The organism is Halorubrum salinarum (assembly GCF_013267195.1).
Lineage (GTDB): Archaea > Halobacteriota > Halobacteria > Halobacteriales > Haloferacaceae > Halorubrum > Halorubrum salinarum.
The window spans coordinates 2,829,049-2,884,656 of sequence record NZ_CP053941.1 but is presented as its reverse complement, the minus strand read 5'-3'; the positions used below and the strand labels follow the sequence as shown (position 1 = coordinate 2,884,656).

The 55,608-nt window shown below is 71.2% G+C and carries 55 protein-coding genes (2 of these 55 cut by a window edge); 25 read left to right on the top strand and 30 right to left on the bottom strand.

Annotation, left to right across the window (positions count from 1 at the left end; genetic code table 11):
• Both HPS36_RS14675 and HPS36_RS14670 read right to left on the bottom strand, forming a co-directional pair.
• Positions 1-293 carry the beginning of a succinylglutamate desuccinylase/aspartoacylase family protein gene (locus HPS36_RS14675; protein ID WP_173230718.1) on the bottom strand. The gene continues 778 nt to the left of window position 1, outside the view, so the window shows 293 of its 1,071 coding nt (coding positions 1-293); it begins with the start codon at positions 291-293; its stop codon lies off the left edge, out of view.
• A gap of 108 nt (positions 294-401) precedes the next feature.
• Positions 402-917, bottom strand: a complete 516-nt coding sequence (locus HPS36_RS14670; RefSeq protein ID WP_137715732.1) for a CNNM domain-containing protein — start codon at positions 915-917, stop codon at positions 402-404.
• A 540-nt stretch (positions 918-1,457) separates the two neighbouring features.
• On the opposite strand from HPS36_RS14670, the gene HPS36_RS14665 reads away from it, so the two are divergent.
• On the top strand, positions 1,458-1,904 hold the full coding sequence (locus HPS36_RS14665; protein WP_137715733.1) for an SRPBCC family protein: 447 nt from the start codon (positions 1,458-1,460) through the stop codon (positions 1,902-1,904).
• A 21-nt stretch (positions 1,905-1,925) separates the two neighbouring features.
• Here the strand turns inward: HPS36_RS14665 and HPS36_RS14660 are convergent, their stop codons facing one another.
• Positions 1,926-2,408 carry a VOC family protein gene (locus HPS36_RS14660; RefSeq protein ID WP_137715734.1) on the bottom strand — a complete coding sequence of 161 codons (483 nt, stop codon included), beginning with the start codon at positions 2,406-2,408 and terminating at the stop codon, positions 1,926-1,928.
• A 198-nt stretch (positions 2,409-2,606) separates the two neighbouring features.
• Positions 2,607-3,056, bottom strand: coding sequence for a DoxX family protein (locus HPS36_RS14655; protein ID WP_137715735.1), 450 nt, complete (start codon positions 3,054-3,056; stop codon positions 2,607-2,609).
• A gap of 69 nt (positions 3,057-3,125) precedes the next feature.
• Between HPS36_RS14655 and HPS36_RS14650 the strand changes: the two genes are divergently transcribed.
• Positions 3,126-3,542, top strand: a complete 417-nt coding sequence (locus HPS36_RS14650; protein WP_137715736.1) for a winged helix-turn-helix transcriptional regulator — start codon at positions 3,126-3,128, stop codon at positions 3,540-3,542.
• Positions 3,543-3,621: 79 nt separating this feature from the next.
• Entirely contained in the window at positions 3,622-4,107 is a 486-nt protein-coding gene (locus HPS36_RS14645; protein ID WP_173230717.1) for a hypothetical protein, read from the top strand.
• A gap of 10 nt (positions 4,108-4,117) precedes the next feature.
• Here HPS36_RS14645 and HPS36_RS14640 read toward each other — a convergent pair whose 3' ends face one another.
• Positions 4,118-4,396 (bottom strand): acylphosphatase, encoded by a 279-nt coding sequence (locus HPS36_RS14640; RefSeq protein ID WP_121599344.1) that lies wholly within the window; start codon positions 4,394-4,396, stop codon positions 4,118-4,120.
• A 117-nt stretch (positions 4,397-4,513) separates the two neighbouring features.
• Here HPS36_RS14640 and HPS36_RS14635 point away from each other — a divergent pair, with 117 nt between their 5' ends.
• The 5 genes from HPS36_RS14635 (at position 4,514) to HPS36_RS14615 (ending at position 11,495) form a co-directional block, all read left to right on the top strand.
• The gene (locus HPS36_RS14635; RefSeq protein WP_173230716.1) at positions 4,514-6,046 is read left to right on the top strand and encodes a phosphohexomutase domain-containing protein; all 1,533 of its coding nucleotides are present in this window, start codon (positions 4,514-4,516) and stop codon (positions 6,044-6,046) included.
• Between the two features lie 205 nt (positions 6,047-6,251).
• Positions 6,252-7,415, top strand: coding sequence for a BMP family lipoprotein (locus HPS36_RS14630; RefSeq protein ID WP_173230715.1), 1,164 nt, complete (start codon positions 6,252-6,254; stop codon positions 7,413-7,415).
• A 132-nt stretch (positions 7,416-7,547) separates the two neighbouring features.
• Entirely contained in the window at positions 7,548-9,170 is a 1,623-nt protein-coding gene (locus HPS36_RS14625) for an ABC transporter ATP-binding protein (protein WP_137715740.1), read from the top strand.
• Entirely contained in the window at positions 9,167-10,411 is a 1,245-nt protein-coding gene (locus tag HPS36_RS14620) for an ABC transporter permease (RefSeq protein WP_173230714.1), read from the top strand. Before HPS36_RS14625 ends, HPS36_RS14620 begins: the two co-directional genes overlap by 4 nt.
• The gene (locus HPS36_RS14615) at positions 10,404-11,495 is read left to right on the top strand and encodes an ABC transporter permease (protein WP_173230713.1); all 1,092 of its coding nucleotides are present in this window, start codon (positions 10,404-10,406) and stop codon (positions 11,493-11,495) included. The genes HPS36_RS14620 and HPS36_RS14615 overlap by 8 nt, the downstream gene beginning before the upstream one ends.
• 36 nt (positions 11,496-11,531) lie before the next feature.
• On the opposite strand, the gene fer is transcribed toward HPS36_RS14615, so the two are convergent.
• Positions 11,532-12,332 carry a ferredoxin Fer gene (gene fer, locus HPS36_RS17025; protein WP_137715742.1) on the bottom strand — a complete coding sequence of 267 codons (801 nt, stop codon included), beginning with the start codon at positions 12,330-12,332 and terminating at the stop codon, positions 11,532-11,534.
• 157 nt (positions 12,333-12,489) lie between these two features.
• Between fer and HPS36_RS14605 the strand changes: the two genes are divergently transcribed.
• Both HPS36_RS14605 and HPS36_RS14600 read left to right on the top strand, forming a co-directional pair.
• Positions 12,490-13,860 carry a geranylgeranyl reductase family protein gene (locus HPS36_RS14605; protein WP_137715743.1) on the top strand — a complete coding sequence of 457 codons (1,371 nt, stop codon included), beginning with the start codon at positions 12,490-12,492 and terminating at the stop codon, positions 13,858-13,860.
• Between the two features lie 4 nt (positions 13,861-13,864).
• On the top strand, positions 13,865-14,329 hold the full coding sequence (locus HPS36_RS14600) for a Rieske (2Fe-2S) protein (protein WP_173230712.1): 465 nt from the start codon (positions 13,865-13,867) through the stop codon (positions 14,327-14,329).
• A gap of 191 nt (positions 14,330-14,520) precedes the next feature.
• On the opposite strand, the gene HPS36_RS14595 is transcribed toward HPS36_RS14600, so the two are convergent.
• The 4 genes from HPS36_RS14595 to HPS36_RS14580 form a co-directional block, all read right to left on the bottom strand.
• Complete coding sequence (locus tag HPS36_RS14595; RefSeq protein WP_173230711.1) at positions 14,521-15,411, bottom strand: hypothetical protein; 891 nt, start codon at positions 15,409-15,411, stop codon at positions 14,521-14,523.
• A gap of 476 nt (positions 15,412-15,887) precedes the next feature.
• A complete protein-coding gene (locus HPS36_RS14590; RefSeq protein WP_173230710.1) occupies positions 15,888-17,168 on the bottom strand; it encodes an amidohydrolase in 1,281 nt (426 codons plus the stop codon).
• 83 nt (positions 17,169-17,251) lie between these two features.
• Complete coding sequence (locus HPS36_RS14585; protein ID WP_173230709.1) at positions 17,252-17,749, bottom strand: pyridoxamine 5'-phosphate oxidase family protein; 498 nt, start codon at positions 17,747-17,749, stop codon at positions 17,252-17,254.
• 69 nt (positions 17,750-17,818) lie between these two features.
• Positions 17,819-18,994, bottom strand: a complete 1,176-nt coding sequence (locus tag HPS36_RS14580; protein ID WP_137715748.1) for a sensor histidine kinase — start codon at positions 18,992-18,994, stop codon at positions 17,819-17,821.
• Positions 18,995-19,206: 212 nt separating this feature from the next.
• Here HPS36_RS14580 and arcS point away from each other — a divergent pair, with 212 nt between their 5' ends.
• Positions 19,207-21,009 carry an archaeosine synthase subunit alpha gene (gene arcS / locus HPS36_RS14575; protein WP_173230708.1) on the top strand — a complete coding sequence of 601 codons (1,803 nt, stop codon included), beginning with the start codon at positions 19,207-19,209 and terminating at the stop codon, positions 21,007-21,009.
• A 108-nt stretch (positions 21,010-21,117) separates the two neighbouring features.
• Here arcS and HPS36_RS14570 read toward each other — a convergent pair whose 3' ends face one another.
• Positions 21,118-22,728: a SufS family cysteine desulfurase gene (locus tag HPS36_RS14570; RefSeq protein ID WP_173230707.1), complete on the bottom strand. Its 1,611-nt coding sequence runs from the start codon at positions 22,726-22,728 to the stop codon at positions 21,118-21,120.
• Between the two features lie 40 nt (positions 22,729-22,768).
• Here HPS36_RS14570 and HPS36_RS14565 point away from each other — a divergent pair, with 40 nt between their 5' ends.
• The gene (locus HPS36_RS14565; RefSeq protein WP_173230706.1) at positions 22,769-23,410 is read left to right on the top strand and encodes a type 1 glutamine amidotransferase; all 642 of its coding nucleotides are present in this window, start codon (positions 22,769-22,771) and stop codon (positions 23,408-23,410) included.
• Between the two features lie 79 nt (positions 23,411-23,489).
• Here HPS36_RS14565 and HPS36_RS14560 read toward each other — a convergent pair whose 3' ends face one another.
• The 4 genes from HPS36_RS14560 to HPS36_RS14545 all read right to left on the bottom strand — a co-directional run bounded on the left by HPS36_RS14560 (position 23,490) and on the right by HPS36_RS14545 (position 28,425).
• Complete coding sequence (locus HPS36_RS14560; RefSeq protein WP_173230705.1) at positions 23,490-25,025, bottom strand: MATE family efflux transporter; 1,536 nt, start codon at positions 25,023-25,025, stop codon at positions 23,490-23,492.
• Positions 25,026-25,100: 75 nt separating this feature from the next.
• Positions 25,101-25,541 (bottom strand): EamA family transporter, encoded by a 441-nt coding sequence (locus tag HPS36_RS14555; RefSeq protein ID WP_137715753.1) that lies wholly within the window; start codon positions 25,539-25,541, stop codon positions 25,101-25,103.
• 30 nt (positions 25,542-25,571) lie between these two features.
• A complete protein-coding gene (locus tag HPS36_RS14550) occupies positions 25,572-27,362 on the bottom strand; it encodes a histidine kinase N-terminal 7TM domain-containing protein (RefSeq protein ID WP_173230704.1) in 1,791 nt (596 codons plus the stop codon).
• Between the two features lie 97 nt (positions 27,363-27,459).
• Positions 27,460-28,425 (bottom strand): UbiA family prenyltransferase, encoded by a 966-nt coding sequence (locus HPS36_RS14545; RefSeq protein WP_173230703.1) that lies wholly within the window; start codon positions 28,423-28,425, stop codon positions 27,460-27,462.
• A 178-nt stretch (positions 28,426-28,603) separates the two neighbouring features.
• Here HPS36_RS14545 and HPS36_RS14540 point away from each other — a divergent pair, with 178 nt between their 5' ends.
• Positions 28,604-29,371: a VOC family protein gene (locus HPS36_RS14540; RefSeq protein ID WP_173230702.1), complete on the top strand. Its 768-nt coding sequence runs from the start codon at positions 28,604-28,606 to the stop codon at positions 29,369-29,371.
• A 75-nt stretch (positions 29,372-29,446) separates the two neighbouring features.
• Here the strand turns inward: HPS36_RS14540 and HPS36_RS14535 are convergent, their stop codons facing one another.
• The 9 genes from HPS36_RS14535 to HPS36_RS14495 all read right to left on the bottom strand — a co-directional run bounded on the left by HPS36_RS14535 (position 29,447) and on the right by HPS36_RS14495 (position 37,134).
• Entirely contained in the window at positions 29,447-32,158 is a 2,712-nt protein-coding gene (locus HPS36_RS14535; RefSeq protein ID WP_173230701.1) for a hybrid sensor histidine kinase/response regulator, read from the bottom strand.
• 142 nt (positions 32,159-32,300) lie between these two features.
• Positions 32,301-32,744: a Zn-ribbon domain-containing OB-fold protein gene (locus tag HPS36_RS14530; RefSeq protein ID WP_173230700.1), complete on the bottom strand. Its 444-nt coding sequence runs from the start codon at positions 32,742-32,744 to the stop codon at positions 32,301-32,303.
• Positions 32,741-33,907, bottom strand: a complete 1,167-nt coding sequence (locus HPS36_RS14525; protein WP_137715758.1) for a thiolase domain-containing protein — start codon at positions 33,905-33,907, stop codon at positions 32,741-32,743. Before HPS36_RS14525 ends, HPS36_RS14530 begins: the two co-directional genes overlap by 4 nt.
• A 121-nt stretch (positions 33,908-34,028) precedes the next feature.
• On the bottom strand, positions 34,029-34,781 hold the full coding sequence (locus HPS36_RS14520; RefSeq protein ID WP_121562323.1) for a proteasome assembly chaperone family protein: 753 nt from the start codon (positions 34,779-34,781) through the stop codon (positions 34,029-34,031).
• Between the two features lie 93 nt (positions 34,782-34,874).
• Positions 34,875-35,057, bottom strand: a complete 183-nt coding sequence (locus HPS36_RS14515) for an RNA-protein complex protein Nop10 (protein ID WP_173230699.1) — start codon at positions 35,055-35,057, stop codon at positions 34,875-34,877.
• Positions 35,058-35,084: 27 nt separating this feature from the next.
• Positions 35,085-35,885 (bottom strand): translation initiation factor IF-2 subunit alpha, encoded by an 801-nt coding sequence (locus HPS36_RS14510; protein ID WP_173230698.1) that lies wholly within the window; start codon positions 35,883-35,885, stop codon positions 35,085-35,087.
• Positions 35,886-35,903: 18 nt separating this feature from the next.
• Positions 35,904-36,077 carry a 30S ribosomal protein S27e gene (locus tag HPS36_RS14505; protein WP_004595868.1) on the bottom strand — a complete coding sequence of 58 codons (174 nt, stop codon included), beginning with the start codon at positions 36,075-36,077 and terminating at the stop codon, positions 35,904-35,906.
• 2 nt (positions 36,078-36,079) lie between these two features.
• Entirely contained in the window at positions 36,080-36,361 is a 282-nt protein-coding gene (locus tag HPS36_RS14500; protein WP_053771189.1) for a 50S ribosomal protein L44e, read from the bottom strand.
• 95 nt (positions 36,362-36,456) lie between these two features.
• Positions 36,457-37,134 carry a cyclase family protein gene (locus tag HPS36_RS14495; protein WP_173230697.1) on the bottom strand — a complete coding sequence of 226 codons (678 nt, stop codon included), beginning with the start codon at positions 37,132-37,134 and terminating at the stop codon, positions 36,457-36,459.
• Positions 37,135-37,265: 131 nt separating this feature from the next.
• Between HPS36_RS14495 and HPS36_RS14490 the strand changes: the two genes are divergently transcribed.
• Positions 37,266-39,413, top strand: a complete 2,148-nt coding sequence (locus HPS36_RS14490; protein WP_173230696.1) for a S9 family peptidase — start codon at positions 37,266-37,268, stop codon at positions 39,411-39,413.
• A 39-nt stretch (positions 39,414-39,452) separates the two neighbouring features.
• Here HPS36_RS14490 and mce read toward each other — a convergent pair whose 3' ends face one another.
• Entirely contained in the window at positions 39,453-39,839 is a 387-nt protein-coding gene (gene mce, locus HPS36_RS14485) for a methylmalonyl-CoA epimerase (protein WP_053771191.1), read from the bottom strand.
• Positions 39,840-39,996: 157 nt separating this feature from the next.
• Between mce and HPS36_RS14480 the strand changes: the two genes are divergently transcribed.
• Positions 39,997-40,800, top strand: coding sequence for a formate/nitrite transporter family protein (locus HPS36_RS14480; RefSeq protein ID WP_137715764.1), 804 nt, complete (start codon positions 39,997-39,999; stop codon positions 40,798-40,800).
• Between the two features lie 46 nt (positions 40,801-40,846).
• Here the strand turns inward: HPS36_RS14480 and HPS36_RS14475 are convergent, their stop codons facing one another.
• Positions 40,847-42,520 carry an acyl-CoA mutase large subunit family protein gene (locus HPS36_RS14475; protein WP_173230695.1) on the bottom strand — a complete coding sequence of 558 codons (1,674 nt, stop codon included), beginning with the start codon at positions 42,518-42,520 and terminating at the stop codon, positions 40,847-40,849.
• A gap of 119 nt (positions 42,521-42,639) precedes the next feature.
• Here HPS36_RS14475 and HPS36_RS14470 point away from each other — a divergent pair, with 119 nt between their 5' ends.
• Positions 42,640-43,305, top strand: a complete 666-nt coding sequence (locus HPS36_RS14470) for an O-methyltransferase (protein WP_173230694.1) — start codon at positions 42,640-42,642, stop codon at positions 43,303-43,305.
• Between the two features lie 46 nt (positions 43,306-43,351).
• Positions 43,352-45,991: a hybrid sensor histidine kinase/response regulator gene (locus tag HPS36_RS14465; RefSeq protein ID WP_173230693.1), complete on the top strand. Its 2,640-nt coding sequence runs from the start codon at positions 43,352-43,354 to the stop codon at positions 45,989-45,991.
• A gap of 51 nt (positions 45,992-46,042) precedes the next feature.
• Here HPS36_RS14465 and HPS36_RS14460 read toward each other — a convergent pair whose 3' ends face one another.
• Positions 46,043-46,441, bottom strand: coding sequence for an OsmC family protein (locus tag HPS36_RS14460; RefSeq protein WP_137715767.1), 399 nt, complete (start codon positions 46,439-46,441; stop codon positions 46,043-46,045).
• Positions 46,442-46,600: 159 nt separating this feature from the next.
• Positions 46,601-47,323 carry a metal-dependent hydrolase gene (locus HPS36_RS14455; protein WP_121562331.1) on the bottom strand — a complete coding sequence of 241 codons (723 nt, stop codon included), beginning with the start codon at positions 47,321-47,323 and terminating at the stop codon, positions 46,601-46,603.
• Positions 47,324-47,428: 105 nt separating this feature from the next.
• On the opposite strand from HPS36_RS14455, the gene HPS36_RS14450 reads away from it, so the two are divergent.
• From HPS36_RS14450 to HPS36_RS14425, 6 genes are all read left to right on the top strand, one after another.
• The gene (locus HPS36_RS14450) at positions 47,429-48,517 is read left to right on the top strand and encodes a zinc ribbon domain-containing protein (protein ID WP_173230692.1); all 1,089 of its coding nucleotides are present in this window, start codon (positions 47,429-47,431) and stop codon (positions 48,515-48,517) included.
• Positions 48,518-48,597: 80 nt separating this feature from the next.
• Entirely contained in the window at positions 48,598-49,341 is a 744-nt protein-coding gene (locus HPS36_RS14445; RefSeq protein WP_137715770.1) for a fumarylacetoacetate hydrolase family protein, read from the top strand.
• Between the two features lie 248 nt (positions 49,342-49,589).
• On the top strand, positions 49,590-51,071 hold the full coding sequence (locus HPS36_RS14440) for an HflX-like GTP-binding protein (protein WP_173230691.1): 1,482 nt from the start codon (positions 49,590-49,592) through the stop codon (positions 51,069-51,071).
• A 75-nt stretch (positions 51,072-51,146) separates the two neighbouring features.
• Positions 51,147-52,241: a histidinol-phosphate transaminase gene (hisC, locus tag HPS36_RS14435; RefSeq protein WP_173230690.1), complete on the top strand. Its 1,095-nt coding sequence runs from the start codon at positions 51,147-51,149 to the stop codon at positions 52,239-52,241.
• Positions 52,238-52,795 (top strand): adenylate kinase family protein, encoded by a 558-nt coding sequence (locus tag HPS36_RS14430; RefSeq protein ID WP_173230689.1) that lies wholly within the window; start codon positions 52,238-52,240, stop codon positions 52,793-52,795. Before hisC ends, HPS36_RS14430 begins: the two co-directional genes overlap by 4 nt.
• A gap of 26 nt (positions 52,796-52,821) precedes the next feature.
• Positions 52,822-53,424 (top strand): CDP-alcohol phosphatidyltransferase family protein, encoded by a 603-nt coding sequence (locus HPS36_RS14425; RefSeq protein ID WP_173230688.1) that lies wholly within the window; start codon positions 52,822-52,824, stop codon positions 53,422-53,424.
• Positions 53,425-53,443: 19 nt separating this feature from the next.
• On the opposite strand, the gene HPS36_RS14420 is transcribed toward HPS36_RS14425, so the two are convergent.
• Positions 53,444-54,064 (bottom strand): hypothetical protein, encoded by a 621-nt coding sequence (locus HPS36_RS14420; RefSeq protein WP_173230687.1) that lies wholly within the window; start codon positions 54,062-54,064, stop codon positions 53,444-53,446.
• 269 nt (positions 54,065-54,333) lie between these two features.
• Between HPS36_RS14420 and HPS36_RS14415 the strand changes: the two genes are divergently transcribed.
• Positions 54,334-54,570 (top strand): hypothetical protein, encoded by a 237-nt coding sequence (locus tag HPS36_RS14415; RefSeq protein ID WP_053771204.1) that lies wholly within the window; start codon positions 54,334-54,336, stop codon positions 54,568-54,570.
• A gap of 221 nt (positions 54,571-54,791) precedes the next feature.
• The gene (locus HPS36_RS14410; protein WP_173230686.1) at positions 54,792-55,328 is read left to right on the top strand and encodes a GrpB family protein; all 537 of its coding nucleotides are present in this window, start codon (positions 54,792-54,794) and stop codon (positions 55,326-55,328) included.
• Positions 55,329-55,351: 23 nt separating this feature from the next.
• Here HPS36_RS14410 and HPS36_RS14405 read toward each other — a convergent pair whose 3' ends face one another.
• Positions 55,352-55,608 carry the end of an MFS transporter gene (locus HPS36_RS14405; RefSeq protein WP_137715777.1) on the bottom strand. 928 nt of this gene lie beyond the right edge of the window, so the window shows 257 of its 1,185 coding nt (coding positions 929-1,185); the start codon falls outside the window, past its right edge; its stop codon occupies positions 55,352-55,354.

The window sequence follows — 55,608 nt, the reverse complement described above, 5'->3', positions numbered from 1 at the left end:
GGCACGTTACAGACGTGGAGACAGACCAGCGTCCCGTGGACGTCGGCGGGGCCGTACCGGTCGGCGACCTCCTGGACCACCTTCACGCCGTTGAACTCGTCGCCGTGGATCCCGGCGGAAAGGAACAGCGCCGGCCCGCCGGCCTCGCCGTTGACGATCGTCACCGGCATCTCGATCGGGTCGCCGAGGTAAGTCTCGCCGACCTCGTAGCGGACGTGTCGCTTCTCGCCCGGGTCGACGACGGCGTCGTACCGGAACGGCTCCGGCTCCCGTTCCGGCTGCGGATCGGTCATACGTCGCGGTCACGCGAGGGACGGATAACCCCTCGGGTCGCACCGGTCGGGATTCCGGGAGATCCCGGGGACGCCGGGATCGACCGCCGAACGTCGGCCGTCGGCGCGTCAGTCCGTGTACGGCTTCTCGATGTTCGCGTCGCCGCTGATGTACGCGTTCATCCGGCGGGTGATCCCGTCGAACAGCGTGATGAGCGGCGAGAGGACGCGCTCGACGAGCCGGACCGGCGACGCGATGCGCAGCGACCACGACTCCGCGTTGCCGAGCCCGAAGGCCTTCGGGACGATCTCGCCGAAGACGAGGACGAGGAAGCTCGTACACAGCGTCGTCACCACTACCGTCGCCCCCGACGAGAGGTGGCTCGCGACCAGGACGGTCACGATGCTCGAAATGGCGATGTTGACGACGTTGTTCCCGACGAGGAGCGTCACGAGGAGCCGGTGGGGGTCGTCGTGAAGCTCCTTCAGGACGGCCCCTCGCGGGTCGCCCGTGGTCGCCTGCCGGTCGAACCACTCGGTCGGCAGCGAGAAGATGGCGGTCTCGGAACTGGAGAAGAAGGCGCTCAGTCCCAGCAACACGATCACCGCTGCGACACCGATCACGCCGAGTGCGGCTCCGACCATGCCTCGTGTGGAGTCAGCAGGTCAAAGAGGGTGTCGACGGGAGCCGGCCGACGCGACCGGTGCGGCGAACGCGGGGAGGCGACGGTGGCGTCGAATACGGGGTGGCGACAAAGGCGACGAAAACGGGGAAGCGACGGCCGCGTGGCTCTTCGGTCGAGAGCTGATCGACGCCGGTGCGTCCGGCGAGAAACGGCGGTCGGCGTTACTCCTCTTCTTCCTCTTCCTCGACGGGTCCTCGTCCTCGCTCCCAGACGCCGTCGGCGGACGTGTCGTTCGGTGCTGTGTGCGAGACGTCTTTCATGGTGTCGCGATCGCTTGCCATATTGACCTGCGATAGCCCGGAACCCCGTATTAACCCTTCGTGGAAAGAGATAATGAGTCCTGATACCATATTAGGTATTAATATTCGAGCGAGATCGGCGGTCGGATCTCTGGACGTACCTCGGAAAATAGTCGTTTCAACGGCGTAGAAGCGACCGAACGTTTCGATTCTTTCGGGCGGCCGCAGCGATGAGGGGGACGGACCGCGGAGGAATCGACGTGTTCGGAAATCGCGACGCGTCCGGGAACGTTGACCGCGGCGACGGCGGGTCGGTGGTCCGGGAGGGCGCGACGCTCGCGGTCGGTCGCGACGTCGCCGCGCCGCCGGTGGCCACGGCGACGGCGCTCCGCGACACGCGGCGCTGGCCCGAGTGGAGCCCGTCCGTTAGCGGCGTCGAGAGTTCGGACCGGTACGTCGAGACCGGGACGACCGGCCGGGTTCGAGTTGCGGGCGCGTGGGTTCCGTTCAGGGTGTCGTCAGCGACGCGTCTCCGGTGGGACTGGGAGGTCGCCGGGATACCCGCCACGGGCCACCGGGTCGAGCGGTACTCCGGGGACCCGGACCGGTGTCGGGCGGTGATCGAGGTCCCGCTGGTCGCGGCGCCGTACGTGCCCGTCTGCCGGCGCGCGCTTGACCGGTTCGCGGCGTTGGTGGAAGGCGAGTGAGCCGGGCGGCGACCGGGCGTCTCAGTTCTCGTACCCCTTCTCGAACGGGTCGATGACCTCGCTGCCGGGGTCGTCCTCGTCGCGGGTGAAGCCCGGCCCCTGCGTCGCCAGCTCGAAGACGAGCCCGTCGGGGTCGGTGAAGTAGATGCTCTTGAAGTAGGTCCGGTCTTTCACCTCGGAGACCTCGACGCCGTGCGCTTCGAGGTGGTCCTGCCACTCGCGGAGCGCCTCCTCGTCCTCGACCCCGAACGCGAAGTGGTGGCTCGCGCCCGGGCCGGGCGCCCCCTGCGAGTCGGGGTACTCGAAGTAGGTGACGTTGGTCCCCGGCTCCCCCTCGGGCGTCGGCGAGTAGTAGTAGTGCGGCGTCCCGGGGTCGTCGTAGTTCTGGGTCCGCTTCACCGTGTGCCACCCGAGGACGTCCTCGTAGAACGCGGTGGTCTCCTCGATGTCGGTACAGATGTTCGTGACGTGGTGGAGTCCCGTCGTCGGCGGCGCGTCGGTCATGGTCTGTGCGAACAGTTGTCGGGAGCACAGTTAGTCGTACTGGCGACGGCGGCGCCGGCCGGCTCGGCGACTCGACTGGTCGCCGGACGGCGTTTCGAAAAGGTGTTTTCGTCGACCGCGCTGCGCGTGTGCGGTGGTAACATCGTGTGCGCGGTGGTCGCGAGTCGATGCGTCGTCGAAGTCAGGTCCGCCGGCGGCTCAGAACAGGCCGACGCCGACCGCGTACGGCCACGCGGTGCCGCCGACGGCGAGCAGCGCGAGCGCCGCGCCGGCGCCGTAGACGTTCTTCAGGAAGCTCGTCATCTCGTTCTGCTTCTCCTCGGGGTCGTCCATCGACCAGAAGTCGTGCATCGTCACGGCGGAGACGAGGAGGAAGAAGGCGAGCGCGCCGGCCGCGACGACCGGGAACGCGCCGGCGACCACGGCCACGCCGCCGAGCACGAGGACGGCGCCGGAGGCGATGACGGAGAACTTCGGCGCCGGGAGGCCCTTGAACTCGGCGTAGCCGGCCATCGTTTCGAGGTCCATGAAGTGGTTGAGTCCCATGAATGCGAGCGTCGCGCCGAACAGGATCCGGCCGAGCAGGAAGAGTTCGCCCGAGAACGGGGCGTCGAACTGAAGCGGTGTCGTCGCGAATTCAGCTAACATCGTGTAACCTGCTATACGGACGTAACCTATTTATCGCTTCCCGGACAATTGGGTTAGTAGGTAACACCGATGTCATCACAGGATCTCTCTGCGGCGGAGTCGGCTGAGACGGCTGAGACGACGGAATCGAGCGCTGACGCGGCGACCGAGGCGGCGGCGACCGAGGCGACGGCGCCCGAGACCCCGTGCCCCGTCATCGACTCGATCGAGCAGATCGGATCGCAGTGGCGGCTCGTCGTCCTCCACGAACTGTTGAACGGCGAGGCGCGGTTCAACGAACTCAAGCGCGAGACCGACGCGAACGCGCGGACCCTCTCGCGCGTGCTCGACGACCTCCAGGAGACCGGCTTCGTCGACCGGCGGTTAGAGGAGGACTCGCCCGTGGCGACGTACTACAGCCTGACCGACAAGGGCGAGTCGCTCGCGCCCGTCTTCGAGGAGATCGATTCGTGGGCCCACGAGTGGCTCGCCGAGTGTGAGGCGTAGTCGAGACGCCGAGTCATCGAGGCGTCCGAGCGTACCGGACGGCGAAACGCACACCCTTCTGCGGCGCGTACGGATCGGCGTGTACGCCGGACTGAAGAACACCCCCTGTTGCCTGTGCGGCCGGGACGACACGCACACCCGGATCGCGGTGCCGCCGCGGGCGCTCCGCCTCATGGAGAACGGGGAGCCGATAGCCTGGCGCGACGTGGTCGGCACGGTGACGCTCCGCTTCTGCGCCGACGACTGGGACCTCGTGAGCGACCTCGCGATCGAGATGGACACGCACCCGCTCTCGCGGTGTAACGCCGCGCACGTCTCGCTCGACCTCCGCGAGGACCACGAGGCGCTGCTGTCGGCGACGAAGGCGGAGACGGACCAGACCGAACTGGAGGCGCGCCTGTCGCGCGAGGCCGAGGCGACCCTCGACGCGGTCGACGACCCCTACACCGAGGAGCGCGACGTGGTCGAGGCCGTCGTCGTGTTGCGCGCGCTGGAGGAACTGGGCGTGCGCGAGCGGTCCGGCGCCGACGCCGCCGGCGCCGCGGCGGCCGCGGACGACGACTGACCGGACCGCGTCACCACCTGACCTCGAACCCCTCGATCCCCTCCGGCTCGCCGTACTCGGCGTCCACGTCGTCGACCTCGGCGGCTCGGCTCCCCGTCTCGCACCACGCGACCATGTCGCGGACGTCGCCCTCCGGCCCCTCGAAGACGGCCTCGACTCGGCCGTCCTCCAGGTTCCGGACCCAGCCGTCGACGCCCTTCTCGCGGGCCGTGTCGCGGGTGGTCGCCCGGTAGTAGACGCCCTGAACCCTGCCCGAGACGAAGACGTGCGCGCGAACGCGGTCGGTCATCGGTCGGTGGTGCGCCCGCCGTCGTGTTAAACGGCCCGCCGGCGGGTCGACTCACAGCGGGTCGACCTCGCGGCCGCAACCGACGCCTACTAACTCCCGGGCGCCGACATGGTCGACATGGACCTGTTCGGAACCGCCGGGATACGCGGCGGCGTCGAGGACCGTGTCACGCCGGCGCTCGCGCTCGCCGTGGGGCGAGCCGTGGCCGCCGAGATACGCAGCCGAGCCGAGGAGTCGCCCGCGGGGTCGACCCCCGAGTCGACGGTCGTGCTCGCCCGCGACGGGCGGGTGACCGGCCCGGCGCTCGCCGCGGCGATGGAGGCCGGGCTGTCGGCGGGCGGCGTCGACGTGCGCCGCGCCGGGCGACTGCCGACGCCGGCGCTCGCGTACGCCTCGCGCGGTCGCTACGGCGTGATGCTCACGGCGTCGCACAACCCGCCGACCGACAACGGGATCAAGCTCTTCCGCGACGGCGTCGAGTTCGACCGCGACGCGGAGCGCGCCGTCGAGGCGCGGGTCGCCGACGAGGAGGCGGTCGCCCCGTGGGACGACTGGACCGAGGCGATCCGGACCGACCCGCTCGGGGGCTACCTCGACGCCGTGCGCGAGTACGCCGCGGGGTTCGGCGCGCCCCTCGACGGGCTCCGCGTCGCGGTCGACTGCGGGAACGGGATGAGCGCGCCCGCGACGCCGGCCGTCCTCCGCGAACTGGGCGCCGACGTGGTCACGCTCAACGGCAACGTCGACGGCCATTTCCCCGGCCGCGGGAGCAAGCCGACCCCGGAGACGCTCGCCGACCTGCGGGCGTTCGTCGCCGACGCCAACGAGGGCGTCGAGAACCCGGGCAGACCGACGGCCGGCGAGTCCGGTGAGGGCGACGGCTCGGGAGAGACGGAGGGGTTCGCCTTCGGGATCGGTCACGACGGGGACGCCGACCGGATCGTGATCGTCGACGCGGACGGCGAGGTCGTCCACGAGGACACGGTCCTCGCGCTTCTCGCGGAGCGGTACACCCGCACGAGCGACGCGGCCGACCCCGTCGTCGTGACGACGCCGAACGCCTCGGGCCGCATCGACGAGCGCGTCCGCGAGGCGGGCGGCCGGGTCGAGCGCGTGCGCCTCGGCGCGCTCCACGAGGGGATCGCCGCCGTGCGAGAGTCGGCCACGGACGCCGGCGCCCTCGGCGAGGCGGGCGCGGTGGGCGAAGCGGGCGCCGCCGGGGAGGTCGGCGCCGACACGCGCGTCGTCTTCGCGGCCGAGCCGTGGAAGCACATCCACGTCGCCTTCGGGGGGTGGATCGACGGCGTCACCTCGGCGGCGGTGATCGCCCGCCTCGTCGCCGACGAGGGGCTCGACGCGCTCCGAGCGCCGATCACGGAGCGCCCGTACCGGAAGGTGAGCGTCTCGTGTCCCGACGACGCGAAGGGCGACGTGATGGACCGACTGGAGACGGCGCTGCCGGAGGCGTTCCCCGAGGCCGCGGTCGACACCGACCACGGGGTCCGGCTGGAGTTCGACGACGCCTCGTGGACGCTGGTCCGCCCCTCCGGGACGGAGCCGTACGTCCGGGTGTACGCCGAGAGCGACGAGGTCGACGCGCTGGTCGCCGAGGTCGAGGGGCTCGTCGAGGACGCGGTCGCGGCGGTCTGAGTCCTCGCGTCGCCGAGGGCGTTCCCGACCGAGTCTCCGCGACGGCGGGCCGTTTACGACCGTGAGAGATTCGGGTTCGTGGATCGAACCCCTCGATACCGGGGTCGATTCCGCCGGGTTCGCTCCGTACGTCCGCACGAACGTGTGACAGCCGCGTCGGGGGAACGACGAATTTATGCCCCATTCCGACGGGGTTAGTAGTGAGATGGCATCCGACTTCGAACGGCGGCGGTTCATCAAGGCGGCAAGCGCGGCGGGCCTGATCGGCCTCGCCGGATGTAGCGGCGGTCCGAGCGACGGCTCGGACGGGTCTGACGGTTCGGACGGCTCCGACGGTTCGGACGGCTCCGATGGCTCGGACGGCTCGGACGGGTCTGACGGCGACGACGGCTCCGACGGCGGGAGCGGTCCGGCGGCGAACATCGGGATGGTGTACGCGACCGGCGGCCTCGGCGACGGGTCGTTCAACGACCAGGCCCAGCAGGGCGCGATCGAGGCCGAAGAGGAGCTGGGGATCTCCTTCCGCGAGGCCCAGCCCGACGAGGTGGCGCAGTTCAGCACCTTCCAGCAGCAGTTCGCGAACTCCAGCGACCCGGACTACGACCTGGTGTGCTGTATCGGGTTCCTCCAGGCGGACTCGCTCACCGACACCGCGTCGTCGTACCCCGACCAGGACTTCATGATCGTCGACTCGGTCGTCGACGCGGACAACGTCGCGAGCTACACGTTCCGGGAGCACGAGGGGTCGTACCTCGCGGGCCTGATGGCGAGCCTGCTCACGACGCGCTCGTTCTCGGCCGGCGCCGGCTCCACCCAGGGCGACTCGACGAACCTCGGGTTCGTCGGCGGCGTCGAGTCCGACCTGATCCAGAAGTTCCAGGCCGGCTTCGAGGCGGGCGTCTCGGCGGGCAACGACGACGTCGACGTCAGCGTCAACTACACCGGCAGCTTCAACGACCCGGCCGCGGGCCGCGAGGCGGCGACCTCGATGTACAACAGCGGCGCGGACATCGTCTACCACGCCGCGGGTAACACCGGCACCGGCGTCTTCCAGGCCGCCCAGGAACAGGGGAAGTTCGCGATCGGCGTCGACCGCGACCAGTCGGTCACGCGCCCGGACTACGCCGACGTCATCCTCGGCAGCATGGTCAAGCGCGTCGACACCGCGGTCTACAACGCGATCGAGGCGACCGTCGACGAGGAGTTCCCCGGCGGCTCGAACGTCGCCCTCGGGCTCGGCAACGACGGCGTCGCGCTCGTCTACGGCGACCAGCTCGGCTCCGAGATCCCCGACGACGTCACCGAGGAGGTCGCGACCGCCCGCGAGAACATCATCGCCGGCGACATCGACGTCCCCTCGGAGCTGTAAGGCCCCTCGACGGGCGTCGCCCGCGCGCCGCCGCACCGGATGTTGTCGGCGCTCCGACCGATCGGCGCGCCGCGGGCACCGAATCATATCCAAACATATTCAATCACGGTTGAACCAGAGGGTAGTAGACCAATGGCCACAGCCGTCCACCTCGACGGGATAACCAAGCGGTTCCCCGGCGTCGTCGCGAACGACGACGTCGACCTCGAGGTCGAACGCGGCACCGTCCACGCCCTTCTCGGTGAGAACGGGGCCGGGAAGACGACGCTGATGAACGTCCTTTACGGCCTCTACGAGCCGACGTCGGGAACGGTTCGGCTCGACGGCGAACCGCAGGCGTTCGGCTCGCCGCGGGACGCGATCGACGCCGGGATCGGAATGATCCATCAGCACTTCATGCTCGTCGACCCGATGACCGTCACCGAGAACATCACGCTCGGGAGCGAGCCGCGGAAGTGGGGCGGACTCGCCGTCGACCGAGAGGCGGCCCGAGAGGCCGTGGCCGACCTCGCCGACCGGTACGGCTTCGACGTGGACCCGGACGCGCGGATCGAAGACGTCTCGGTCGGGGAGCAACAGCGCGTCGAGATCCTGAAGGCGCTGTACCGGGGCGCCGAGACGCTAATACTCGACGAGCCCACCGCCGTGCTGACGCCGCAGGAGGTCGACGAGCTGTTCGAGGTGTTAGAGGAGCTCACGGCGCAGGGCAAGACGATCATCTTCATCACCCACAAGCTCGGCGAGGCGATGCGCGCGGCCGACGAGATCTCGGTCCTCCGGGACGGCCGGAAGGTCGGGACCGTCGCCGCGGACGCGACCAGCCAAGAGGAGCTCGCGGAGCTGATGGTCGGCCGCGAGGTGCTCATGGACGTCGACCGCGGCGCCGCGGAGACCGGGGACGTCGTCGCGTCGGTCTCGGACGTGGTCGTCGAGGACGACCGCGGGGTCAGAGCGGTCGACGGCGTCTCCTTCGACGTTCGCGGCGGCGAGGTGTTCGGCATCGCGGGCGTGGACGGCAACGGACAGACGGAGCTGGTCGAAGCGGTGACCGGGCTCCAGTCGGTCGACGCGGGCGAGATCCGCTTCCTGGGCGAGGACGTGACGACCGTCTCGCGGCGCGACCGGATCGACGCCGGGATGGCGTACGTCCCCGAGGACCGGCAGGAGCGCGGGCTGGTGATGGAGTTCGACCTCGTCGAGAACGGGCTGTTGGGGAGCCAGCACGACCCCGACTTCGCCGCCAACGGCCGGGTCGACTGGCAGACGACGCGCGACCACGCGGAGGCGATTATCGACGAGTACGACGTCCGCCCGCCGGACGCCGACGCGGACGCGGAGTCGCTCTCGGGCGGCAACCAGCAGAAGTTCATCGTCGGCCGTGAGTTCGAGCGCGACCCGGAGCTGGTGGTCGCCTCGCACCCGACGCGCGGCGTCGACATCGGCTCGATCGAGTTCATCCACGAGCGGCTGCTGGAGCTCCGCCGCCAAGGCGTGGCGGTCCTCCTCGTCTCCTCGAAGCTGGAGGAGGTCCAGGGGCTCTCCGACCGGCTGGCGGTCATCTACGAGGGGGAGTTCATCGACGTGGTCGACCCCGACGAGACGACGGAAGAGGAGCTCGGGCTCCTGATGGCCGGCGAGCGACCGGGCGAGCGCGCCGACGGCGACCCGGACCCCTCGTCGCCGCCCGACGGGGCGGACGCGGCGGACGACGAGGCGGCGGCCGACGCGGTCGATCCGGCAGGTGACCGGGCGTGAGCGTCGCCGACCGCGCCCGCGACGTGCTCTCCCGGCTCGCCACGGCGTCCGGGACCGAACGGATCCTGATCAGCACCGCCGCGCTCGTGCTCTCCGTGCTCATCGGCGCGGTGCTGGTGCTCGTCGCCGGACGCATGACGACGTGTACCGCCGGCGAGGCGGTGTACTACTTCGGGACCGGGTTCTGTTACGACCCGATAGCGGTGTTCGACCGCCTCTTCCTCGGCGCGCTGGGCGACCCCTTCAGCGGCGGGTGGTCGCCGAACGGACAGTTCGCGGTCACGCTCCGCGAGACGACGCTCCTGATCTTCACCGGCCTCTCGGTCGCCTTGGCGTTCCGCGCCGGGATCTTCAACATCGGGACGCAGGGCCAGCTCGTCGTCGGGGCGCTGGCGACCGCGCTCGGCGTCCTCTGGGCGTCGTCGCTCGTGTCTGGCGTCGTCGGGACCGTCGTGTTGATCCCGTTCGGCCTGCTGGTGGGAGCGGTGTTCGGCGGGCTCTACGGCGCGATCCCCGGCCTGTTGAAGGCGTACGCCGACGCCAACGAGGTGATCACGACGATCATGCTCAACTTCATCGCGACCGGCGTCGCGCTGTACCTGGTCAGCGGCGTGTTCAAGGATCCCGAGAGCGCCGCCAACCAGACGGTCCCCCTCCCCGAGTTCGCGCAGTTCCCGGCGGTGCTGTTCGGCGCGCGACAGGACTTCTCGCTGGTCGCGCTCGCGTTCGGGCTCCTCGCGCTCGGCGCGCTGTACTACCTCCTCGAACACACGGCGTTCGGGTACGACGTACGGACGAGCGGCGTCCAGCCGGAGGCGGCCGAGTACGGCGGGGTCGACGCCGAGCGCACCGTCGTCGCGAGCCTCACGCTCTCGGGCGCGCTCGGCGGCATCGCCGGCGCGATGTACGTGATGATGGTGCTCGGCACGTTCCAGACCGGGATCCCCTCGTACGGCTTCGACGGGATCACCGTCTCGATCCTCGCAGGCAACAACCCGCTGGGCGTCGGGATCGCCGCGCTGCTGTTCGGCGTGCTGAAGAGCGGGACGACGGTCGTCCAGTTCGCGACGGACGTGCCGCCGCAGCTGGTCGGCGTCCTCCGGGGACTTATCATCCTGTTCGTGGCGATGCCGGAGTTCTTCCGGCTGCTCGCCCGGGGGCTCCCGGGGATCGGCCGGGGGCCGGAGTCGGCCGCGACCGACGGCGGCGTGCCGGTCGACGGGGGTGAGGCCGATGAGTGACGCGGCCGCGGACGGGTCGGCGAGCGGTCCGGTCGCCGATTCGGGATCGATCCTGGAGCGGTACTCGACCCGGGCGCTCGTCGCCGCCGTCACAGTCGTCGGGATCGTCGCGCTGCTGCTCGCCGGGCTGGCCTTCCCGGACTCGATCGCCGGGACGCTCGCGGACGCGCTCACGAGCCGGTTCACGCTCGCGTCCGCGCTGCGCCTCTCGGTCCCGATCGCGTTCGCGGCCCTCGGCGGGATCTTCGCCGAGAAGTCCGGCGTGATCAACATCGGACTGGAGGGGCTGTTGATCATCTCGGCGTTCAGCGCCATCTACGTCGCCGACATCACCGGCGGTGTCTGGGTCGGCTACGCGGGCGGCGTCGCCGCGAGCACGCTGCTTGCGGCGCTGTTCGCCGTCGTGACGATCGGCTTCCGGGCGGACCAGATCATCGCCGGGCTCGCGGTGTGGCTCATCGCGCTCGGGCTCGCCCCGTTCGCCTCCCAGGTGTTCTACGGGAGCCCGAACTCCCCGACCGTCGCGACGACGGGGTCGATCTCGGTGCCGGTCCTCGCCGACATCCCGTTCTTCGGCGCGCTGTTCTCGGCGTCGCCGTCGGTATACATGCTGTTCGTCGCCGTCGCCGGCTCCTGGTACGTGTTCGAGCGGACGGCGTTCGGCCGGTGGATCCGCGCCAGCGGTGAGAACCCGAAGGCGCTCGACACCGCCGGCGTGAGCGTCACGCGCGTCCGCTACGCGGCGGTGCTGATCTCGGGGGTGCTCGCCGGGATGGGCGGCGCGGCGCTGTCGCTCGACCTCGGCCAGTTCACCGGGAACGGCCCGACGATGGTCAACGGGAAGGGGTTCATCGCCATCGTCGCGTACCTGTTCGGCAACTACAACCCGGTCGGGACGTTCTTCTCGACGATGCTGTTCGCCGGGCTGGACGCGCTCCAGACCGTCCTCCAGACCCAGGGGATCGGCGTCCCCCGCCAGCTCATCCGGATCACGCCGTTCGTGGTCGTCATCCTCGTGCTCGCCTTGGTCGGCCGGACGCGGCTCCCGGAGGCGGCGGGCGAACACTACGAGACCGAGGAGTAATCGGCGGCGCTCGGGACGCCGCCGCTCCGCCGGCCGTCAGTCCGACGCCCCCGCCTCGTCGGCCGGCGACGGCAGCCGCAGGTCGGCGAAGTCCGCCGCGTCGCCGACGCCGGTGACGACCTTGACCTCGTCGGTGATCGGGACGCCGACGCAGGAGAGGCGGGCGTTCGCCGCCCGGATCTGCTCGTCCGAGAGGATCGACTGTCCCGGCATCGCCACGTCGCCCTCGACGACGATCACGGCGCAGTTCGAGCAGGCGCCGCCGCGGCAGGCGTACGGCCACGACCGGCCGCCGCGCTCCGCCGCCTCCAGGATCGACTCCCCGGGCTCGACGAGGAAGCGCCCGTACTCCGGGAGGTCGAGGTCGGCCTCGGCGGCCTTCGCGAACAGGTCGTCGTCGTCGATCGACCACCCGCGCTCGTCGACGACGGCCCTGTCGAGGTGGTAGACAGTCGAGGGCGACCCGCTCCGGACCGGCTCGACCGACCCCTCGGCGTACCGGCGGACCACGTCCGCCGCCTCCGGGACCGGCTCGTCCCCGAGGTCGTCGAACCAGTCGCGGACCGTCGCGGGCGCGAGGTTCGACTCGTCGGCGACCGCGTCGAGGTCGACTCCTTCGAGCCGGGCCACCGTCGAGACGAAGCCCGGCGAGTCGAGGGCTTCGATCGTCTCCGCGACCCACTCCTCGGAGCGGTCGTACCACGATGCGAGCTCCGCCGTGCCGATCCCCCGGTCGTACGCGACGGCGACCATCAGCGCCGCGGTCGCCTCCGACGACCGGACCTCCGAGAGCCATGCCCGGAGGCGGTCGGCGTCGACCTGATCGAGGTGACCCATACCACGACCATCCGTCTGCGGCCCGTTAAACGGTGATCCTGAACAGTTAGGCTCCGCGCCGCCCGCCTCGCGCCGCGGTCGCCCGCGAAATCCGTCGCCTCCGACGCGACCGAAACGGGAGCAAAGAGTTTTGCCGGGGGCACGACACGGTCCGGTAATGGATATCGACGAGTACGACGTCGTCGTGGCGGGCGCCGGGACCGCCGGCTGCTACGCCGCCGCGACGATCGCGAACGAGGGGCTCGACGTCGTCATCGTCGAGCGGAAAGACGCTGAGGAGGCCGGCCACATCGCCTGCGGCGACGCCCTGAAGGGCGCGGACGCCTTCCCCGAGGCGATCCCGAAAGAGCGGCTCGAACCCGCGTTCACGAACACCGGCGTCGACCACGGTCGCTTCGAGATCCCCCAGGAGGACACGGTCCTGGAGATCCCGGTCCCCGGCGAGCTCGCCGTCATCGACCGCTGGGAGTACGGCCGTCAGATCATCGCCGGCGCGGAGGACGCGGGCGTCGACTTCCACTACGACACCGTCATCAACGACGTGCTCCAGGACGAGACCGGCCGCGTCACGGGCATTCACGCGGTGCGGAAGGGAGAGCCGAAGACGTACACGGCGGACGTGGTGATCGACGGCGCCGGGTCGCTCTCGCTGCTCCAGGACAAGGCCGACTTCGAGGGGACGACCTTCGACACGAACGTCCGGTACTCGCAGTTCTGCTCCGCGTACCGCGAGATCGTCGACGTGCCGGAGCCGGTCGAGTGGGACGACGCCCTCGTGTTCAAGGCGACCGACCGCGCGGCGGGCTACCTCTGGTACTTCCCGCGGACGGCGACGGAGATCAACGCCGGCCTCGGCTTCCAGATGACCGAGGAACCGATGCAGCTCGTCGAGTCGCTGAAGAAGGACCTGCGGGACCGCCCCGAGTTCGAGGGCGCAGAGGTGCGCGACAAGCTCGGCGCCGCGCTGCCGACCCGCCGGCCGTACGACTCTGCGGTCGCGCCCGGCTACATGGCGGTCGGCGACGCCGCGGGCCACGTGAATCCGACGACCGGCGGCGGCATCGCCGGCGCGGCGTACGCGGGCAAGTACGCCGGCGAGCAGGCGGTGAAGGCCATCTCCGACGGCGACGTGAGCGAGGAGAACCTCTGGCGGTACAACACCCGCGTCATGGACCACTTCGGGGGGCGGTACGCCGGTCTCGACGTGTATAACGTCCTCTCGACCGCGGTCGACGTGGACGACCTGATGGGCCTCCTCGCGTCGCTGCCGGGCGAGAAGCTCGCGGAGGCGCTGTACGAGGGGTCGACCTCGATGTCCTTCGGGCTGAAGGTGAAGGCCGCGATCAAGTCGTTCGGCTACTGGGGGACGATCCGGAACTTCTACCAGACGAAGTCGCTGGCCGACGAGCTGATCGCCCACTACGACGAGTACCCGACGAGCCCGGCCGCGATGGCCAACTGGACCCGCGAGCGCGACGCCATCATGGACCGCGTGTACGAGACGACCGGCGCCGACGCGAAGTACTGACCCCGTGAGCGGCTACCGACTGACCACCGTCGAGACCGTGCGCGAGCGGGGGTCGTGGGCGTTCACGGCCCGCGAGGGCGACGCGGATCGCGAGGTGTTCCTCGTGCCCTGCGTCGACGAGCCGGACGGCGGGGTCGACGAGCCGGACGCCGGCGGCGACGGACAGCCCGTCCGCGCGTGGATCAATCGCTGTACCCACGAGGACCAGCGGCTTCACCGGGAGGAAGTGGGCGCCGTGACGCGCGGCGGCTCGGTCGTCTGCCCGAAGCACGGCTCGGCGTTCGACGCCTGCGAGGGCGACTGCGACAACGGCGAGGCCGCGGGGACGACGCTCCGGTCGATCGATGTCGAGGTCCGCGACGGCGCGGTGTTCCTCACCGACGACGACCTCACGTACCTCTACGAGGGGTTGCCGGACGACAACGGCGACGACGACGGCCCGTCGTCGAGCTCGCACCTCACGTTCTGAGGAGTAATGTCCGGAAGACGAATTCGCGGTCGGACGTCTCTACATTCTGTCTTCGTTGCGATCGTCGGAACTGAGATGTCCTACCTCGGTGCGGTCAGTACGAGCAAGCGACAGATCACTTAGTACGGAGTATACGCCACTCGATCTATATCTCCCGACCGTCTCCCCTCATCGACCCGCGCTCGGAACAGCTACTCGATGAACGTAACGCCGACCAATGTGAGTAAGAACAACCCCGTTACACCGGTTAGCGGGGCCACCAGAGAAAGGATGCCGATCCGTCGCCCTATCCGTCGTAGGATGGCTCCCCATCCTTCCGTCGTTATCAGCGGCCGATTCGCGAAGCGGCCGGCCGGCGTGACCGTCGTTTCGCCCCCGGCCGTCACGACGGTAACCGGTCCGAAGAGCTGAACCGTCTCTCCGTCCGGTATCGTCGCTTCGGTAATTCGGAGATAGTGTTCAAAGATGCGTCCTCTGAACACGGCATCTCCGACGTCGATTTCAACGTCCGAAAGCGCGTTCGTTGTATGTGACGACACGTCGTCGTCAGCGGTCAGTTCCCTTCGGTCGCCTCCAACGACACGGATCTCATCTCCGACGGTCCGCGACGTGCCGGTAGCGGCGAGGGTGACGTTGGTGGTCGATTGATCGAGTCGGGTAGGAACCGCTTCGGTCTGCTCGAAGCCGGCCCCGCTCCGTGTACTTGGCCACGGAACTCCTGCGAATCGTTCGCGTATGTGACCTCCGCTGGTAACCGCCACCGCAGGAGCGTCGCCGAGAACGCCACGGACCGGCTCGTCTAACGCGGTGGCGTTGGCCTCGATGCGTAGCCAGTGGTCCCCGGAGGGAAGCGTCGCGACGTCGTCCCCGCCGCGGACGTCTGCGAGGAGGAACCGCGAGATCTGGTGGATCCGCTGTCCGAGCTCGATGAGCGAAAGGACGCTCCCAGTAAGGAACCCCAGTCCGACGAGGGCGACGGTCAGATCGACCACGAGTGAAAACTCGCCAAACGCCACGCCGACGGTCGAGACCGCGAGTAATACTGCGAACGTAGTAAGCACCAGACCGGCGAGCCGCTGCATCGTGCTCGTCAAATGCCGGGAATGTCTTGTAGCTTCGGTCTCGATCCGTTGTCATCGTTCGGGGATCGAGCAGTTTCGGCAACCGATACGCAGCTCTCATCGACCGGTTGTTTCAGGCGAGAAAACCTCTGAAAAAGAGAGACACGTCAGCGTTCATAGCATCACCGGTCGCTTCGCGGTGACGCCCGCCGAAGGCCTAGCCGGCTCTCATAACTCGCCGCTAGGGGAGTTGGGTGAAGTGTTTCAAGCCCTCGATCGGTCGTCGTCGCTTCGCTCGGCGACCGACTCCAGCGAGGAACCGACGGTCCCTCTGGCAGTCGGGCGAAGCCCGACGACCTCGCGCCTGCCTCTCGCGTCTCCACATCATTTTACAACTCAATCGCGGGCCGGTTTCGGTAGAAATAAAAGACGGTCCAGACCGGTTCTGGTTCAGGGAACCTTACGCTTGAGGTCGGGATTCTCGTCGCTCGCTCCCGCTACGGCCGCGTTTCGGCGACCCGCCGGATCGCGCCGGCGATCACGTCGATACCGATCCCGATGTCCGCCTCGACCACGTCGAAGTCGCTCGTGTGGTGGCCGCCGGGGTGGTCGGTGCCGACGCCGAGGTAGCAGGCGAGCCCGCCCTGCTCTTGGACGCGGTTCATCAGGTACGTGGCGTCCTCGGAGCCGCCGAGGTCGTCGCTGTCGACGATGCTCGTGACGCCCGCCACGTTGCCCGCGGACTCGCGGACGAGGCCGGCGAGCGCGTCGTCGCTCGTGGCGCTGGGGGCCTCGCCGAGCGTCGACACCTCGACCTCGCAGTCGTGCATCTCCGCCGCCGAGTCGAGGATCCGGTCGGCGTGGTCGGACATGTACTCGGCGAGCTCCGTCGTCTGCCCGCGCAGCTCGCCCTCGATGTGCGACTCCTCGGGGATGATGTTCGTCGCGGTGCCGCCACCGACGAGCCCCGCGTTGACCCGCGTGGGGCCGTCGGCGTGCCGCGGGATGGCGTAGAGGTTCTGTATCGCGGCCGCCATCGCCTGGACCGTGTTCCGGCCCTGCTCGGGGCGCGCGCCGGCGTGGGCGGGCTCGCCGGAGAACTCCGCGAGGAAGTGCCGCACCGCGAGGAACCCCTCGACGCCGCAGACGACCTCGCCGGACGGGTGGTCGAGGCCGACGTGGACCGCGTAGAGGTAGTCCACGTCGTCGAGGTGGCCCGACTCGGCCATCGGCTTGCCGCCGGCGACCTGCTCTTCGCCCGGCTGGAAGAACACCTTCAGCGTGCCCGAGAAGTCGGAGTCGAGGGCCGCGTCGAGCGCGCCGAGCCCCATCGTCGCGTGGGCGTCGTGGCCGCAGGCGTGCATGAACCCCTCGTGCTCGGAGCGGAACCCCTCGCCGGCCGGGACGTGGTCGCCGGACTCCGACTCCGTGATCGGGAGCCCGTCGATGTCGACGCGGAGGCCGACCACGGGGCCGTCGCCGCGCTCGGCGACCGCGACGCAGCCGGTGTAGCCTCCGGAGAGCTGGTCGAGGATCTCCGGGTCGGCGCCCGCCTCGCGGGCCTGGTCCTCCCACTCGGCCAACGTCTCGTCGTCCGGGACGTTCAGGCGCTCGTCGCCCGCCAGCGCGTCGGGGCCGACGTGGAGCGCCGTCAGGTCTCGCTCGCGGAGTTCCTCGACGATGCGGGCGGTGGTGTAGAACTCGCGCCACGCGGGCTCCGGGTGGCGGTGGAGGTCGCGGCGGAACGCGCGGTACTCGTCGCTGTCGAGAGCGCTCATACCGTCGGGTGGCCCGGCGACCGCTTAAACGATCGCCTCGCGGAGAGCGACGCGGGCCGCGCCGTCGACCGCCCGCGGTCGCCTCACTCCCCGCCGGTCTCCATGCGCTCCGAGTAGTCCCAGGCGTGGAGCCGCTCGGGCTCGATCCGGATCTCGACCTCGTCGCGCTCGGGCCGCAGGAGCCGCTCGGCGGTCGGGTTGTCGGTCCCGCCGAGGTACTTCGTCAGGAGCGACCGGAGGAGCCGCTTGTCCTCGTCGGGGACGACCGTCGCGCGACCGCGGCCGCGGACCCCCTTGTACGGCGGGTCGTTCGTCGACATGTCGAAGGAGACGTGGTCGTCGTGCTCGACGAACTCGACGAGGTCGGCGCTCGCGCTCGTCGCGCAGCGGATCGCCCCGGCTGTGCCCCCGTGACCGCCGTCTCCGTCGGGCTCGCCCCCCGCGTCCGGGTCCCACGCGAACCACAGCGAGACGATCCACGGGCGGTCGCTCGGCGTGCGGCAGCCGAGCCGGACCGGGACGCGCGCGGCGGCGAGGTACTCGTCGACGCGGTCGCGGTCCCACGGGCCGGTCGGGTCCATACCGATCGGTCGGTCGCGGTCGGCCTAACAGTTCCGCCGCGCGCCGGCGGAGAGCGCGCTGGGAGACCGTCAGGCCGCCGGCACGCCGAGGGTGATCGTCGTCCCGGTCTCGTCGCCGCTCGGGCCGTCTCCGTCGGCGCGGGTCGTCTCGATGGAGAGCCAGCCGTCGAACGCGTCGGCGGTCGCGCGCACGATCCAGAGCCCCAGCCCGCTCGCGTGTTCCAACTGGGTCTCCGGGTCGCGGCCGGTGATCACGCGCCCCTCCGTCTCCCGGATCCCCGGTCCGTCGTCGCTGACGGCGATCTCGACGTCACCGTCGCGCTCCCGCGCGGACAGGGCGACCTCGCTCGCGCCGTGGTCCGGCGCGTTCGTCGCGAGCTCCTCGACCGCCGTCGCCAGCCGCTCGTCGGCCAGCGCGACGCAGGGGTCCACGTCGGTCTCGACCGTCTCCGCGCCGGCCTCGCGGGCCGCTTCGGCGGCGTCCGCGACGACGGCGTCGACGTCGACCGGCCCGCGCTCGTCGGGGCGACGCTCGAAGGCGGCCTGAAGCCGCTTCGCGTCCTCAGCGAGCCCGCCGATCACCGACGCGCTGCGCGCGATGGTCTCGGCCGACTCCCGCAGGTCGGGGTCGTCGACCCCCTCGGCGACGATGGAGGCGTGCCCGCCCAGCACCGTCGTCTCGTTGCGGAGGTTGTGTCTGATCACGCGGTTGAGAACCGAGAGCTTCCGCTGTTCCTTCGCCAGCTGCTGCGCCCGGACCCGCCGGGCGTCGTAGACCCCGATGATCACGTGGGCGACGGCGCCGATCGCGAGCACCTTCGCGACCGAGAACGTGGGCGCGACGAACGGCGAGCCGAGCGCCGCCTGATACCGGAGGATGCCGAGCATGATGCCGCCGAGCACCGCGATCCCGAACAGGTTCCAGACCGCGATCCGGACCGCGTTCCGCGTGGAGAAGGAGCTCCGGAACAGGAGCCCCCCGACCGCCACGAGCGCGACCGAGAGCACCGTCCCCAGCACGGAGAGCGCGACGCCGATCGGCGGCTCCCCGCCTGACGCGAGCGGCGTGACGTTCGGCACGAGGAGCGCGAACCCGGTGAGGGAGACGAACGCCGCCGCGGCGGCCCGCGTGACCCCCGCGTCCGGCCGCCCCGCCGCGTAGTCCGGGTCGGCGACGCCGAGCGTCACCAGCAGCTCCCGCAGTCGATCCGCCCCCGCGTCCCGCGTGTCGAACCGTCGGCCCATCGAGCGACCGGACGGAACGCCGAGTGAAGTCCGTTGGCCCCCGGCTATCACTGGCCGGAATCGACCCGTCGTCCCCCCGCGGTCGGTCGACCGTCGGCGGGCTCGCGACGCCACGCCCGCCGCGCCGCGGACGGGCCGCGGTCCGCTCCGGCGGCCGGGCCGCGGCGGCCGCGGAACACAAGAGAATTGACCGTCCCCGCGCGAGTGGTGGTATGACCGACTACTTCGAGGTCCACGAGCGCGACGGCGCCGCCCGCCTCGGGGAGGTCCGCCTCGCCGACCCCGTCACGACGCCGGCGCTCGCGGACCCGTTCCTCGACGACGCCGGGAGCCTCTGGGCCGGCAACCGCGAGGTGCCCGACGGCGACGAGAGCGCGCTGACGGTGCTGCCGCACCGGTCGTTCCCGGCCGGCACGCGCGACGAGGTCCGCGAGTCGTTCGCGGTCGACCATCCGGACGCCGACTTCCCCTCGGCCGCGGTGGTCGACAGCCGGAGCGCCCGCGACCTCGGCGCCGACGCGTACCTCCTCTCGGACGCCCAGGGGTTCGTCGGCCACGGCGAGGCGTTCCGCGACGCGGTCGTCCGCGCGAAGGCGGGCCTGCCGCCGGACGCCGCGCTCGGCCTCTCCGGCGTTGCGACGCCGCGAAACGTCGCGCTGCTCGCGTACGCCGGCGTCGACCTCGTCGACGCGACGCTCGCCCGGACGAAGGGGACCCAGGGGATGTACCTCACCGCGGACGCGGAGCACTTCCTCGAAGACCTCGACGAACTCCCGTGTGCCTGTCCGGCCTGCGCCGGACCGCGGAGCGAGTTCACGCGCGCCGACTGCGCCGACCACAACGTCAACGCGCTCCGCGCCGAGCTCCGCCGCGTCCGCGAGCGGATCCGGAGCGGTCGCCTCCGCGACTACGTCGAGGGACAGGCGCGCCACGAGGGGTGGCTCACGGCCGCGTTCCGCGAGTTCGACGACCAGTGGGGGTACCTCGAAGAGCGGACCCCGCTCATGCGCGACGCCGAGGTGACGGCGGCGTCGGCGGAGACGCTCGACCGCGTCGAGATCCGCCGGTTCGCGGACCGCGTCACGAGCCGCTACCGCAACCGCTTCACCGACCAGCCGCTCGTCTTGGTCCCCTGCTCGGCGACGAAGCCGTACAGCGACTCACAGAGCCACCGCCAGTTCCACGACGCGATCCAGTGGCGCGGCCACACCGTCTCGATGACCTCGCCCATCGGCGTGGTGCCCCAGGAGCTGGAGACGACCTACCCCGCGCAACACTACGACTCGGTCGTCACCGGCGACTGGAGCGAAGACGAGATCGAGTTCGTCGCCGAGGTCCTCCGGCGGTACCTCGAACGCAACGACTACTCCCGCGTCGTCGCGCACGTCCCGGAGGACGGCTACCGCGAGATCTGCGAGCGCGTCGAGAATGATCCGGCGATCGACGTTCCCTTCGAGTACACCTGCGTCGACCACCCGACAACCGACGAGTCGCTCGGCGAGCTGAACGCCGCCCTCCAGGGCGAGCCCGCCTACAGCAAGCGGGAGCGCGAGCACAACACGGTCCGCGGCATCGCCGACTTCCTCCTCGGCGACGGCGCGGGCGACGACCTGTTCGGCGGGCCGGGCGAGGCCGACGTGCGCACCACCGGGCGCTACCCGAAGCTCCAGGTGTGGGGCGACGACCCCGACGCCGGCCGCGAGGGCGAGCCGGGCGAGCAGCTGGCGACGATGGTCCCGCAGTACGGCACCCTATCCTTCACCCTCGCCGGCGCGCGCCGGTGGGTCGCGAGCGACGCGCCGACGAAGCGCGTCCAGATCGACTCCTTCGTCCCGCGCGGCTCCGTCCTCGCGCCGGGCGTCGTCGACGCCGACGGCGACGTGCGGGTGGGCGACGAGGTCGTGGTAGAGGGGCCGAAGGCGTTCGCCGTCGGCCGCGCGGCGATGTCCGGCCCGGAGATGGCGGGGTCGACGCGCGGCGTCGCGGTCGAGGTGCGACACGCCGAGGAGAAGTGACCGATCGCTTAGGAGGCCGTTCGATCCGGTAATCCGAGCGGGTCGCGCCCGTCCCGGAGCCGCGCGCCCGTCCCGTCCGAGGTCGACGCCGAGCGCCGCGGTGACGGCCTACGCCCCGTGTTCCGCGACGTACTCTCGGGCCGCCTCGCGGATGACTTCCTCGGGGCCCTCGACGCACTCGCTGCGGATGTCGGGGTACTGCCCGTCGAGCGCGCGGGCGACGTGCCCGTCGAGGTCGGCGACGGCCTCGACCGCCATACCCTCTAGATCCTCCGAGAGCAGGCTGGCGACGGCCCGGCTGACCGCGCAGCTCCGGCTCTCGAAGGCGATCTCCTCGACGCGCCCGTCGGCGATCGTCACGTGGAACTCGCCGTCGTCGCCGCAGGTCGTCTCCTCCGAGGACTTCACGAACGTCGGGTCGGTGAGCGCGCCCGAGTTACGGGGCTGGTGGTAGTGTTCGCTGACGAGATCGTGGTAACGGTCGGAGGCGAGGTACGCGTCCAGGTCATCGCGGGCCGAGTCGACGACCTCGAGGAGGCGGTCCACGTCCGCGCGGGTGTTGTAGACGTAGAATGACGCGCGGGCGGAGCCGGGGATGTCGAGCCGGTCGTGGAGCGGCTGCGTACAGTGGTCGCCGGCGCGGATGGCGATGCCGCGGTCGTTGAGGAGGCTGGAGAGGTCGTGCCCGTGGACGCCCTCGACGTTGAACGAGACGAGGCCGGTGCGCTCCTCGCCGACGCCGGGGCCGTACGCCTGGACGAACTCTCGGTCCGCGAGCTCCCGGAGCAGGTACTGCGCGAGGTCGTTCTCGTGCTCGCGGACGGCGTCCATGCCGAGATCAGCGAGGTAGTCGACGGCCGCGCCGAGCGCGATGCCCTCCGCGATGGGCGGCGTGCCGGCCTCGAACTTCCAGGGCAACCCGTTCCACGTGGAGTCGGTGAGCGTCACGTTCCGGATCATCTCCCCGCCGAAGAGGAACGGGTCGAGGTCCTCCAGCAGCTCCCGCTTCCCGTACAGCCCCCCGATCCCGGTCGGGCCGGCGAGCTTGTGCCCGCTGAACGCGAAGAAGTCCGCGTCCATCGCGCCCACGTCGACGGGGCGCGTCGGCGCGGACTGGGCGCCGTCGACGACCGCGTACGCGCCGTGGTCGTGCGCGAGGGCGGCGAGGTCCGCGACGGGGTTGACCGTCCCGAGCACGTTCGAGACGTGGGGGACGCAGACGACCGCCGTGTCGTCGGTGACGATGTCGCGGGCCGTGTCCGCGTCGAGGTGGCCGTCGGGCGTGACCGGGACGTGGCGGACGGTCGCGCCCGTGCGCTTGGCGATCTGCTGCCAGGTGACGAGCGAGGCGTGGTGGTCCATCTCCGTCGCGACGATCTCGTCGCTCTCGTCGAGGTGCCGGCCGAGGCCGTACGCGACGAGGTTGATGCTCTCGGTCGTGTTCTTGGTGAAGACGATCTCCTCGCGGCCGTCGGCGCCGAGGAAGTCGGCGACGCGGTCGTGCGCCCGTTCGTAGGCGAGCGAGGCCTCGTGGCTCAGCTCGTGGATCCCGCGGTGGACGTTCGCGTTGTACCCCGCGTAGAACTCTTCGAACACCTCGTACACCTGGCGAGGGGTGTGCGTGGTCGCGGCGTTGTCGAGGTAGGTGAGGGGATGGCCGTTCACGCGCCGGTCCAGGACGGGGAAGTCCGCACGTACCGCTTCGGCATCGAAACCCATGTCACTACCGAGAGATCAGTTCTTCTTAAATTGATCGCAGATGATACTGGTACTCAATAACGCGGTCGACGGGGGCTACATGGCCGACGAGATCGCGCACTTCCTGCCCGACGCCCGCGTGTACGACTACCCGCACGAGGACGGCGACCCGAGCCTCGACGGCGTGGACGGCGTCGTCGTCGGCGGGAGCGAGGTCGGCGTATACGACGAGCCCGACCAGCCGTGGATCACGGCCCAGAAGCGGTTCGCGCGCCGACTCGTCGAGGAGGGGGTCCCGACGCTCGGCATCTGTTTCGGCCACCAGATCCTGAACGCCGCGCTCGGCGGCGAGGTCGTCGACAGCGGCACCTCTCGGCTCCGGCTCTGCGACGCCGAACTCGACGCCGACGAGCCGCTGTTCGACGGCGTCGAGCCGACCGTGCCGGTGCTCCACTCCGACGTGGTGACGGAGCTCGGCGACGGGATGGAGGTCATCGGCCGCGCGGACTACTACGAGTACTTCGCCACCCGCCACCGCGACCGGCCGGTCTGGTCGGTCCAGTACCACCCCGAGTTCACCCCTAGGATCGTCGATGAGTACGACGGCTGGGAGGCGACCGAGCGCTCCTTCGAGGACGCCACCGCCACCCGAACGCTCGCCAACTTCGCGGCGCTCGCGGAGTCGTTCGGGGACGACTCGTAGCCGGCGGGCTCGCGGCGACTTCGGGCCCGCCCGCGGCGTGTCATCCGCTCCGCCGGCCGGGGCCCGACGCCGCCCGATCTCAGTCGTCCGCGGTCGCCTCGGGCCGGTACGCCTCGCTTATCTTCTTCCACTTGCCCGACCGGAACCGGAGGTAGTTGATCGCGGCGGGGATCGTCGTCTCCGCCATGAACGCGAGGTAGAGTCCCCACAGGCCGATCGCGGGGAGCGCGACTTCCGGGATCGTGACGCCGACGAGCGGCAGGTCGATCGCCGGCGTCGCGCTGTGCGCGCCGACGTACGCGAGGGGGATCGAGACGCAGAACATCCCGAGGAACTGGCTCGCGAAGGGGATCTTCGTGTCGCCGGCGGCGTCGAGGGGGCCGGCCGCGCCGCCGGAGACCCCCTGGAAGATCACCGCCGCGCAGGCGGCGTAGACGAGGTTGACGGCGATCGGGATCTCGGGGCTGTCGGGCGACTCGGCGAACAGCGAGACGATGTCGGTCGCGAAGACGGCGATCAGCACCGCGGAGACGGCGTACGTCGCCACCGAGAAGCGGATGATGTCGCGGGCGTACGCCTCCGCCTCGTCGGGGCGCTCGACGCCGAGTTCCTGCCCGACCAGGCTGGAGGAGGCGAGGCCGAAGCCCCAGCCGGGGGTGTTCATGATCCCCCAGATGCGGCGGGCGATGACGAACGCGGCCACGGTGTTCTGCCCGAACACGTCGAGGATGGCGAGCATCGGGAACTCCGCGGCGGTCCACACGAGGTTGCGCGCGCCGACCGGGACCCCGATCTCGACGAGGTCGCGGAGCATGCCGGGGTTGACGTACGAGCCGGTCGCGTCGATGGCGACCGGGAACTCGCCGATCAGCGGGGCGCTCCCGCGGACGAGGCCGACGGTGAAGCCGGCGACCGCGAGGACGTTCGAGAGGACGGTGCCGACCGCGGCGCCCTCGACGCCCCAGCCGAGGCCGAAGATAAACAGCGCGCTGAGGACGATGTTCGCGACCGCGCCGCCCGCCCGAACCTGCATCGCGGTGTAGGCGTCGTCGCAGCCGACCAGTACCCGGCTCCCGACCAGGTTGAGTGCGGCGAACGGGACTCCGAGCCCGACGACGCGGAGGTAGTCGGCGCCGTAGGCGATCGCCGCCTCGTTGCTGCTCAGGACGTCGATGAACGCCGGCGCGTACAGCCAGAACGCGCCGCTAACGGGGACCGTGATCGCGATCACGAGGAGGACGCTCGACCGGACCGCGTCGCCGAGTTCGACGAACGCCTCGGCGCTGAACCGCTGGGAGACGAGGGCGATGGTACCGCCGGCGACGCCGCCGCCGAGCGCGAACGCGAGCCCCCAGTAGGGGCCGGCGAAGCCGACGCCGGCGACGGCGCTGGTGCCGACCGCGACGCCGACCATCGCCACGTCGACCGCGTTCTTCGACATCCGCGCGATCCCCGTGACGATCCGCGGCCACGCGAGGTCGGTGGTCCGGACCACGCGGTGGCGGTCGATCAGGCCGACCCGGGCGAGGGCGAAGCCGATGTACAAGATCAACAGCCGGAACGGGTTCGGAACGCGGGAGATCAGCGACCGGAGGGAGCTCGGAAGGCGAGACACGACGGATGAGCCCGTTTCCCGCTGGCGGCTAAAGGGGTTTCGTCACGCGGCAGGCGGTTCCGGATCGGCCCGCGGTCAGGCGCCGGAGACCAAGTAGACGGCCGCGGCGGCGAAGGCGATGCCGAGCCCCTTCCGGGCCGTGAACGACTCGCCGAGGAACAGGAAGCCGATCACCGACGAGAAGACGAGGAACATCGCGAAGATGGGCGTCACGACGCTCACGGGCCCCAGCGAGAGCGATCGGTAGAGGGCGAGGATGCCGATGCCGAGGAACACGCCCGCCGCGAGGACGTGCGCCAGCTTCGGCGACGCGAGGTGGGCCGTGAACCCCTGTCCGGTGTACGCGATCACGCCGATCGCCATGGCGACGAGCAGCGTGTTCGAGACGACGACGGCGACGTCGCTCGGGATCGCGTTCGGTCCGGTCGTGGCGACGCGCATCAGCGGCGAGACGAGGGCGTACGCGCCCATCGCGAGCAGCGCGTACGGGAGATAGGTCGTGGCCGTAGCGTCCATATCCCGCGGTCGGGGTCCGGCGTCAAGTGCCTATCGACCCGCGTCCGGCGGCGTCCGCCGCGAGACCGAACCGCCCGCGGTCGACGGGCCGTCGGCGGGCGGTTCCGGGGCCTCGTTCCCGTCGCCCCCGGCCTCGGACGGTTCCCGGTCGATCGGAACGGCGACCGTCACGAGCGTCCCCTCGGGGTCGCGCTCGTCGAACGAGATCCGGCCGCCGAGGTGGTCGACGCCCCACTTGACGATCCACAGGCCGATCCCGCTGCCGTGCCGGAGGGGAGTCTCCGTGCCGCGGTCTAATACGTCGTACTCCGCGGGGTCGATCCCGGGGCCGTCGTCCGCGACGGTGACCTCGACCCACCCGTCCGCGACCGCGGCGTCGACCCGCATCCACGGCGCGTCGCCGTCGTTGTGTCGCACCGCGTTCGAGCAGAGGTTCTCTAAGACGACTACCAACACCTCTCGGACGGGGACGGTCGGCACCTCCCCGACCTCGACCCGCGCGTCTGGACCGTTTGCTCGCGCCTCCGCGACGGCCTCGTCGACGACCGCCGGGAGCGGCCTCCACTCCGACTCGTCCGTCGGGTCGAACAGCTCGCCGGCGGTCCGGGTGCGCTCGCTGAGGTCCAGCATCCGCTCGGCGCTCTCCGAGATGACGGACATCGCGCGCTCGTCGGTCGGGTCCGAGCGAAGCTGTTCGGCGTACCCCAGGATGAGGTTCGTCTCCGTGCGAACGTCGTGCCGGAAGACGCGGTTGAGCACGTTGAGCCGCTGCTGCTGGCCGAGGTACGCCCCGACGTCGTGGTAGGTTATGACCCGCGCGGTGGTGCGGTCGTGGTCGTCGACCACGTCCCTGATCGTCGCCTCGTAGGGCCGCTGCCCGTCGCGCCCGACGAGCCGTATCGCCCGCGGCTTGTCGTCCCCGCTTGCGTCGAGTTCGCGGACCGCGTCGTACTTCGGGACGACCGCCGCCGCCGGCTCCCCGATGGCCGCGCGGCGGTCGACGCCGAACGTCTCGGCCGCGCTCTCGTTTAAGTCGACGAGGAGCCCCTCCGTCCCGACGACGAACACGGGGTCGTGGAGCTGCTCGAAGACGAGTTGGCGCGCGCGGCGGCGCGGGGCGGGCGCGAGCGTCAGCAGCCGGAACCGCGAGAGCGCGAGCAGGTACGCGACCCCCGAGACCCCGAACACCAGCGGCGTGGGGTCGAGTCCGGGGATCGGGATCGCGCCCGAGAGGTACGCGACGCTGCCGGCCCACGGCGCCGCGGTCCCGACGAGGAGCGCCGCGCTCTGTCCCCGGAACGGGCGGGCGTCGTCGCGGATCAGCTGGATCAGCGGGACCGATCCGACCGCGCCGAGGAGGTAGGTGTAGCCCGCGATGATGTAGTACAGCGGCCCGGGCACCACGTCGAGGAACGTGCCGACGGCGGTCTCACGGACGACCCGGTCGGCCGCGAGGAGATTGCCCGGGTCGCCGGCGGCGGCGACCGCGACGGTGGCCGCGGGGACGACGGACACCATCGCCACGGAGAACGGCGTCACGTAGCGGTCGTAGCCGGTGTACGCCAGCGCGAAGAAGAGCCACCCGACCGGGATGGCGACGACGCCGACCCACTGGACGTCGTACCACAGCGCCTTCGCCGGCAGCGTCGTCGCCTCCAGTTCGAAGACGAGGAACGTCGCCCACCAGACCTGCCCGGCGAGCAGCACCGCGAGCCAGGTCGCGCCCGGCTCCGGGCGCTCCCGCCACGCGAGGATCGCCCCCGCGAGCCCGACCGTCACGGCCACGAGGAGGGCGACGGACAGGGGGCTCAGCGCGGCCATGGCGTTTTTTACGCGCATCGCATTTATAACTCATCTGGTCGGGGTAGTTTATTGAAAAATCGGTCGCTCGGGCCTCAGCGAAGGGAACGTCCCCTTCTCACAGCCCGATCGCGAGGAGGGCGACGCCGGCGACGAGGTAGCTGCCGTCCGGGGCGAGACCGAGCGCCGTCCCGTCGAGCCGTCCCGCGAGCGCGGTGACGGCCAGGGAGACGGCGAGCTCGACGGCCAGCGCGGCGAGTGCCGCCGGCGCCGCCGCGCCGGTCGCGAAGGCGACCGCGAGCAGCCCGGCGGCGACGGCGTCGACGCCGAGGAGGATCCGCCGCGTTCCGGCGACCCCGAAGACGACCGGGAGCGTCGCCACGCCCCGCGCCGCGTCGGCGGCGGCGTCCCTGACGTTCGGGATCTCGACGTCGACGAACGAGCGAATGAGGACGTACGCGAACAGCAGGGCGACCGTCCTCGGTCCGACCGAGTCGACGGGGACGCCCGCGAACGCGAGCGGCGCGGCGACGACCGCGACCGCCCAGGCGAGCGCGACCGCCGCCGAGTTGAGGAGGAACACGTCCTTGAGCCGCGGCACCGAGACCGCGCCGAGCGGCGCGAGGCGGTCGCCGAGGGCCGGGAGCCAGTCGGTGGCGTAGCCGATCCACACCGCGCCCGGGACGAGCGCGAGCGCCAGCGCCGCGGGCCCGGCGCCCGCCGCGAGCGCGACCGCGAGCCCGTAGCTCACGGCGGCGGCGACCATCAGCTGGTCGGCGTAGCGGAGCGCGAAGCGGGCGCGCAGCGGCGTCGAGTCGGCGTCGCCCTCCGCGTCGGCGACGTGGTCCGCCGCGTACACGGAGAACGCGATCAGCCCGACCGCGATCGGCGCGGCGGACCGCTGGACCCCGAGCGCGGCCGTCACGAGCGCCACCTCGACGGCCGCGACGAGCGCGGTGAACGGGGCGCCCGCGGCGAACGCGGCGACCCGGCGCACGGCGCCCGTGTCGGGGGGAGTCACGTGCGAGCGATACTGCGATGTCGTGCCGTCTGCCGTCGACGGCTTCGTCGGTTCGTTTGCCATAGAGACGTTCGCCGCCGGTCGACGGCGAACGTGCGATATGGGGGATCGAGCCGTATCTATCCACCCCGTCCGGCGTTAATAAAACGCGAATTCGCGCTGTATCGGATCCCCCCGTCCGGCCCGGCGAGGGGGTTCGGGCTTCAGTACGCTTTTGACCCGAGCGGCCGATCTCTCGCCCATGGACGGAACCTTCGATCACGTGATGATCCGCGTCGAGGACTTAGAGGAGAGCCTCGACTGGTACCAGACGCACCTGAACTACGAGGAGAAGGGCCGCTGGGAGGCCGACACGTTCACGAACGTGTTCCTCGGCCCCGAGGACGTTCACGAGGACGGCGCCCTCTTAGAGCTCACGTACAACCACGACGGCCGCAGCTACGAGATCGGCGACGCCTGGGGTCACATCGCGGTCCGCGTCCCCGAGGACGCGCTCCAGGAGTCGTACGACCAGCTGATGGACGAGGGCGTCGAGGACTACCGCGACCCCGAGTCCTGCGGGAACCGCTACGCGTTCGTGAAGGACCCCGACGGCCACGAGATCGAGATCGTCAAGCGCGACCACGGCGCGAAGTGGAGCATCGACCACACGATGATCCGCGTCGAGGACGCCGACGAGGCGCTGGGCTACTGGACTCGCAAGTTCGAGTACGCGGAGTTCCCGGGCCGCTGGGAGGCCGACACCTTCTCGAACTACTTCGTGGCGCCCGAGGACGCGGCCGAGGAGGCGATGAAGCTCGAACTCACCTACAACTACGACGGCCGCGAGTACACGATGGGCGACGGCTGGGGCCACGTCGCGGTGCGCGTCGACGACCTCGACGAGGCGTGGGACGACCTCATGACCCGCGAGGCGCCCGACTACCGCGACCCCGCCTCGTGCGACCACAACTACGCGTTCACGAAGGACCAGGACGGCCACGAGGTCGAACTGGTCACGCGGGACTGATCGACTCCGCTCGACCGAGGTTACACGGGCAGAAACTCGCTTTTTCTCCCGCTTTCGCGCCGGATTCGGACCGGCTCACTCCTCGAACTCGACGCCGGTGACCTCGAAGCGCGCCCCGCCCTCGTCGCTCTCGACCGCCCGCACCGACCAGCCGTGCGCGTCGGCCACTTGTTCGACGATCCGCAGCCCGAACCCGGTCCCCGACTGCGAGGTCGTGTGCCCCGCCTCGAACACGTCTCCCCGGCGCTCGGGATCGATCCCCGGGCCGTCGTCGGCCACGTAGAAGCCGTCCGGCAGCGTCCCGACCGCGACCGTCACGTCGTCGCCGCCGTGTTCGATCGCGTTCCGGATCAGGTTCTCCAACAGCTGTTTGAGCCGCCCCTCGTCCGCGAGGATCATCCCCTCGGCGTCGGCGCGCAGCGTCGCGTCCCGCGTGTCGACCGTCCGCCAGCAGGAGCCGACGACCCGACCCAGGTCCACCGGGTCGGCGTCGGTCACGGGGTCGCCTTCGCGGGCGAGCGTGAGCAGGTCGTCGATCAGGGCGGTCATCCGGCCGTGCGCGCGCTCGACGGCCGCGAGGTGGTCGCTGTCGCACTCCTCGCGGGCGAGTTCGGTCCGGCCGCGCGCGACCTCCAGCGGGTTCCGGAGGTCGTGTGACACCACCCCCGCGAACTCCTCTAAGCGGTCGTTCTGTCGCTCCAGTTCCGAGGTCCGCTCCGCGAGCCGGCGGGTGCGCGCCTCGGCCTGGAACGCCGTCTCGGCCGCCGTCGCCAGGATCCCGGCGAGGTACTCGTCGACGCCGCCGAACACGCCGGGCTCCGTCTCGCCGACCGAGATCGTCCCGTAGTCGCCGATCGGGACGATCAGCAGGCTGCGCAGGTCCGTGTCGGCGTCGAGCGCGTCGGTCTCGCGGATGTCGTCGAACTTCCGGGGCTCGCCGGCGTCGTACGCGCCCCAGTTCAGGCTCCCCCCGTCGGGGGTGTAGGTCCGCCGCTCCGGCAGCAGGTCCTCCGCCTTCGGCGAGACGGCCATCGGCACCAGTCCGCCGTCGTCCTCGTCGTGGATCCGGACCGTGACGATCGAGAACCCGAGCACGTCGGTGGCGGCCTCGACCGCCCGCTCCGCGATCTCCTTCCGCGAGTCCGCCCGGACGAGGGTCCGAGTCGCGTCGTGGAGCCGCTCCACGCGGCTCTCCCGCTCGATGCGGTCGAACGCCGCCTCGAGGTGGCCGGTGAGGATCTCGGCCACGAGCACGTCGGTGTCGGTGAACTCGTTCGGCTCCGGCGAGGAGACGACGAACAGCCCGTGGTCCCCGATCGGACGCAACACGAGGCTCTCCGCCGGCGAGGGCTCGTCGAGCGGCTCGTACGTCGACAGCTCGTCGACGACGAGCGACTCGTCGCTCCGGAAGGCGTCCCACGCCATCGCCGCCCGCGTCCCCGGCGGCGCGTCCCGGTCGTAGGACGGCTGCTCCTCGAACAGCGCGGGCACCGACTGGCCCAGCGCGACCGGTTCGAGGCGGTCCCCCTCCTCGGTGCGGAGGTGGATCCCGCTCAGCCCCGCGTCGATCAGGTCTTCGACCGCCTCCACCGCCAGATCGGCCGCCTCCTCGGTCGTCCGGGCGTAGTTGAGGTCCCGGGTCCACTCGCGGAGCCGGGCGAGGGTCCGCTCGCGCTCCTTCCGCTCGGAGACGTCCCGCGTGGTGACGACGTACCCCTCGATGGCGTCCGTCTCGATCCGCTCGCTCCCGTTCGACTCGAGCCACCGGTACTCGCCGTCGGCCGTCTCGAACCGGTACTCGGCCGTCGGCGGGCCGCCCTCGGCGTCGAGATCGCCGAACGCCGCCCTGACCGCCTCCCGGTCCTCCGGATGGACGTAGTCCAGCGACCGCTCGCCGAGCAGGTCCGACGGGTCGTGGCCGGTCACGCGCTCGCAGGACGGGCTCAGGTACCGGAACCGCCAGTCGCGCGACAGCACGGCGACCACGTCGCTGGCGTGTTCGATGAACGCCCGGTGGCGGTCGCGGTCGGTGGCGTCGCGGATCACGCCGACGAAGTGTCGCTCGCCGTCCGCGGTGAACTCGCCGTACGACAGCGAGACCGGGACCTCGTGGCCGTCGCGGTGGAGCGCGTCGAACCGGACGTCCGACCAGTCGACGCTGCGCTCTCCGGTGGCGAGGTACCGCTCGACCGCCCCGAGGTGGTCGTTCCGGTGCCGGTCTGGCATCAGCGTCGTCAGCGGCTCGCCCTCCAGCTCGCTCGGCTCGTACCCGAACACCGACTCGACGGCCGGGTTCGCGAACTCGATCACGCCGTCGGTGTCGACCGACAGGATCGCGTCCGACGCCCCCTCCGCGACCGCGCGGAACTGGCCGACCGCCTCCTCGGCCTCCAGTTCGGCGCGCCGCTTCTCGACGGCCTCGACGACCCTGTTCGCCAGCCGCTCGTACCGCTCCGTGCCGCCGCGCTTCTGGAGGTAGTCGGTGACGCCGGCGGAGATCGCTTCGCTCGCGACCTCCTCGGACCCTCGCCCGGTGAAGAGGATGAACGGGAGGTCCGAGTAGCGCTCGCGGACCGCGGCGAGGAACGCCAGCCCGTCCCGCCCGGGCATCTCGTAGTCCGAGACGACGCACTCGACCTCATGGTCCGCCAGGATGTCGAGCCCGGCGTCCGAGTCGGGCGCCGTCTCGACCGCGATCCGGTCCGCCTCGCGCTCTAAGAACGAGGCGGTGACCTCTCGCAGGTCCGGGTCGTCGTCGACGAGGAGGACCGGGATGCGGTCGGACATACGGTCGGAATACTTACCATCCCTGTATAATGGTTTTGCCCCGCCGCGCGTCGGACGCCGAAATTCGACGGAAAGACCGCGAGCGACGCCGGTTCCGGGGTGACCTCTCACTTACCGAGCGACCCGCCCGCTCGCGCTCGGCTCACTCGTCCGGGGACCGGTCGGCCGCGGGCCGGAAGACGACGAGCCGCTCGCCGTCGGTGGCGCGCTCGCCGACGGCGGCCGTCACCGCGTCGCCGATTGCGACCTCCGGGGCTGCGTCCCCGTCCGGGTCGTCGCCGCGGACGATCCCCGTCAGCCGCGTCGGGCCGAAGTCGACCACGGCGGTCGCGTACGGCGCGTCGTCGGCGAAGCGCGGCGACGGGACGTGGACGACGCTGTACGTCTCGACGGTCCCCGTCTCGCGGAGCGGCTCCCGCGAGAGGTCCGGCGACCCGCACTCGGGGCAGACGCGGCGCGGGGGGAGCGAGCCGTGGCCGTCCGGGCACGCGAGCGCGAACCCCTCGCCGTCGGCGAGCGCGTCGAGCCACTCGGCGTAGTCGCGGTCGGTCGGCGGGGACTCTCCGCTCGGGTCCGCGTCGCTCATTCCGCCACCTCCAGCACGTGGACGACCGCGCTGGCGACGGTCCCGCCCGCGTTGTGCGCGACGCCGACCTCGGCGTCTGGGACGTGCTCGCTGTTGGGGTGGTCGCCGCGGAGGAGCCGGGTCAATTCGGCGATCTGCGAGCCGCCGGTCGCGCCGACCGGGTGGCCCTTCGCCTTCAGCCCGCCCGAGAGGTTCACCGGGAGGTCGCCGTCGGCGGTCGTGACCCCCTCGCGGGCGGCCGAGATCCCCTCGCCCGGCTCGAACAGTCCCAGCGACTCCAGCGCCAGCACCTCGGCGATGGTGAAGCAGTCGTGGACCTCCGCGACGTCGACGTCGCTCGCCTCGACGCCGGCGTCGGCGTAGGCCGCGTCGGCCGCGTCGTCCGCGGCGGGCGTCCGGGCGAGTCGGTCGCGGTCGCCGAGCGCCATCCGGTCGGTCCCCTGTCCGGTGCCCGTCACCGCGACCGACGCGTCGAGGTCGTTCCGCTCCGCGTACTCGGCGGAGACCAACACGAGCGCGCTCGCGCCGTCGGTGATCGGGCAGGCGTCGTACAGGTGGAGCGGCTCCGCGACCGGCGGCGCGTCCATCGCCTCCGCGACGGAGACCTCCTTCCGGTACTGAGCGTACTCGTTGGGCACGGCGTTGGCGTGGTTCTTCGACGCGACGTGCGCGAGGTCCTCGCGGCTCCCGCCGTAGGCGTCGAAGTAGGCGTTCGCCATGAGCGCGTAGGCGCCGGGGAAGGTGACGCCCGCCCGCACCTCGAAGAGGTCGTCGGCCGCGATGGCGAGCCCCTCGGTGACCTCCGCGGTCGGGAGGTTGGTCATGCGCTCCATCCCGCCCGCGAGGACCACGTCCGCGTCGCCCGCGGCCACCGTCCGGACCGCCTCCCGGACCGCGACGCCGGCCGACGCGCACGCCGACTCGTAGCGCGTCGCCGGGCAGCGCACCCCGGCTGCCTCGGCCATCAGCGGCGCCTGGTGGCCCTGGTGCTCGGCGAGCGCCCCCATGAAGTTCCCGTAGTTCAGCTCCTCGACGTCGGCCCGGTCGACCGCCGCGTCCTCGAACGCCCGCAGCGCGGCCTCGCCGAACAGGTCGCGGCCGGTGCGCTCCGGGTGACTGCCGAAGGGAGTGAGCCCGACCCCGGCGACGCGTACCTCTGTCATACACGAACGATGATCGGGGACGTGGTTTATCTCTGCCGGAACCGGGGGTTCCGGCTCGGCGGCGGGACCGAACAGTCGCGCCGCGGACGAACGGTCGAACGAGTCCCGGCTGTGCGCCCGATCAGCCGATGTAACGGAGGTCGTCGTCCGGCACCGCCGGCCCCTCCTGCATCTCGCGGATCTTGCCGACGACCTCCTCCATCTCCTCGGCGCGGTCCTCTAAGCTCTCGTAGTCGACGGACATGTCGAGGACGGCCTCCAGCGTCTCCAGCACGGCGCGGGCGCTCTTCGGGTCGACGAGGTAGCCGCTCGTCTCGCCCATCAGGCAGGCGGCCTCGAACCCGCGGCGGCCGCCGAGCCCCAGCACGAGCCCGGAGACGCCGACGATGCCGCCCGCCGGCTCGTCGGCGCGGAACTCGACGCCGGCGTCCTCCAAGTCCCCCGTGAGCGCGCCGTCGGAGACCGCGCCGAGGACGGTGTACTCCTCGACCAGCTCGCCGGTCGGGACGCCGCCGAGCGCGAACGCGCGCTCCGCGCCGAACGACTCGGCCACGTCGAGGAACGTCGAGGTGAGCTTGTAGTGGCCCGCGTTCGACCCGGCCTGGTGGTCGCCGGTCAGGACGAGCAGGTCGGCGCCGTCGGTCTCGACGGCGTGGAACTCGGCGCAGGTCAGCTCCGCGACCCCCTCGTCGTCGACGTTCACCTGCGGCGGGAACTCCGTGGCGTACACCCGGCGGACGAGCTCCCCGTCGAACTCCTCCAGCAGGTGTTCGGCCGCCAGCTTCCCCACGTGCCCGACGCCCGGCAGCCCCTCGATCAACACCGGGTCCGTGAGCTCCGGCGTCGCGACCTCGTCGATCTCGATGTCCTCCATACCCCGTCCGTCCGGGCGGCGGTCACAAGAGCGTGGCTATTCCGGTGGCTCGCGATCGAGCGGACGCTCCGGGCGCCGCCGCGGCGTCCGCGCCTACTCCGAGCCGCGTCGCCGCGCCCGCCGTCGGTACTCGCCGTACGGGTCCTCCGGGCCGAACGGGGCCGGCGCGCTGTTCTCGGTCGGGCCGTCGCACTCCGGGCACCGGTCGCCGAGCGCGTACACCGGCCGCTCGTGAGCGGCCTCCCAGTTCGCGCAGACGCGGATGTCTGATTTCACGGATGAAAAGGCGTCGGTCGAGCCGAGTTACTCGTCGTCTTCGCGCCGCTCGCGGTGGAACTCGCCGGCGCCGCCGGCGGCCTCGATCGCCTCGCGGGCGCGCTCGGCGGCGGCTTCGAGCTGCGACTCCGCCGTCTTGTAGTCCGGCGCGCGGACCTTGATCCGGTACTCGGGCGAGCCGACGTAGCCCACGTCGAGGTCGACGCCGTCCGGGACCTCGCCGTTGCCCTCGGCGGCGGCGAGCGCGTCGCGCACGTCGTCGACGCCGTCGGGGGCCGCCGACTCGAGGTCGACGTAACCGGTCACGTCGACGTACGGGACGGAGACGTTGTCCCGGGCGGCCGTGACGACCGCGTCGACGGTGTCGGCGTCGACGTCGACGTCGTCGAGCGCCTCGTCGCCGCGGATCGCCGCCGCCTCGAAGGCGTCGTAGAGGCTCTCGTACTCCGCGAGGAGCGCGTTGGCGACCGACGTGTAGCGGTCGTCGTCGACGTCCTCGCCGAGCGCGATGAGCATCCAGTTGTCGGCCTTCTGGGCGTTCTTCCAGTCTTGGATCGTCTCCTTGCGCTGGTGTTCGTTGACGTCTTTGATCGAGAGGTCGATCTGGTTCGACGACTCGTCGACCTCCAGCACCTTCGCCACGACCGTCTGTCCCTCGCGGACGTGGTCGCGGACGTTCTTGATCCAGCCGGACGCGACCTCGCTGATGTGGCAGAGGCCGCGCTTGTCCTCGTACTCGTCGAGGTCGACGAACACGCCGAAGTCGGCGATCTCGTCGACATCGCCGACCACCAACTCGCCGGGTTCGGGCCAGCCGCTGTACTTCATGACGGAGCGGTGAGGCGGTTACCGCGCCTCAACGGTTTCGACGATTTCGCCGTGAAGCTCCGCCTCCCCGCCGGTGGGGGTCGCGAGGGTCGTGCCGCAGACCGCGCACGACACCGTCGAGGAGGCCTTGCCGAAGACGACCTGTTCGTTCTCGCAGTCGCCGCAGGCGACGCGGTGGAAGTCTCCCGCCATGCTTACTCCTGGAACGTGAGACGGCCGGCGCGCCATCCCTCGCGCATGTGGGCCTTCCCGCAGTCGCCGCAGCGGTACTTCAGGTGGGTCTTCTTCGTCGGCTTGTCGCCACCGGGCACCTTCGAGTACCCGCCGGCGTTGCCGATGGTCGCGAGCGCGCGGCGTCGCTGTCGCGCGTCGCGTTTCATTCCGGTCGCGCGACCCGATCGGACCTTCTCCACCTCGTGCTCCTGGTGGGAGTCACAGTGGGGGCAGTACGTGTTGAAGCGGCGTGGCATTTCCATGGATATCGACCTTGAGACGCGGTTCGTCGCCGACGCTTAAAACGGGTTTGGTCTTGGGCGCCCGCGCCGCGGTCCGCGCGGCGGTCCGCGTCCGTCTATTCCTCCCACTCGGCGACCGCTCGCACCGGCGACCCGTCGGCGCCGCGGAGCCGGAGCGGAAAGGCGTAAAGCCGGAACCGCTCGGGGAGATCGTCGAGCCCGCAGAGGTTCTCGACGATCGGCAGCGAGGCGCCCAAGAGGACGTCGTGGGCGGGCGTCCCGTCGGGCTCGCCGTCCTCACTCGCCTCTCCGTCGGCCCCTCCGCCCGCCGTCGGCGTCGGGTCCGGACCGAAGGCGTCGAGCCCGACGCCGACGCCCGACTCCCGACACCGCTCCGCGGCCGCCGCGGTCAGGTACGGGTGGTCGCGGTACCGGTCGGTCCCCCAGTGCGCGGCCCAGCCGGTCCGGAGGACGAGGAGGTTGAGGTCGCCGTCGAGGGCGTCGGGGTCGGGCAGCGCGTCGGGCCCTATCGGCTCCCGCGCACCGAGCGGACGGTGGTCCACGAGGCGCGCGTCGAACGCGAACCGGCCGACGTCCCGCTCGTCTATCGATTCGCCCCCGGGCACGGTGTGCCGCGGCGCGTCGACGTGCGTTCCCGCGTGCGTCCCGGTCCGGAGCTCGCTCGTCGCGTAGCCGTCGGCCTCGTGGGTCGCGTCGGGTGCGAGCGTCACGTCGGGGTCGCCGGGGTAGGTCGGCATCCCCGTCTCGATCGGTCGCGAGAGGTCGCGGAACACGTCCGGCGGTGCGGTCGCGTCGCGGTTAAGTCGGTCGCCCTCGCGTCCCGCGTCGCCGCCGACCGCGCCCCCTCGGTCGCCGAGGTTCCGCGGCCCGAACGTATTTCCTCCGCCCGCCGCTGGGTGGGTTCATGTCGGAACTGCCGCTGGACGCGTACTACGACCTGACCCAGATCGGCGAGGTCGCCGTCTCCCCGACCGGCGACCGCGTCGCCTTCGCCGCGACCGAGTACGACCAGGCCGCCGACGAGGCGGTCTCCTCCCTCTTCGTAGCCCCGACCGACGGCTCCCGCGAGCCGCATCGCCTGACGAGCGCCTCCGGGGCCTCCGCGCCGTCGTGGGGACCAGACGGCGACCGCCTCGCGTTCGTGGCCGCCCGCGACCGCGACGCCGAGGAGCGGGTCGGCTGGCGCGACCGCGACGACGAGGACGGTGAGGAGGACGGCGAAAGCGGGGACGAGGACGCGGACGCCGAGAGCGAGGGCGACGGCGAGGAGCCCCTCGGAAACGGCGACGACGGGCCCAAGCCGCAGGTGTGGATCTTCGACCTCGCGCTCGGCGGCGACGCGCGGCAGGTCACCGAGCGCGACGAGGGCGTCGCGGACTTCGACTGGTCGCCCGAGGGCGACCGCCTGGTGATCGAGTCGCGCGACCCGACCGACGAGGAGTCCGAGTACCTCGACCAGGTGCGCGAGGAAGGCGGCCCCATCGAGACGACGCGGCTCCAGCACAAGGTCAACGGCGCCGGCTGGACCGACGAGGTGACGCGGTACCTGTTCGTTGTCGACCTCGACGACCCCGAGAGCGACCCTCGCCGGCTCGACGACGCGTACGGCGGCGGCGCCTTCGAGGACATCGCCGGCATGAGTCCGACGTGGGGGCCGGACGGGCGGATCGCGTTCACCTCGTGTCGGCTCGACCGCCCGGACGACACCTCCGTCCGCGACCTCTACGCGGTCCCAGTCGACGGCGGCGACGCCGAGCGGCTCACGGGCGGCGACCTGACCCACGGCGCGCCGGCGTGGCGTCCCGACGGCGACGGGATCGCGACGGTCGCCAGCGATCCCGACGACCCGCCCGCGCCGGCCGAGGTGTATCTGGTCGACGCAGCGGACGACGCGGACGCCCGTGACGACCCGGCCTCCCTCACCGCCGCGCTCGACCGGACGGTCGCCCGCGGCGGCGAGCCGTCGTGGGTCGACGGCGAGATATACGTCCGGATCGCCGACGAGAGTCAGACGCGGCTGGTCCGCGTCGAGACGGACGGCTCCGTCGAGCGCGTCTTCGAGGCGCAGGGCCGCGACCGCGCGATGGCCGGCATCGACGTGGCCGACGACGGCTCGACGGCGGTCGTCGTCCTCTCCGACCCGACCGAGGGCACCGACCTGTACGCGGTCGACGTCGACGACCTCGACGCGGCCACGGAGCCCGACTCCTTCCGGCGGCTCACCCGCGTCAACGAGTCGATCGTCGACGAGTTCGCGATACCGGAGGCGCGGCGCGTCGAGTGGGAGTCCGACGGCTGGACGCTCGACGGCGTGCTCTACCACGACCCCGAGGTCGACCCCGAGTCGGGCGACCACCCGCTGGTGGTGGCGATCCACGGCGGGCCCATGTCGTACGACGAACCCGTCTTCAGCTTCGGTCACGCCGCCCTGACGAGCCGGGGCTACCTCGTCTTCCGCCCGAACTACCGCGGCGGCACCTCGCGCGGCCGCGAGTTCACCGCCGAGCTGACCGGCAAGTGGGGCACCGCGGAGGTGGACGACATCGCCGCGGGCGTCGAGTCGCTCGCGGACCGCGGCTGGGTCGACCCCGACCGCGTGTTCGGCCACGGCTTCTCGTACGGCGGCATCGCGCAGGGGTTCCTGGTCACGCAGGAGCCGGACCTCTTCACCGCCGCGGCGCCGGAACACGGGATCTACGACATCCGGTCGGCGTTCGGGACGGACGACACGCACATCTGGATGGAGGCGGAGTTCGGGCTCCCGTGGGAGAACCCGGAGGCGTTCGACGCGTCCACGGCGATCCTCGACGCCGGGAACATCGAGACGCCGCTGCTCGTCATGGCGGGCGGCGAGGACTGGCGCTGTCCCCCGTCGCAGTCGGAGCAGCTGTACGTCGCCGCCCGTAAGCAGGGGGTCGACGCCGAACTGGTCGTCTACCCGGACGAACACCACAACATCGGCGACCCCGACCGCGCGATCCACCGGCTGGAGAAGATCCTCGACTGGTACGAGACCCACGACCCGGCGGTCGAGGCCGAGTCCGGGGACTGAGCCGCGCGGTCGGCTTCTCGGGGGCGACCGTGGGCCGCCTCAGTGCTCGACGAACTCGACCAGCACGCCGCCCGTCGAGCGCGGGTGACAGAAGGCGACCTCGTGGCCCCACGCGCCGGGGCGCGGCTCCTCGTCGACGAGGTCGATGCCGAGGTCGCGGGCGTCGTCGAGCGCGGCCGGGAGGTCGTCGACCGCGAGCGCGACGTGGTGAACGCCCGGCCCCTCGCGGTCGAGGTAGTCCGCGATGGTCCCGCCGGCGTCCGGTTCGAGCAGCTCGAAGTAGCCGCCGCCGTCGAGTTCGAGGAAGACGACGCGCATCCCGTCGAACGTTTCCTCGTGGGCGACCGGGGCGTCGACCAGGCCGCCGAACAGGTCCGCGAGCGCCGTGGCGTCCCGCGTCGCGACGCCGACGTGATCGAAGCGCATACGCGACCGTCGCGGCGCGGGGACATAAATGGCTCCGGGCGACGCGACCGAGCGGGAACGCGGTCGGGGGACGCGGGCGACTGTCGGTCCCGGAAGCGGGGTTCGCCGATGGAAAGCGTTGGGTGTCTGGAGTGACAACTCGACGCAGGGACACCCAGTGAGCGACCAGAACCCCGACACGGCCTTAGAGCAGAAGACGTCGCGGACGATCCTCGACTCGATCCTCGACAGCGCCGTCCACGAGATGAACCGCGAACGGTCCGGGCTGCTGCTCTCCGGGCTGTCCGCCGGGCTCGACATCGGGTTCGGCCCCCTCCTGATGGCCGTCGTGTTGACGCTCTCGCCGGGCGGGTACGGCGACCTCGGGACCGAGCTGCTGCTCGCGACCGTCTACTCCGTCGGGTTCGTCTTCGTCATCCTCGGCCGGTCGGAGCTGTTCACGGAACACACGATGCTCGCCGTGATCCCCGTGATGGACGGGCAGGCGTCGCTCGGCCAGCTCGGTCGCCTCTGGGGGCTGGTGTACGTCGGGAACCTGATCGGGGGCCTGTCGTTCGCCCTGCTCGCGACGCTGTTGACGCCCGGGCTCGGCGTCGTCGAGGCCGCTGCGTTCGAGGAGATCGCGCTCAAGCTCGTCTCCCACGACCTCACGTGGCTGTTCGTCGGCGGCGTGTTCGCCGGGTGGCTGATGGGGCTGCTGGCGTGGCTGATCACGGCCGCCCAAGAGACGACCGGCCGCCTGCTGCTCGTCTTCATCGTCACCGGCACCATCGGGATGCTCCACCTGCCGCACTCGATCGCGGGCAACGTCGAGGTGCTGTTCGGGCTGTTCTCCTCGCCCGCGATATCGATCGCCGACTACCTCTCGTTCCTCGCGCTCGCGACCGTCGGCAACGCGGTCGGCGGCGGGGTCTTCGTCGCGGCGCTGAAGTACGGCCACGTCGTCAGGGGCGCGGACTGAGCGCGCCGCCGGGGGCGGCTCGGAACCGTCGCCGCCGCCTTCCCGCTCACCGCCCGGGCTTGTACTCCCCGAACTCGTCGCGGAGCACGTCGGATATCTCCTGGACCGTCGCGTACGCCTTCACCGCGTCGACGACGTGGGGCATCACGTTCTCCGACCCCTGCGCGGCCTCGCGGAGCCCCGCGAGCGCCTCGTCGACCGCGTCGTCGTCGCGCTCGGCCTTCACCTCGTTCAGCCGGTCGCGCTGGTTCTGCTCCTGCTCGGGGTCGACCTCCTCTAAGTCCATCTCCGGCTCCTCGTCGACCTCGAACTCGTTGACGCCGACGATGATCCGCTTGCCCTCCTCGATCTCCCGCTGGCGCTCGAAGGCCACGTCCTGGATCTGGCGCTGGACCCAGCCGCTCTCGACGGCCTCCAACATCCCGCCGCGGCGGTCGACCTCTTCGAGGATCTCGAACGCCTCCTCCTCGATCCCGTCGGTGAGGTCCTCGACGTAGTACGAGCCCGCGAGCGGGTCGATCGTGTCGGCCGCGCCCGACTCGTGGGCGAGGATCTGCTGGGTGCGGAGCGCGGTGCGCACGGACTTCTCGGTCGGGAGCGCGAGCGCCTCGTCTTTCCCGTTCGTGTGGAGGCTCTGCGTCCCGCCGAGGACCGCGGCGAGCGCCTGATACGAGACGCGGACGACGTTGTTCTCGATCTGTTGGGCGGTGAGCGTCGAGCCGCCGGTCTGGGTGTGGAACTTCAGCTGCTTCGACTTGGGGTTCTCCGCGCCGAACCGCTCGTCCATGATCTGCGCCCACATCCGGCGGGCGGCGCGGAACTTCGCGGCCTCCTCGAAGATGTTGTTGTGGGCGTTGAAGAAGAAGGAGAGCTGCGGGGCGAACTCGTCGACGTCGAGGCCCGCGTCGAGGGCGGCCTCGACGTACTCGATGCCGTCGCCGAGCGTGAAGGCGATCTCCTGGGCCGCGGTCGAGCCGGCCTCGCGGATGTGGTAGCCGGAGATGGAGATGGTGTTGAACTTCGGCGTCTCGGCAGCGCAGAACTCGAAGATGTCGGTGATCAGCCGCATCGACTGCTTCGGCGGGTAGATGTAGAGGTTCCGGGCGATGTACTCCTTCATGATGTCGTTCTGGATGGTCCCCCGGAGCTGGTCGCGCGGGACGCCCTGCTTGTCGCCCATCGCGACGTACATCGCGAGGAGGACGGCGGCCGGGGCGTTGATCGTCATCGACGTGGAGACCTCGTCGAGCGGGATGGAGTCGAAGACGGTCTCGAAGTCGTCGAGCGTGTCGATGGCGACGCCCGAGCGGCCGACCTCCCCCTCGGCCATCGCGGCGTCGGAGTCGTAGCCCATCTGGGTCGGGAGGTCGAACGCCATCGACAGGCCCGACGAGCCCTCGTCGATGAGGTAGCGGAAGCGCTCGTTCGTCTCCGCGGCGGTGCCCATCCCCGCGTACTGCCGCATCGTCCACAGCCGCCCCCGGTGCATCGTCGAGTAGACGCCCCGCGTGTACGGCTCCTCGCCGGGGTAACCGAGGTCCTCCCGGTAGTCCACGTCCACGTCGGCGGGCGTGTACAGCGGGTCGACCTCCTGGCCCCCGGTGTCGGTGGTGAACGTCTCCTCCCGCTCGCCGAACCGGTCGACCGTGTCGCCGTAGGTCCCGTCCTCCCACGACTCCTTGGCCTCCCGGATCGCGGCGAGTTCCTCAGGGTCGTACATTATCTAATCGGTCGACCGAGCGGGACTTAACAGTTTTCAGGGTCGCCGAGCGACCGGGCCCGGATCGGGTCGGTCGGCCCGTCGGTCTGATTTAAGTATCACGCGTCCGAGGCGGCGGTATGGACGTGCTTACGGACCCTGCGCGTCGGTTCCTGGCCGCGACGGCGCCGGAACACACCGAGACGCAGGCGGAGATGGCCGACCTCGCCGACGACTGGGGCTTCCCCATCATCGGGCCGGAGGCGGGGGCGGTCCTCCGCCTGCTCGCGCGACTGACGGACGCCGACCGCGTCTTCGAGTTCGGCTCGGGGTTCGGCTACTCCGCCACCTGGTTCCTCCGGGGCGGCGCCGGGCACGTGGTGTGTACCGAGTTCGACGCCGACGAGGCCGAACGCGGCGTCTCGTTCGCCGTCGAGGGCGGGTACGCCGACCGCGTCACCTTCGAGGTCGGCGACGCGATGGAGACCGTCGACCGCTACGACGGCCCGTTCGACGTGGTGCTGATCGATCACCAGAAGGAGCGGTACGCGGACGCCTACCGGACCGTCCTCCCGAAGGTCCGGTCCGGCGGCGTGATCGTCGCCGACAACATCGCCCGCGGCCCGATCGACTTCGGCGACCTCGTCGCGCACTTCGAGGCCGGCGAACCGCTCCCGGACGCCGCCGTGGACGCCCAGACGCGCGGCATCGGCGCGTACGTGGGGACCGTCCGCTCGGACGACGCCGTGGAGACGGCGGTCCTCCCCGTCGGGTCCGGCATTTCCGTTTCGACGGTCGTCCGATGAAACCGAGCGAAACGGTTATAATGTCGAGTAGAAAACACCTACGCAGATGAGTCAAGCGGACGGAGCCGACGGCGACGGGGGACCGCGAGCGGCGTCGCTCGTGCGGGTCCTCGTGGTCGACGGCGAACCGGCGTTCGCCGAGACGGCGGCCTCGCGGCTCGAAGCGCGCGACGACCGGTTCGAGGTGGTCACGGTCGAGGACGCCGAGGCGGCGCTCGACGCGCTGTCGTCGGCGTCGTTCCACTGCGTGGTCTCCGGGTACGAACTGTCAGAGATCGACGGGGTCGGACTGTTAGAGACGGTCCGCGACCGCCACGGGGACGTGCCGTTCGTGCTCTTCACCGGGTCGGGGTCGGAGGCGGTCGCCAGCGACGCCGTCTCGGCCGGCGTCGACGAGTACATCCGACGGGACGAGCCGGCGGACGAGTTCGCGCGGCTCGCGAACGCGGTCGCGGACGCGGTGTCTGAGGCTCGCGGCGGTCGCCGCCTGGCCGCGCACCTGGAGCGCACCAGCGACGCCTTCTGTCAGGTCGACTCGGAGTGGCGGCTGACCTACCTCAACGAGCGGGCGGCGGGCTTCGTCGAGCGCGACGCGGACGCGCTGCTCGGCGAGCGGATCTGGGAGCTGTTCCCGGAGGTCGCCGGCACCGAGGCGGAGGCGGCGCTGCGCGAGGTCGCCGCGACCGGCGAGGCGACCGAGTTCGAACACCACGTCGACCGCCTCGACGCGGTGCTCGTGGTGAACGCCTACCCGACCGCCGACGGGCTGGCGCTGTACTTCCGCGACGTGACGGAGCGCCGGGAACGCGAGCGGGAGCTCCGGGAGGTCTCGGAGCGGCTCCAGCTGGCCGTCGAGGGGGCCGACGTCGGCGTCTGGGACTGGAACGTCCGGACGGACGAGGTCCGGTTCGACGACCGGTGGGCCGGGATGCTCGGCCACGACACCGACGAGATCGACTTCGACCTGTCGACGTGGGAGGACCGCGTCCACCCCGACGACATCGACGACGCCTGGGACGCCATCGAGGCGCACTTCAACGGCGAGACCGACCCTTACCAGAGCGACTACCGCATGCGGACGAAGTCGGGCGACTGGAAGTGGATCCGCGACCGGGGCCGGGTCGTCGAGCGGACCGAGGACGGCGAGCCCCTCCGGGCCGTCGGGATCCACATCGACGTCACCGAGGAGAAGGAGCGCGAGCGCGAGCTCGAACGCTACCGCCGCATCGTCGACGAGCTGCCGGAGTCGGTATGTATCTACGACGCCGACGGCCGCATCGCGCTCGCGAACGACTACATCGCCGACGTGCTCGGGACCGACCGCGAGTCGCTCGTCGGCCGCGAGAGCCGCCTCGTCGAGCGCATCCGGGCGACCGACGGCGACGAGTACCGCGAACTCGTCGACGGCGAGCGCGACTCCCTGACCGGGACGGTCGAGGTCGACCTCCCGGGAGAGCCCGGGGCGATCGTCGACTACGGACTGACCCGACTCGTCATCGACGGGGAGTTCGACGGGGTGCTCGGCATCTCCCGGAACGTGACCACCGAGCGGCGCCGACAGCGCCGGCTCGAACGTACCACCGCGCGGCTGGAGGCCCTCTTCGAGCGCTCGCCGGACATGATCGACATCCACGACGAGGCGGGGTCGATCGTCGACGCCAACCGCGCGATGACCGACGCGCTCGGGTACGACCGCGAGGAGATAGTCGGGATGGACGTGTGGGAAGTCGACGCCGAGCTCGACCCCGAGGAGGGGCGGCGGCTCTGGGAGGGCCTAGAGATGGACGAGACGGTCCGGCTGGAGACGACGTTCGCCCGCGCCGACGGGTCGACGTTCCCGGCGGAGGTCCACGTGCGGCGCATCGACGTTCAGGGCGAGGACCGGTTCCTCGCGAGCAGCCGCGACATCTCCGAGCGGAAGGCGTACGAGCGCCGCATCGAGCGGGAGAACGAGCGGCTCGACGAGTTCGCGAGCATCGTCTCGCACGACCTCCGGAACCCCCTCAACGTCCTCTCTGGGTACCTCCGGCTCGCGCGCGAGACGGGGACCGACTCCTACTTCGACCGCTGCGAGCGCGCGCTCGACGAGATGGAGCGGCTGATCGAGGACGTGCTCGCGCTCGCCAAGCAGGGGGAGGCGGTCGGGTCGTTCGACCCCGTCAACCTCGGCGACCTGGCAGCCGGGTACAGCGACGACGCGTTCGGATCGGCGGACGGGGAGGACCCGTTCGGCGAGGACGCGGCCGGCGGGGACGAGCCGGACGCGCCTGTCGAGGTCGTGGTGGAGGCCGACGGCGAGATCTACGCCGACCCCGGGCGGGTCCGGCAGCTCCTCGGGAACCTGTACCGGAACGCGGCCGAACACGGGGGGCAACGCGTCGTCGTCGGCGACCTCCCGGACGGGTTCTACGTCGAGGACGACGGCCCCGGGATCGACGCCGACGAGCGGGACCGGGTGTTCGAGAGCGGCTACACCACCTCCGAGACGGGCACCGGCTTCGGGCTCTCCATCGTCCAGCGCATCGCCGAGGCGCACGGCTGGGAGGTCGCGGTCACGGAGGGGGAACGCGGGGGGGCCCGGTTCGAGTTCACCGGGCTCGACCGCCCGGGATCGGACGCGGACGGGTCCGCGGCGCCCGGCGATCCCTCGGGGCCGGCCGCGGAAGAGGCGGAGTCGCGGGACTGAGCGGGCGGGTACGGTCGGGAAAAAATCGAGTTTCGACGCGGGGGTCCGGCCTCAGAACGCGCCGGGGTAGACGCTGACGTCGGCGTGGAGCCCCTCGCGGAGCGCGCTGTGGACGTGGCAGATGCCCTCGGCGCGCTCGGCGATGTCGGCGGCGGTCTCGTCGTCGAGGTCGGCCTCGACGTGGACGTCGAAGGCGATCGATTCGAGGTCGTCGTCGTCGTCGAGGTCGGCGCTCGCGTCGATCTGGATCTTGCCGAGGTCCTCCTCGCCGCGCTGGCTCCCGCCGACGCGGAGCGCCGGGAGGTAACAGGAGGCGTACGTCGCGACGAGCGTCGCGTTCGGGTTCGGGCCCGTCTCGTCGGTCGCGTCGATCTGGAGGTCGAACTCGCCGACCTGGCTGGTGCTGGCGTACCCTTCCTCGGAAACCGTGGACGTCTCGATGTCTGCCATAGTCGACCGTCCGTTCGTCCTCCCGCCGCTAAAGGCTGCCGACACGGGACGTGAGTGCCGGGGGACGGGCGGGGTCGACGCAGCTTCGGTCGCGGTCGCTCCGCGCGCGAGCGCCGCGAAAAATGGCGGAATCACCGGAGAGGCCGTCGACCTGTTCCCTCAGTCGAGCGTGTACGTCTCGTCGCCCTCGAGGACGACGGGTTCGGCGGCGGCGCCCGCGGCCTTCACCTCGTTGACGAACTCGCGGGTCTCGATCTCGATCGGGCCGAACGAGTCGTAGTGCATCGGGAAGACCACGTCGGCGCCCACCCAGTCGGCGGCGATGCCGGCGCCCGCGGGCCCCATGGTGAAGTGGTCGCCGGCGGGCAGGGCCGCGGCGTCCGGTTCGAGGTACGGGGCGATCACGTCGACCATCTCGGACATCAGGCCCGTGTCGCCGGCGTGGTAGAACGTGGTGCAGTCGGGGTCGGACTCCTGGGTCGGCTTCTTGTCGCCGATGACGAACCCGGTCGGCATGCCGGCGGAGTAGTCGGGGTCGTTCTCGATGCCGTTCGAGTGGTCCGCGCGGACCATCGTCACCCACGCGTCGCCGCACTCGGCGGTGCCGCCGATGTTCATGCCGCCGGCCGGGAGCGTGTGCTCGTGGCCGAAGTTCTCCTGGACGTAGCCGGTCAGCTCCGGGGTGGCGACCACCGTCGCGTCCGGGAACTCGGCGGCGTCGCCGATGTGGTCCGCGTGTCCGTGGGTCAACAGGAGGTAGTCGGGGTCGAGGTCCGCGGGGTCGACGTCGGTCTTCGGGTTGTCGAAGAACGGGTCGATGAGCAGCTCCGTGTCCTCGACGACGACGTGCCACGTGGAGTGGCCGTGCCAGGTGAGTTCCATGGTCCGTTCCGTACGTCTCGGCGCGTCGTAATAAAACTCGACGCCGCGGAAGCCGTCGCCCGTCGGCGAAAGCAATTAACCGGAACGGGCGCGAACGACCGGTAGATGCCCTCCCAGACCAGCGAGCCCGGCGGCCCGCCGGCCGCCTGCCCCGCCTGCGGCGAGGCGGTGCCGGACGGGGCGAGCTTCTGCCCCGACTGCGGCGCCGACCTCGGCGACCCCTCCGACCCCGCCTACTGTGCCGAGTGCGGCGCGGCCTTCGACGACGACGACCGGTTCTGTTCGAACTGCGGCGCGTCGCGGGCGGGCGGTGAGTCCGCCGCGTCCGAGCGGTCGAGCGGCCGGTCGGGCGGGGCGGACCGGCCCCCGTCGCCCTCGGCCGCGTCGCCGGACGAGAGCGAGCGCGCGTTCCGCCGCCGCGTCCAGGACCATCTCGACGCCGGATGGGAGATCGAACAGGACGCCGGCGACCGCGTGGTCCTCGTCGATAGGGGGATCGGCTCCGTCGGCGTCCACGTCCTCCTGTTCTTCTTCACCAGCGGCATCGGGAACCTGCTGTACGGCTGGTGGCACTACTCGAAGCTGGCCGAGCGGCGGCGCCTCGTCCGCGGCGACTCGACGCCGACGCGCGCCCCGTCGAGCGCCCCCGGAGAGAGCCGAACGGAGACCGTCGCCGGGTACCTCCTCATCGCGCTGCTCTTCGTGATCGGCGGGTGGATCGCCTTCCTCGGGGGGACGAGCGGCTCCGTGCCCGCCGCGCTGATCGGCCTCGCGTTTGTCGGGCTCGGGCTCGGCGTGTCCCCGCCCGTCCGCCGGCGACTCGACCGCCGCCACGGGGTCACCGAGTTCGGCCGGCAGAAGACGGTCGATCACCGGGTCGTCCGCCCGCCCGAGTCCGTCGAGGAGCCCTGCGTCGTCTGCGACGAGCCGTTCGACCGCGGCCTCGTCAGGCGGCGCCGCGACGAGACGGTGGTCGCCGGCGTGCCGGTCCGGACCCACTCGGTCCGGTACAACCACTACTGCGCCGACTGCGCGCGGTCGGAGCTGTTCGCGGACGACGTCGAGTCGCTGTCGCTCGACGAACTCGGCGACGAGGAGCCCGCCGCCGACGCCGCGAACGAGACGGCGGACGCGACAAAAGCGGATTCGACGACGACGGACTCGGTCCGTGAGTCCGCCGATCGGACCGACTGAGTCCGCGGACCCGCGCCCGGTCGCGGTCGTCGCTTGCCTCTCCGGGAACGCTTTTCGGGGGGCCGCCCGTTCGGCCGCGTATGTACCGCGCACGGTTCCGCGACCCGGCCGGATCGATCCGCGAGGGCGAGTACGACCCGGCGACCGACACGGTCGCCTTCGGCGGCGAGGAGTACGCGCTCTCCGACCCCGATATCGACGTGCTCGCGCCGACCGACCCGTCGAAGATCGTCTGTATCGGCCGCAACTACGCCGACCACGCCGAGGAGCTCGGCAACGACGTGCCGGACCGCCCGCTGCTCTTCCTCAAGCCGCCGAACGCGGTGGCGAGCCACGGCGACACCGTGACCGTCCCCGCCGGCAAGGATCGGATCGACTGGGAGGCGGAGTTCGCGGTCGTGATCGGCGAGCAGTGTAAGGCGGTCGACGCCGCCGACGCGATGGACGTGGTCGCCGGGTTCACCTGTATGAACGACGTGTCGAACCGCGACGACCAGAACCGCGAGCAGAACTGGGTGCGCGGGAAGGCGTTCGACGGCGCCGCGCCGCTGGGCCCGGTCCTCGCGACGCCCGACGAGGTGCCCGCCGACGCGAGCGTCGAGCTCCGCGTCAACGGCGAAACGAAGCAGTCGAGCGACCGCGAGCACATGATCTTCGACGTGCCGACGCTGATCGAGGAGATCACGACGTACCTCACGCTCGAACCCGGCGACGTGATCGCGACGGGCACCCCCGAGGGCGTCGGCGCGCTCTCGGACGGCGACACCGTCGAGGTCGAGGTCGAGGGCGTCGGCACGCTGGAACACGACGTTCGCGTCCCCTGAGCGGCGCGCCGCTCGGACTCCCTCGTTTTTGCGTCTCGGTACCACACCTCGTTTCCGGTGAACGCTTATGTGCGAGGCCCCGGAGTCGGAGGTATGGAGACCAGTTCGTTCGTCGCCGGTTCATGACGGTACCGCCGCGGCGCGATCGACCGCCCCGTCCGCGAATCGGGGTCGGTCGCCCGCGCCGCAGCACCGCGACCGGAGCGCGAGACGCTCCCCTCTCCGGGTCGACGCGAGCGCCCGACCGAATGTCACGAGACGACGCCACGACGAACGAGACAGCCGAATCGATCGAAACCGACGCCGCCGCCGATACCTCCGACGCTCGCCCCGGCGACACCGACCTCTCTCCCCTCGACCCCGCAGACCCGGGCGCGACCCCCGCCGTCGTCGCTGCCCGCTCCGAGGGCGAGCCGCCTGACACGGCTGAGATCCGGGACCTCGCCGCCGCGGCCGGCTACGCGGTCGTCGGCGAGGTCACCCAGCGGCGCCGCGAGGACCCGACCTACGACCTCGGCCGCGGGAAGGCCGAGGCGCTGATGCGGCTCGCCGCCGAGACCGACGCCGAGGCGGTGATCTACGACGGGGGCCTGTCGCCGGGACAGACGTTCTCTCTCGGCGACCTGTTGCCGCCCGGGACCGCGGTGATCGACCGCCCGCGCCTCGTGTTGGAGCTGTTCGCCGACGCCGCCGACTCGCGCGCGGCCGACCGCCAGCTGGAGCTGGCGCGCCTGCGCTACGAGCTGCCCCGGCTCCGCGAGGCGGTCGCCCGCGACGCGAGCGAGGACGTGTGCCTCCAGCCGGAGGGCGACAGCCGCGTGCTCGACGTCGAGAAGCGGATCGAGTCGGCCGAGCGCGCGCTCGACGAGATCGCCGACGACCGGGCGGCCAGACGGGCGGAGCGCCGCGACGCCGGGTTCGACCTCGTCGCGCTCGCGGGGTACACCAACGCCGGGAAGTCGACGCTGGCCCGCCGGCTCGCGGACGAGGTCGACGACCCCGAATTCGGGGACGAGCCGGGGACTCTTGACGCCGACCGCACCGACGCCGAGGGCGACCCGGCCGAGGGCGACGGCCTGCTCGCGGTCGCGGACCGGCCGTTCGAGACGCTCTCGACGACGACGCGCCGCGCGACGGTCGGCGGGCGGCGGGTCCTCGTCACCGACACCGTCGGCTTCCTCGACGGGCTCCCCCACGAGGCGGTGCGCTCGTTCCGGACGACGATCGACGCGATCCGGGGGGCCGACTGCGCGCTGCTCGTCGTCGACGCGAGCGACGACCCGGCCGACCTCCGCCGGAAGCTCACGGCGTCGCTGTCGGCGATCGAGGCGACCGACGGCCCCGTGATCCCCGTGCTGTCGAAGGCGGATGAGGTCGGGGCGGACGGGCTCGCGGCCGCGGTCGCGGCCTACGAGGGCGCGGTCGCCGACCTGGACCCCCGGGACGCCCCCGTCGTCGACGCGCTCCGGTCACCGATTCCGGTCAGCGTCCGCGACGAGACGGGGCTCGCCGACCTCGCCGACGCGGTGGCCGACGCGCTGCCGACGGCGACCGCGACGGTCGAGGCGCCCAACGGCGGCGCCGCGCAAGCCGCGCTCTCGTGGGCGTACGACCGCGGCGTGGTCGCGGGCGTCGACTACGGGAGCGAGACCGTCGTCGTCGAGTTCGCGGGGCGACCCGACGTGGTCGCCGAGGCCGAGCGGCGGTTCGCCGACGGCCACTCGTCGTGAACGGCGGGGCGGCCCCGTCGCGAGCCCTCGACCGCCAAGACCACGCTTAAGCCCGCCGGTCCCCGAATCGGTGACATGGAACCACGGGATCTCTCCGATCACTCGCCGTACGTGCCCGGGCGGGGCGTCGAGGAGGTCGCCCGCGAGCGCGGGCTCGACCCCGACGACCTCATCAAGCTCTCCTCGAACGAGAACCCGCACGGGCCGAGCCCGGCGGCCGTCGAGGCGATCCGCGAGCACGCCGACCGGGTGAACCAGTACCCGAAGTCCTCGCACACCGACCTCACCGCGAAGATCGCCGAGAAGTGGGGCGTCGACGACGAGCAGGTGTGGGTCTCGCCCGGCGCCGACGGCTCGATCGACTACCTCTCGCGGGCCGCCTTAGAGCCCGGCGACGAGGTGCTGGTCCCGAGCCCCGGCTTCGCCTACTACGCGATGTCGTCGCGGTACCACCACGGCGAGGTGACGGAGTACGAGCTCTCCCCGGCCGACGGCTTCGCGCAGGACGCCGAGACGGTGCTGTCCGCCTACGGCGGCGAGCGGATCGTCTACCTCACCTCCCCGCACAACCCCTCCGGGTCGACGATCGCGCTCGACGAGGCCGAGGCGATCGCCGACGCGACCGCCGAGGAGACGCTCGTCGTCGTCGACGAGGCGTACGGGGAGTTCGCCGACGTGGACAGCGCGATCCCGCTCGCCGACGAGCGCGACGACGTGGCGGTCCTCCGCACCTTCTCGAAGGCGTACGGCCTCGCCGGGCTCCGGATCGGCTACAGCGTCGTCCCCGAGGCGTGGGGCGAGGCGTACGCCCGGGTCAACACCCCGTTCGCGGCCAACGAGCTGGCCTGCCGCGCCGCGCTCGCCGCGCTCGACGACGAGGAGCACGTCGAACGGTCGGTCGAGTCCGCGCGCTGGGCCCGCAAGTACATCGCCGACGAGCTGGACGCCCCCACCGTCGACTCCGCCGGCAACTTCGTCCTCGCCGCGGTCGGCGACGGCGAGCGCGTCGCCGAGGCGGCCCAGGAGCGCGGCGTCATCATCCGCGACTGTACCTCGTTCGGGCTCCCGGAACACGTCCGCGTCTCCACGGGGACGCGCGAGGAGACCCGCGAGGCGGTCGCCCTGCTCAACGACGTGCTGGCCGACCTCGAACTCGGTGTCCGCGCGTGACTGAGGCGTCCGAATCTGAAGAGGCGACCGCGGGCCGCGGCCGCGCAGACCGCGTCGCCGTCACTGGAACCCCGGGGACCGGCAAGTCGACCGCGACGGCGCTGCTGGCGGACGAGTACGACGTGATACACCTCAACGAGCGGATCAAGTCGGACGACGACCTCTGGACCGAGCGCGACGCCGACCGCGACACCCTCGTCGCCGACCTCGACGCGGTCCGCGAGCACCTCGGCGACTGGAGCGGTGTCCTCGACTCCCACCTCGCGCACCGGTTCGACGCCGACCGCGTCGTCGTGTTGCGCTGTCACCCGGAGGCGGTCGAGTCCCGCCTCGTCGAGCGCGGCGAGTCCCCCGAGACCGCCGCGGAGAACGCCGAGAGCGAGGCGCTCGACGTGATCCTCTCGGAGGCCGTGGCGGAACACGGCGCGGAGAACGTCTACGAGGTCGACGCCACCGACCGCGACCCCGAGGCGGTCGCCGACGCGATCCGCGCGGCGGTCGAGGGCGAGCGCGAGCCGAGCGCCGGCACCGTGGACTTCATCGATTATATATGAGCCGGCCGCGAGCGTCGAGACGGTAGATGACCCTCGACCAGTACCGCTCCGTGGCGGACCGCCTGCTCGGCCCGTGGGTGTCGGCGGCCGACAGGCTCGGCCTCTCGCCAGACCAGGTGAGCGTGATCGCCTTCCTCGTCGCGGTGGGGGCCGCCGCCGCCTTCGCCGTCGGGTCGGCGCCCCTGTACGCGGCCGGCGCGCTGCTCGTCCTCCTCAACGGCTGGCTCGACGTCGTCGACGGCGCGCTCGCGCGCCACCAGGGGGTCGCCTCCGACGGCGGCGACTTCCTCGACCACGTCCTCGACCGCTACGCCGACGTGGCGATCATCGCCGGACTCACGGCGGGCGTCGAGGCGTACGCGCTCGGCTTCGCCGCCGTCACCGGCGTCCTCCTCACCTCCTACCTCGGCACGCAGATCCAGGCGGTCGGCATCGGCCGCGAGTACGGCGGGCTCCTCGGCCGGGCCGACCGCCTCGCTCTCGCCGGGATCGTCGGCGTCGTCGCCGCGGTCTACTCGGCGCCGATCGTCGCCGGACTGAACGTCGTCGGCCTGCTGCTCGCGCTGTTCGCCGCGGTCGGACACCTCACCGCGGTCCAGCGGTTCCTCGGCGCCTGGCGGGACCTGTAACCGGCCCCGCGACGGGCGCTCAGAACGGTGCGTCGGTCGAGCGTCCCCCGGCGCCAGCGCCACCCGTCCCGCCCATCGGTGTCGACTCGACCCCGACGCCATCCTCCGGATCGACCTCCACGTCGCCCGTCTCCAGGTACGCCTCCTCCAGCGCCGCGAGCCGGTTGTTCACCGCCTCGCTCTGGTTATGCGATGCGGCGGCGCGGACCCGGACGAGGTCGTACTCGTGCCGGTCGGCGAGCCCGTTCCACGCCCGGAAGGCCCCGACGGTCAGCGTGTGCGTCTGCGGGCAGAACGCGGTCGTCGGCGTGAACTCCGCGCGGAGGACCCGGTCGACCTCGCTCCCGTCGACCGCGTCCGGTGCGTCGCCGCGCTCGACGGCGTAGCGGAACCCGGCGTCCCCGTGGCGCGTGTCGAGGTTCAGCCGGGCGAGGTTGTAGTCGAACGTCATGTCGTACACTTTCCGCTCCTCGAAGCACTCGCGGGTGAGCCGGTGGAACGCGAGGTGGTCCGCCCCCGCGAGCACGTCGTGGCCGTCGAGGAACGCCCCCGGTCGCGGGAGGTGGTCCGGCTCGAACTCGTCGTAGCCGTCGAACAGGTCCTCGTCGTCGGAGCCGAAGGGCGACGGGAAGCCGGGCATACTCGCAGCCTGTCACTCCGTCGGGGTACCCTTGACCCCGCAGATGTTCGGGCCGCCGCGGCCGGTCGGCCCTCAGCCGCTCTCGGCCGCCTCCGAGCGCAGGTCCTGCGCCCGGGCGCGGACGGCGTCGACGGCATCGCGGCGGATCCGACGGCCGCCGTCGGACGCCTCGATCACCGTTTCGCCGGCGTCGGTAACTGTGATCCCCCTCCGCGGACACGTCACGCAACGAGGGAACAATTTAAAAGTGTCCGGTCGGAACGAGGGGTATGCCCACTTTCGAGCTGAACCTCTCGGACGACGTGTACGCGGAGTTTCAGCAGCTGGCGGACGAGGAGTTCGTCTCCGAGGAGCAGGCCGCGGAGGACCTCATCGCGTCCGGTATCGAGGCGTACAACGTGAGCGTGGTCGACGAGGAGCCCCGCGACGAGATGCTCGACGGCGCCGAGAACAACATGTTCGACACCGCGGAGGACCCGGGCAGCATCGAGGACGATCGGCTGTAACGGGCGCGCTCTCCCCGCCGCCCTGGGACCCGCCGCGCTTTCTCCGCAGCGTCGCTCGCGCCGCCCAGCCCCGGCTCCGCGAGCGCGCTCAACGGCCGGCCCGCCTACCGCACCGACGACTCCGCCAGAACGATTAAGAGACCGCCGTGAGAAATAGTAAGAAAAGAGTAATTTCAAATATTCCGACATTATTTTCCGGACGGAGCGGATAGCCGCGAGCGATGGATCCGAAAGAGGACGGAGTCTCCCTCCTCCAAGACCCGCAGTGGGACGACCGCTACGAGTCGGCACGGGACCGCGTCGAGGCCGCCTCGGACGACCGACTGCTCGACGTGTTCCACGTCGGGAGCACCGCCATCCCCGGCGTCCCGGGCAAGCCAGTGCTGGATGTCATGCCGATATACGCAGACGGCGACGGGATGCGCGCCGCCGCTGAGGGGCTCGCCGCGGCGGGGTTCGAGCGCGAGCACGACGCAGAGGACACGGTCGTCGCCGTCAGGCGGGAGTCGAACGCCGTCGTCGCCGTGCGAATGCACACCGTCGAGGCGGACCAGTGGCGACCGATGCTGCTGTTCCGTGAGTACCTGACCGACCATCCGAGGGCGCGCGCGGAGTACGCTCGGGTCAAACGCGACGCCGCGGCGGAGCACGGCGGCGACATGGCGGCGTACACCGAGGCGAAGTTCGAGGTCGTCCGCTCCCTGACGCAAGCGGCCCGCGACGAGGGCTACGTGGAGCGACTCCCGACGTTCGAGTGACTCACGGCGCGACTCCGGACCGTTCAGTACCCCAGCCCCAGCAGCCGGTTCGCCGACAGCGTCGCCAGCCCCAGCGCCATCACGCCGGCGAGCAGTCCGAACGCGACGGGCCACCCCGCGGCGTCCGAGACGGCGCCGACGACGACGCTGCCGGAGGCGCCCGTCACCATGTAGGCGGTCCGGACGAGTCCGAAGCCGGCGCCCCGCTCGGCGTCGGACAGCAGGTCCATGAACCGCGACTGGATCGGCGCGCCCCACGACATCGCGAGGCCGACGAGGC

Bases quoted from the DNA above. Each gene is read 5' to 3' on its own strand.
- HPS36_RS14425 (WP_173230688.1), top strand. From the start codon at position 52,822: ATGACCCTCGACCAGTACCGCTCCGTGGCGGACCGCCTGCTCGGCCCG.
- HPS36_RS14450 (WP_173230692.1), top strand. From the start codon at position 47,429: ATGCCCTCCCAGACCAGCGAGCCCGGCGGCCCGCCGGCCGCCTGCCCC.
- HPS36_RS14625 (WP_137715740.1), top strand. From the start codon at position 7,548: ATGGCCACAGCCGTCCACCTCGACGGGATAACCAAGCGGTTCCCCGGC.
- HPS36_RS14440 (WP_173230691.1), top strand. From the start codon at position 49,590: ATGTCACGAGACGACGCCACGACGAACGAGACAGCCGAATCGATCGAA.
- HPS36_RS14615 (WP_173230713.1), top strand. From the start codon at position 10,404: ATGAGTGACGCGGCCGCGGACGGGTCGGCGAGCGGTCCGGTCGCCGAT.
- HPS36_RS14545 (WP_173230703.1), bottom strand. From the start codon at position 28,425: ATGGCAAACGAACCGACGAAGCCGTCGACGGCAGACGGCACGACATCG.
- HPS36_RS14535 (WP_173230701.1), bottom strand. From the start codon at position 32,158: ATGTCCGACCGCATCCCGGTCCTCCTCGTCGACGACGACCCGGACCTG.
- HPS36_RS14445 (WP_137715770.1), top strand. From the start codon at position 48,598: ATGTACCGCGCACGGTTCCGCGACCCGGCCGGATCGATCCGCGAGGGC.
- HPS36_RS14605 (WP_137715743.1), top strand. From the start codon at position 12,490: ATGGATATCGACGAGTACGACGTCGTCGTGGCGGGCGCCGGGACCGCC.
- HPS36_RS14490 (WP_173230696.1), top strand. From the start codon at position 37,266: ATGTCGGAACTGCCGCTGGACGCGTACTACGACCTGACCCAGATCGGC.
- arcS (WP_173230708.1), top strand. From the start codon at position 19,207: ATGACCGACTACTTCGAGGTCCACGAGCGCGACGGCGCCGCCCGCCTC.
- HPS36_RS14415 (WP_053771204.1), top strand. From the start codon at position 54,334: ATGCCCACTTTCGAGCTGAACCTCTCGGACGACGTGTACGCGGAGTTT.
- HPS36_RS14630 (WP_173230715.1), top strand. From the start codon at position 6,252: ATGGCATCCGACTTCGAACGGCGGCGGTTCATCAAGGCGGCAAGCGCG.
- HPS36_RS14660 (WP_137715734.1), bottom strand. From the start codon at position 2,408: ATGACCGACGCGCCGCCGACGACGGGACTCCACCACGTCACGAACATC.
- HPS36_RS14540 (WP_173230702.1), top strand. From the start codon at position 28,604: ATGGACGGAACCTTCGATCACGTGATGATCCGCGTCGAGGACTTAGAG.
- hisC (WP_173230690.1), top strand. From the start codon at position 51,147: ATGGAACCACGGGATCTCTCCGATCACTCGCCGTACGTGCCCGGGCGG.
- HPS36_RS14410 (WP_173230686.1), top strand. From the start codon at position 54,792: ATGGATCCGAAAGAGGACGGAGTCTCCCTCCTCCAAGACCCGCAGTGG.
- HPS36_RS14550 (WP_173230704.1), bottom strand. From the start codon at position 27,362: ATGGCCGCGCTGAGCCCCCTGTCCGTCGCCCTCCTCGTGGCCGTGACG.
- HPS36_RS14520 (WP_121562323.1), bottom strand. From the start codon at position 34,781: ATGGAGGACATCGAGATCGACGAGGTCGCGACGCCGGAGCTCACGGAC.
- HPS36_RS14640 (WP_121599344.1), bottom strand. From the start codon at position 4,396: ATGACCGACCGCGTTCGCGCGCACGTCTTCGTCTCGGGCAGGGTTCAG.
- HPS36_RS14580 (WP_137715748.1), bottom strand. From the start codon at position 18,994: ATGGGCCGACGGTTCGACACGCGGGACGCGGGGGCGGATCGACTGCGG.
- HPS36_RS14475 (WP_173230695.1), bottom strand. From the start codon at position 42,520: ATGTACGACCCTGAGGAACTCGCCGCGATCCGGGAGGCCAAGGAGTCG.
- HPS36_RS14565 (WP_173230706.1), top strand. From the start codon at position 22,769: ATGATACTGGTACTCAATAACGCGGTCGACGGGGGCTACATGGCCGAC.
- HPS36_RS14650 (WP_137715736.1), top strand. From the start codon at position 3,126: ATGTCATCACAGGATCTCTCTGCGGCGGAGTCGGCTGAGACGGCTGAG.
- HPS36_RS14420 (WP_173230687.1), bottom strand. From the start codon at position 54,064: ATGCCCGGCTTCCCGTCGCCCTTCGGCTCCGACGACGAGGACCTGTTC.
- fer (WP_137715742.1), bottom strand. From the start codon at position 12,332: ATGGGTCACCTCGATCAGGTCGACGCCGACCGCCTCCGGGCATGGCTC.
- HPS36_RS14505 (WP_004595868.1), bottom strand. From the start codon at position 36,077: ATGGCGGGAGACTTCCACCGCGTCGCCTGCGGCGACTGCGAGAACGAA.
- HPS36_RS14455 (WP_121562331.1), bottom strand. From the start codon at position 47,323: ATGGAACTCACCTGGCACGGCCACTCCACGTGGCACGTCGTCGTCGAG.
- HPS36_RS14510 (WP_173230698.1), bottom strand. From the start codon at position 35,885: ATGAAGTACAGCGGCTGGCCCGAACCCGGCGAGTTGGTGGTCGGCGAT.
- mce (WP_053771191.1), bottom strand. From the start codon at position 39,839: ATGCGCTTCGATCACGTCGGCGTCGCGACGCGGGACGCCACGGCGCTC.
- HPS36_RS14595 (WP_173230711.1), bottom strand. From the start codon at position 15,411: ATGCAGCGGCTCGCCGGTCTGGTGCTTACTACGTTCGCAGTATTACTC.
- HPS36_RS14635 (WP_173230716.1), top strand. From the start codon at position 4,514: ATGGACCTGTTCGGAACCGCCGGGATACGCGGCGGCGTCGAGGACCGT.
- HPS36_RS14670 (WP_137715732.1), bottom strand. From the start codon at position 917: ATGGTCGGAGCCGCACTCGGCGTGATCGGTGTCGCAGCGGTGATCGTG.
- HPS36_RS14470 (WP_173230694.1), top strand. From the start codon at position 42,640: ATGGACGTGCTTACGGACCCTGCGCGTCGGTTCCTGGCCGCGACGGCG.
- HPS36_RS14500 (WP_053771189.1), bottom strand. From the start codon at position 36,361: ATGGAAATGCCACGCCGCTTCAACACGTACTGCCCCCACTGTGACTCC.
- HPS36_RS14460 (WP_137715767.1), bottom strand. From the start codon at position 46,441: ATGGCAGACATCGAGACGTCCACGGTTTCCGAGGAAGGGTACGCCAGC.
- HPS36_RS14655 (WP_137715735.1), bottom strand. From the start codon at position 3,056: ATGTTAGCTGAATTCGCGACGACACCGCTTCAGTTCGACGCCCCGTTC.
- HPS36_RS14585 (WP_173230709.1), bottom strand. From the start codon at position 17,749: ATGGACCCGACCGGCCCGTGGGACCGCGACCGCGTCGACGAGTACCTC.
- HPS36_RS14590 (WP_173230710.1), bottom strand. From the start codon at position 17,168: ATGAGCGCTCTCGACAGCGACGAGTACCGCGCGTTCCGCCGCGACCTC.
- HPS36_RS14555 (WP_137715753.1), bottom strand. From the start codon at position 25,541: ATGGACGCTACGGCCACGACCTATCTCCCGTACGCGCTGCTCGCGATG.
- HPS36_RS14465 (WP_173230693.1), top strand. From the start codon at position 43,352: ATGAGTCAAGCGGACGGAGCCGACGGCGACGGGGGACCGCGAGCGGCG.
- HPS36_RS14570 (WP_173230707.1), bottom strand. From the start codon at position 22,728: ATGGGTTTCGATGCCGAAGCGGTACGTGCGGACTTCCCCGTCCTGGAC.
- HPS36_RS14525 (WP_137715758.1), bottom strand. From the start codon at position 33,907: ATGACAGAGGTACGCGTCGCCGGGGTCGGGCTCACTCCCTTCGGCAGT.
- HPS36_RS14530 (WP_173230700.1), bottom strand. From the start codon at position 32,744: ATGAGCGACGCGGACCCGAGCGGAGAGTCCCCGCCGACCGACCGCGAC.